The following is a 55,131-nucleotide window of genomic DNA, read 5'->3' on the forward strand; positions in this document are numbered from 1 at the left end:
GGCGACTTCAGCACGTTCAAGCTAGCATATTCGGTTAACTTCCAATTCAATCAAGGCGGCCCATTCAAGGCTGTCAAAAGCATTAGTCTCTCCGAATTGTTCCAGAAGTATGGAGACATACTCTGGGAGGTTGGAAGCCATCGAAACAATGTCGCAGCCTTCATCGCTGAACTGGACGACATTTTGCTCGGGGCAACGTTCACTACTTTTTCTCAAGAGATGGTGGACGGCCTGATCGGCGAACTGCGCAAACGGAGCAACAGCAACGCAACCATCAACCGAAAGATGGCAGCGTTAAGCAAGTTGCTGCGGAAAGCGTTCAAGATGGGCGACCTACATAGCCTACCCGAGTTCAAGCGGCAAAAGGAACGAGCGGGGCGGATCCGTTTCCTCGAAACAGACGAGGAAAAGCGCTTGTTCTCGGCCATTGCTTCAAAGGATGAGCACTATCATGCCCTGTGCGTGTTCCTTGTCGACACCGGGGCGCGCCTGGGCGAAGCAATAGGTCTGAGGTGGAATGACATCCATGAACGGCGGGTCACCTTCTGGATTACAAAATCGGGCAAAAGCAGAACGATCCCACTTACGCCCCGCGCGTTAGACGCAGTTACTGCTCAAAAAGGCCGTCCCGAAGGCCCTTTCGTTGCTATCGATCAGCAGCGATTCCGTTACATTTGGAATAGCGCAAAAGATCAGGTTGGCATGGGCATTGATCGAGATATCGTGCCACATGTTCTTCGCCACACCTGTGCTTCACGTCTGGTGCGGGGAGGAGTTGACATCAGGCGTGTACAAATGTGGCTTGGCCACCAAACATTGCAGATGACAATGCGCTATGCGCATTTGGCCTCGCACGACCTCGATGTTTGTGTGCCTATCCTCGAGCGAGCTTCAGGCTAAGAACGAGCCCTTCCTCCCGTCGATTTTGACTGATGGTCAGAATAGAATTCTGGCCATCAGTCAAAGAGAGGCGGCCTCCTCGTGGGCTTGTTTGCCGGCCCGCAACTTGTTCTGTGGACGAGAAAGCAATGCTGCTCCGGAGGGAGCATGGCCTCGAAGCGAATCGGTTTGCAACCAGGTGAGGTACACTGCCAAAGTCAACCGTCTGCATACGACTCAGTCTCGGTAGGTGATGGGCGACATCTGTACGCTCTTAATTGGATGTGGCGCGAGAACGGTGCCCTGCTCTCGACAATTCAGCGACTTTGCCAGCCAGTTGCCCGGCGGTGCCTGGCCTGCAAGCTGACGAAGTTGTCAATCGTTGACTTGGCTGTCATCACGGCGTTGTCGGGAATAGCACCTGCGCATGGCTTTTCCATAGGTGTACCGGCACAGACTGTCACCACACCAAAAAACGTTCATCTCGTTCAGGACCGGGACCCAAGCATACCTGAGCCAAGGAGAGTTGTGCGAGATAGGGAGGATAGAAGAGATCGGCGCGAGTGGCGACGGGACTGGCGCGGAGATAGGCGAGATCGCTATGGCTGGTATAATTACTCGCTTGCCGACACGTCATGTCGATTGGTGCTCTGCCCGATATCGTACCTACCGGGTTTCCGACAACACCTATGTGCCGCGAGCGGGGTGTCAGAGCCGAGTGCAGATTACCATATTATTGATACCTGATCGCGAACCAGAGACATGAACCCGTCGCGTTCAGGCGGGTTCATCGGTCGTAAGCAGGCACGACACTGGAAGTACGCCGAAACGACACCCGCGCGACAGCTTGCAATTTCAGCCATAACGGGCTCGATCAGCCTCCGTGTCAATTGACAGGAGGGCGGGCTTTTAGGGAAACAGTTCGCCTGTTCCGGCCAAACCCTTCAATAAGAGCCGCCGCCTGCATGGCTGCCTTGGTCTTGAGGAGGCACCGGCTTCCTATCCGCGGTGGCGCACCCGCTGAATGCGATGATAGCCAGCAACATAATGGAGTAGATGATCCATTTCATGGCACTTCTCCCGCGAAACAATTTGGGGAATGGAACTCGAGAGAGCTTACTGCTCTTTGGGGCCATTCGCCAGTTGATCCATTGCCGGATCAACGCCGGGGCACAATGCGGGTGCCACTCTCTGATCGATCCGCGCGCCCACTCCGCTCGCGTTCCATCCTGTGAAGCTCAGGAACGCTAATGCGTCCGCGGCTGCCGTGATCATGATCACGATCACCACGACTTCCATACCAATCTCGGTCAAACCGATCATAGGTGCGATAGCCGACGTATCGCCCTGATCCTCCGTCCCCAACGCAGCCGGCCAGGAATGAACAGACAATGCCAATCATAGTGGCCAAGGTGAAGGTTCTGATATTCATGATAGTCTTTCCTGGATTCTTGATGACGATCAACGATACCGATTTCTGAGAGTTCCGGATATGCGGAAAGATACAAAAGAAGCGAAGCGGTGGATCACCGTCCAGGTCGTCAACCGGAAGCTTGTGGCGGTTGGCGGATAGTAGCTGCCTCTCAACCGGCAATTCTGGGAGCTTCCCGCGGTCAAGCCAGTTCGGACGATGGATGGGATGTAATCACAATGACAAGAGAGAAATTTTCCGCATAATTCAAAGCTTTTTACGATCACTGTCCTATCACTCAGCCTTGCCACAGTAGCAGTAGCTCAAACCGCAGGCGGAAGCAGGGGTGAGGCTGGCTCCGGGCAGGGTGAGGCTGCCGGGGGCGGCGCATCAAACGGCTCCCAACGCACGGACGACAAAAGTAGCGCAAACAGGAATTGTGGCTACACATCAACGCATGGAACGGTGGGCAGCACCACAGGTTCCGTGCCACTCCCATCGCCGATACTTCTTGCTAACGTGATTGATGAGCATGGGATGCGGTTCTCATCCTCATTCCTCGTCAATGCCTAGGCCTTGAACTGGAACGTGCAGGGCATCATTCCACGGATTGCGATCCGGAGTGTTCGTATGCGCCAAGATGGGCAGACATTTCCCAACAACCGCCCGATCCGTTGGGGCGTTGGATTGGCGTTCAGGAGCTGGATCGAGTCCAGTCGACTCGGCTTTCCCTTTGCCTCCGTTAAGCAAGGAAACAATGATGAGACCGTCATCATTCATGCTGCGCGACAATGCGACCTCGACAGGAGCATTCCGATCGCTCGATTGATGAAACAGTAGCTCGCAGCCTTTTGGCTGCTAGCTACTTGTTTTTAGTTGGCTCAGATCAGAACGAACGCTGCAGACGGAGGAAGCCGTCCCAACGGTCGCCGTCGCCGAGATCGTCAAGATCGACGTCAGTGTAGTTGACGGTTGCCTTGAGATCCAGTCCTTCGGTGATCTCGTAGTCAGCGGTTACGCCAACGCGCCATGCGCTGCCGCCGTCATAGTTACCATCGGCATCGTACAGGATGTTATCCCAGTACTGGACGCCCGGAGCGATACTGAACTTTTCGTTGACCGCAATGGCGTATTCAGCGCCGATCGACCATTCAGAGAAGTCCCAGTAACGGCTGGCACCCGTCGAGTAAACGCCCATGATACCGAGAGTTCCCGGACCAAGACGCGCCGTAATCGTGGAGGCGATCACCGTCTCTTCATGGTCGAATTCATAGGCAGCGAAGAGGTTAGCGGATACGCCGCCGAACGTGCCGCCGATCAGGCCGTTAATGCCGAGTTCGTCATCGCTGTCGTCAGCATCGGTCTTCCAGCCGGCTTCCGAATTGAAAGCATCGGCCTGAAGGTAAGCCTGGAACGCCTCGTTCGCAAAGGTGTAGCGGATCGAATTGTTCAGGGTGTCCCCACCAATGTAGCCGGCACCGGCAATCGGACCTTCGTCGGAGAGGAAGGTTTCTCCGTCCAGACCAATGTCGAAGTAGTTGTAGAAATAGCCAACGCGCAGACCGCCGAGTTCGATATAGGTCTCGTTCAGGCTAAAGTCGTCGTCGTCGTGGTTTTCGCCACGCAGAGTAATGAGCGAAGTCAGGGTACCGAGTTCGGTGTCGGTCTTGGCCTGGAGTTCTAGCTGCGCGCGCGTACGGGTCCGATAGCCGCCATCCTGGAGTTCCACACCGTCGATGTCGAAGTCGCTGCGTCCTTCGACCTCCGCACGGACGTAACCGCCGATCTTGAGGCAGGTTTCGGAACCAGGGATGTAGAAGTAACCGGCGCCGAATGTGTCGCAGACGCGAACGTATTCCATCGGCTCGGGCTCAGCGGCCACGATCGCATCGGCAGCCTGAACGCTGGACAACGCCACAACCGCGCCGGCTGAGCCAAGAAGGAGGCTCTTTAGGTTCATTGGTAAACTCCTATTAAAATTGAGGATCATCTTAAAATGGTGATCACCCCGAATTTCGAGTTCCCCTCGGGGCCGAGGTCCGCGAACTCGTTGTTATCAGCTACGCACCAACAGGTGGTTTGTAAATCGACGATCAGCATGACCTGCCGTATTCAGGTCTGCTTTGAAGTTCACTGTGGGATAACGGACACACAATGCTTGCCAAGCAGGCAAATTAACTAATTTTTAGGCAATTAGCCTCCTGGATGAGCTTTCCTTTTCACGGGACGGTAAACCGATCGGCGATCTACAAATCCAGCTCTTTCAAATATATCCGAAACCAGTCTACGAATGCGCGAACTCCAGCATCCAGACCGGTCTGCGGCTTGCGCCCGGTCAGCGCAACTAGAAGATCGGGATCCGCGAAGGTGCCTGGAACATCCCCCTTCTGCATCGGCAACATCACCCGCTTCGCCGGGCGCTCCATAACCCGCTCGATCGTTTCGATGAAGTCGAGGAGGGCCACCGGCTGCCCACCACCAATGTTCATGATCCGAAAGGGTGCCTGATACGAAAGCGTATCGATTTCAGGCACCCGGTTTTCCTCGGAGGGGGCGATATGCGAAAGATCGATGATAGAATCCACCAGATCATCGATATAGGTGAAATCACGGCTCATCTTGCCTTCGCCGTAGATTTCAATCTCTCGATCCTCCAGCATGGCTTTCACAACCTTGAAGAGCGCCATGTCTGGCCGTCCCCATGGACCATAGACCGTAAAGAAGCGGAAAGCAGTTGTCGGTACCTTGTGCAGATGGGCATAGGAATGCCCCATCACTTCCATCGCCTTCTTGGTGGCTGCGTAGAAGGCCAGCGGCTCGTCGGCCTTATCGCTTTCGCTGAAGGGGATTTTCGGATTGGCTCCATAGACGGACGAAGTCGAGGCTAGCATCAGATGCCCGACACCGAGGTTGCGAGCGGCCTCCATGACGTTCCACGAGCCGACCAGGTTTGATTCAACATAGGCCTTGGGATTTTCCAGGCTGTAGCGCACACCAGCCTGCGCTGCCAGATGGATCAGGACGTCCGGTCGGGCATTGGCCACCGATTTTTCGAGTAGAGCCTTTTCCTCCAGCGTGCCGCGCGTTGATCGGAAAGCAGGAAACTGCAGAAGAGCAGCATTTCGAGCTTCCTTCAGGCGCAGATTGTAATAAGGCGTCATTCCATCAAAGCCGAAAACCTCATGGCCGCTTTCGAGTAACCGACGCGCGAGATGGAAGCCGATGAAGCCCGCGGTGCCGGTGATGAAGTACTTCATAGTGAACCCTAATTTGTGTGCTTGGAGCGTGCGGCTCACATGCCTCGTTTCAAAGAATTTAGCAATTCCCGGCCGACGCGTCTCTTTCGTCAGGCACGCCCTGCTGATGGCGTCGAAGGTAGCTCGGGAAAAAAGCACTTCGCAAAGCGAGTCTCTTCACAAGTGTGCCGCCTTGTTGCGCCGCCCCGTCGCCCTAAGCACCAGTGCCGATTTTGCATCGCTCATCCTAAAGGTCTCTTCCGTAACGATCGATCGCCGGAAGATGGTACTGCTATATCTTCCTCACAAGGCGGCACAATTCTGTGTGCCGGTCACAGTGAGGTGACTGTTGAGCAAGATGGTCCATGGCAGGCCTTATCGGGAAGGTTTAAGAAGCCGGGTACTGTTGCTGTGCGCACCTCATAGCGTCCTTGGCGATAGCTTGGTAGCCACGCAACGAAGTCGAACACCGCTTGAAAATTCACCGCCAGCTGGGCGAACATGCCACCTGTCGCGGAGGCCATGCGGCCCCTCGCGCCCCGGGCACATTGTTCGTGACGACGGCCAAGACCTCCAGTAAGGACACCGCCCACAACCAGACGATATTCTACGAGGCTTGGCGTCTGACAACCAACGCTATGACATCGACAATCTCCATACCGGTCGTGGCGCGTCCAAGCTCTGCTACCGCACGTGCCGCATAACGTTCGCGACGTGCTTGCCACCCATATCCTGAAGCAGATCGGTGGTGTATCGACCCAAGCAGGAAGCGCAATAAATCTACCAAGCGAGCCGCGGCAACCTGACTGCTTTGATCGAAACCGTTTATCCGGCTCGGTTCGATGAGCGAACATGCTCGTGCCATTCAAAAAAGCGAAAACGCACGGCGATCAGGAATATCCTACGTCATCAAACGTTCATAATCGGACACGGGAGATCTGAGCCGACTTGTTCACCTCCCCTCGATCTGAAACTGCCCTCTGATGATGGCGTATCCAAGGAGGCCAAGTGGTGGCGCACCTCATGTCCTTGCCCATAGCAAATCCGCAGAAAGACAAGACGACGACTGCCGCATCCGAGACCGTCGTATCCGTGCAATATCTCAAGCAGGTGGTTGCGGCACTGCTGGTTGGTTTTGCTGCTGTGCTGATCTTCTTGGCGATCGACGATCTAACTATGCAGATGCGGGCGACACTCTTCATTTTCTTCGCTGCGGTCATTGCCTGGTCGGTCCTCGATCTACCGGAGACACCGGTCGCGTTGGCGGGTGCCGTCGCGCTTGCCGTGGTCGGAGCCGTACCGGAAGAACTGGTCTATCGGTCGCTGGGCAATGACATCATCTGGTTGCTTCTGTCGGCCTTCGTGATTGCCGGTGTCTTGCGGCATGTGGGCCTGATCGAACAGGTGACTGACAGAGTGATGCCGAAGATACACAGCATCCGCTCGATGTTCTGGGTACTAACGCTGCTCATCTTCGCCACCGCCTTCGTCATTCCCTCCACATCCGCGCGCGCCGCAGTCCTGATGTCGGTTTATCTTGGCCTTTCCGCCGCAATCAACAATACGCGGATTTCCCGCGCACTCGGCCTGCTGTTTCCCACTGTCATTCTTCTCTCCGCCGGCGCATCGCTGATCGGCGCCGGCGCGCATCTCGTTGCCGCAGGTTTCCTGTCCCGCCTCACCGATAGTCAACCGGACTTCATCGGCTGGCTGGTTCTCGCCGGTCCGTTTTCCCTGGTAACCTGCCTGATTGCCTGCGCCATCCTGCTCCACGTGTTCCTGACCAAGGAGGAACGCGACATGGCGCTGGGCGGCAACGCTACGCTAAAACGTCCCGCAGCCCTTTCGCGCGAACAAATCGCGGCAACTGCCGTGGTCTGCGTTACCGTGCTGATGTTTTCCACCCAATCCCTGCATGGCATCGGCATGGCACTGGTCGGCGTCGTCGCGGCGCTCGTACTGTGTATGCCTAATGTTTCCGGAATGACGCTGAAGGCCGCTTTGAAAACCGTCGAATGGAACCTCCTGCTTTTCATGGCGGGCACTCTGGTGATCGGCGAGGCGCTGATCGAAACGGGCACGGCCCAGATGCTGGCCGATCGGTTGGTGAGCGTTTTCCGTCAGAGTATGATTACCGCGCCCACCGTCATCATCTCGTTTGCCGTGATCATCGCCACCTTTTCCCATCTGGTGATTACCTCGCGCACGGCGCGGGCGACGGTACTCATTCCCGCCTTCGCGCTGCCGCTCTCGGCCCTCAGTGCCGATCCGGCCGTTCTCGTGATGGTCGTGACACTGGCTAGCGGTTTTTGCCAGATGACCATGGTATCGGCAAAACCGGTCGTGCTGTTCGGTGGCATGGAACCTGCGGTTTTTACCCAGACCGATCTGCGCAAGCTCGGTTACATCCTCGTCCCGCCTTTCGTATTCCTGCTCATTGTGGTGGCAACCGTACTGTGGCCAATGCAGGGCCTTCCTGTCAAAAAATAAGCAAAAATAACGGCCTACAGGACTTCAAGAGCCGCTCCACGCGGCTCTTTTTATTTAGCCGAGTAAATTTCTAGAATCTTGGAATAAGCATCGAGCCGTCACGTTTCCCTCATGTCACATACATGTCATGAAAGGATAGCTCCCATGCCCTTCCGCGTCGTTGTTGCCCCTTCCGGTTTCAAGGAAAGCCTCTCCGCCGAACAGGCCGCCGACTGCATCGAAAAAGGCGTTCTGCGCGCGTTTCCCGGATCCATCCTCACCAAGGTGCCTATGGCCGATGGCGGCGAAGGATTTACCCGGGCGCTGGTGGGCGCCACCCATGGCACAATCCATCCGGTCACCGTCACCGGGCCGGTTGGACAGCCGGTGCAGGCGTTTGTCGGCTTTCTCGGCGGCTGCACCGAGGCGACGGCGGTCATCGAGATGGCGTCTGCCGCTGGTCTCAGCCTCGTTCCGCGCGATCGTCGCAACCCTTGCCTGACCACAAGTTATGGTGTCGGTGAACTGGTGCGTGCCGCGCTTGACCTCGGCGCCGAGCGGATATTGCTCGGCTGCGGTGACAGCGGCATCAACGATGGCGGCGCCGGGATGGCGCAGGCGCTGGGTGTCCGCTTGCTCGACGCTGACGGCAACGAACTCGACCGCGGCGGTGCGGCACTGACGCAGTTGAACCGCATAGACATCAGCGCCCGCGACCCGCGCCTCGCACATATCCGCATTGATGCAGCCGTCAACTGGCACAACCAGCTTCTCGGCGAGCGTGGCGTCGCGCGCGTTTTCGGTCCGCAGAAAGGCGCAACACCGCAGCAGGTCGAGCAATTGGCCGCGGCCATGGAAATCTACGCGGTCTGCATCGAAAACACCACCGGCCTCGATGTCGGCTCGGCCCCCGGCGCCGGTGCATCAGGCGGTCTGGGGGCAGCCGTTCTCGGCCTCCTTTGCGGCAGCCTTCATCCGCGCTACGAGATCGTCATGCAATATCTGGAGATCGATGATTATATTCGCGACGCCGATCTCGTGATTACGGCGGAAGGCAGCCTTGACGGCCAGACACCATTCGGAAAAGTTCCGGCCGAAATCGCGCGCCGGGCCAAGAAGGCAGGCGTCCCTGTGGTTGCGCTTGCGGGTACGATCGGCAAGGGCGTAAGGCTCAATCTCGATTGCGGCATTGATGCCTTCGCATCGATCCTGACGCGGCCATGCTCGCTCGAAGACGCGATCTCCTCGGCTCCCAAACTGCTAGCTCGCGCTGCGGAAGATGCGGTCAGGATGATCATGATCGGCACTACGTTACGGCTGTCGATGGCCAAGGCCGGATAAGTTCGATACAAACGCGCTCACACGGGCGACCATCTTGAAGATGATGGCCTGGAGGGCAGGATCTTGCTGGGATCGCTCAGCCTGGTTGAGTATCGTCAGAGCCTCGGCCTGAACTTATGAAGCAGTCCAACTTTCTATCCGCACCCCTCAACAACCTAACCCAATGAATACACTAAGAGGCATCCGTCTTTCTTCCGCAGGTCTAGCGAAAGAAGCTTCGAAAACGGTCACTATCGGAGATGACTGTCTTTGCGGGAAAAGGCGCCTCGTTGGAGCCGAACGGCATCTGCGCGCGTAATCTCCACGTCTCCGGTATGTCCCAATGCCTTTTGATCTTTGCGTCAACCAGCGGGTTATAATGCTGGAGACTGGCTCCAATTCCCACGCCAGCAAGCGCGATCCAGACCGAAAGTTGCGCCATACCAGAGGCTTGCTCGGACCAATCTGGAAAGTGATCAGCGTACAAAGGCCACTGATCTTGTAAGATCCTGACCACATTTCGGTCCTCGAAGAAAAGAACAGCACCTGCTCCAGCAGCGAAGCTATCGATTTTTCTGAAGGAGTGCATCTTCGCTTCTCCTTCAACGACATGACTCAACTCCGACTTCACGATGTTCCAGAGTTTTTGATTTTCATCGCGGTGCAGGATCACAATCCGCGAACTTTGCGAATTGAAGGCTGAGGGTGACAGGCGAACCGCCTCGCGAATAAGTGCATCAATCTCTTCGTCAGAGAACGCGATGTTTTTGCCGAGAAAATACTGTGTCCGACGTTTTGCAAGAAGTTGCACCGTCACACTGCGGCTATCCGGATTATCGGTTGGAAGGACCAATTTAATCTCCTGGCTTTTTGGTTGAATCAATCATGCGGCTTGGATCGTCGGAGCAATAGGCCGCTATGGCGAAACCCATTGTTGCGGAAAAAAGAACGATGCCAGCGCCCCTCGCCGCGTTGATGCGATCCGGAGGGGTTAGGTCGATGCGGCAGAGCTCGCCACTGATCTGCAGCAGTGATACCGCTCGGCTCCAAGGGCGACGGTGGGCCGCGATTTTTACCCGGCATTGCAACTTACTTGGTTCGTTTATTCAGCTCGGCCATAGGGTTGCTGTAGTACGTTAGTGCGAGCGCCTAGCGGATTGGGAACTTGACAATAATCCGCACCCCGTGTTGCAGTAGTCGCATTTACTGGAATATGGAGTTGCTAATGGCGGAACCTGAGTCTGTTGAGATCTTGGACTTGATCTCCTTCATTCGGGTCGTCGAAACCGGGAGTATCGCGGGTGCGGCTAGCCGTTTGGGGATCGCTAAATCGATCGTCAGTCGCCGCGTCAGTCGCTTGGAAAATTTTCTAGGTGCAACGCTCCTCACACGTTCCCAAAAGGGAACAGCCCTCACAGATGTTGGCCGTGAGTATCATGTACGAGCAGCTTCTGGGTTGGCCGAATTAGAGTCCGCGCAGGAGATGGTTGTAAGATCGACTACCGAAGCATCTGGCCAGGTTAGAGTTTCCGTTCCCGTAGCTTTCGGAGAGTTCTGTCTCGCTCCGCTGCTGGCCGAGTTCGCCCTCCTCCACCCACGGATCCATTTCGATGTCCGCTTTGAAGACCGTCAGCCGGATCTTGTCGCCGAGGCGTATGACTTGGCGATAAGGATCGGAAGCATCCCTGATTCCGTGCTGATTACCAGAAAACTTGCAAAGGTCCGTTGGGCTGTTGTCGCCAGTCCCTCCTATCTAGAAGCCAGTGGGCGCCCCTCAAAGCCCGCTGAACTGGCTGCGCATAACGCCATACTCTACACCTTAGATACGGTCAGCTGGCGTTTTCATGGTCCGGATGGGTGGGAACATGTCCGTGTGAACTCACAATTTCGCACAGACAATGGTCAAATGATGCTAGCCGCCGCGCGCGGCGGACTTGGTATCGTGGTACTGCCGATCTTCATGGTTCAAGGTTCCCTGGACACGGGAGAACTTGAGATCGTCGTGCCCGGTTATCAGCACGAAGGTGCTGATCTCCACATTTTGATGCCACCGGCGCGCGCCGGAATAGCTCGAGTGCGTGCACTTGTGAACTTTTTGTATGAGAAATTCGAACGTGAGATCTGATGGAATTGCCGCCTTACGAGTTCGATAACTCGTGGTTTTCCTCGCATTGGCGCTACGACCTGACGCAAACTCACCAGGAGAATACTGTCATTTTCTACGGCGTTCTCCCCGTAAAATTAGCTAGGGATTATTTCCACTAAGACCGCGATGCGCTCCCGAGGGTCGCGATAGGCGGGAAAGCGGCCGAAGAGTTCCTTACTTTCTGTAGCTGGGTAACGCCCTTCGTGTCGAGTGCGCGTGCGGCAGAATAGTGCAAGAGCTGGAAAAGAAAATTCTCCGCAAAACGACGCTTTCAGTGTTCCGGTGTTGCCAGAATCTGAACTCAACGTTCCGGATAGCCATACTTTCAAATGGCTAAGATGCGTTCAATATCGTTTTCAGCCAAGCGAGAACGCTTCGCTCCAACTGAACAAGGAACCAAAATGTTCAACTCAAAAACACTATTCGCCGCCGCCGCTGCCCTTCTGGCATTTTCTGCGTCCGGCGCCGCAATCGCTGAAGGCGACTACTACCAGGGATTCGCTGGCCAGCAAGTAACTTTCAGTGACCCGTTGCAGACCAGCAGCAATAGCGACCACAACGTAAATCGTAGCGACTTTCTCTTGCTGACATCGGGCCAGACAGTCGACAGCGGCGATTACTACCACGGCGTAAGCCGCCCGATCTAGAGCATTTCCAGCCGAAGCGGGATCGCTACGGCGTCGGATAACGCAGGGAAAACAGGAATCTAGAGCAATTCCGGTGAGCCGGGTTTCGCCGGAATTGCTCTAGACAAGCAGATCATTCACAACCCCGGCATTCCGCGCGCAGGTAGCAACTTGGCACGAAAGCCATAGCTTCAAGGAATCGATCAGATGACCAAGTCTCTCAATTTCATTGCCGCTCTCGCAGCCTTCTTCGCATATGCGGGCACCGCGATCGCGGATGGCGAATACTACGCAGGTGCTTCCAGGCACGCGGATAACCACATTGACCGCATGCCGACGAACAGCGTGGGCGACCGCGGTTACGTCCTTCGGCAAGACACGCAACCCAATGCAGATAGCGGTGATCATTACGAGGGAGTGGAGCGTCCGCGATAACCACCAAGGAAAAGCGAAGGCCAGCGGCTCTGCAGCTGGCCTTCGCTGATTCTGAGCGCTTGATGTAGGCGCCCATCCCAAGAGGCGCCGAATTCGGCGATGGTCTGATCCCCTAAACTGGACCTTCTAACTGGAATTTCTCGCTGTATTTCCCGGCTGGGAAAGGGAGCGGAAGCATGAAGGCATCGAAGTTCTCAGACGCTCACAAAGCGCAATTTTGAAGCAGGGTGATAACGGTGCCGGAAACGGCGCACGTCACCTGCTCCTCCGAAATCGTCTAAGCAGCAATCGGTCCTATCCCGGGGGTTTGCACAGGAGTTGATAAACCTGATGGTCTGCCAGCAGCGACTGCGCGATTGCTCGATGCAATTTCGTTCGCGGATTAGGCTTCGCCCATGGCCAATAAATTTGCGGAACATGCTGATCGCGAAGGCGTCTTCGGCTATAGGCCGCGCGTTGGAGCGCCAGGACTGGTGATCGAGGACGGGTGGCGACCCACACGCTAACCTCGGAAGCTATGGCCTCAGGAACAATCGCGAAGCTTGCGGATAGACTGAAGCCGCGCGGTCGTATGGCGCAATGGAGACATCTTCACCATCGCACAAACCTGAGGCCGTGATGCCAGGAGTTGAAACGACGAGGCTCGCGATCCCATCGTTGACCTTCGAAGGCCAGGGCCTACCATGAGACCGCAAGATCAGATGATCTTAACCGTAGGACGGAGCGCACTCGACAACGTTTTGCCGATGTCTTTCAAGTGCCTGTGCCAACGAGGCGGGCGATCGAAACTCTCGCCAAATCGGCGAAATCCTGCTCGACCTGCGACAGTTGATCGGTGATGCTGACACGCGCTTCCACCGCAGATGATATGCGGTCGCGCAAGGTCGGGTCGGCTTTACTCGCATGTTCAATCAGCGCATGTATGGCCGTATCCGTTGCAAATTTCTGGGCGCTTTGCAGGAGGGCGGATTTGTCGCGCGTCTCCCTTTCGAGCTCCGCATGGCTCTCCGTCTTTCGGCGCCTCGACCGAATTCCTTGTTCTTTTTCCCAATAGCGGGCTGTACCGCGCCCCACATAGAGTATGTCCCAGGCGCGCTCTGGATCACCACCCTTGGCCGTATCCGCATCAGCACCACACAGGTGTAAAAATAGCCGACGCGTGGCGACGTCCGCGAAGTAAGTTTGGGCGGTGGTGCGCGGTCCAAGTGACCGAAATGCAGCCTCCGATTCCTTTGCCGCCTGGGTGATAGCTGCATGTATCGCATCCATCATAGTTCTTTCCGCCTGCTTCACCGCGTCGACCTTGTCCTGCAAATTACTATCCTTTCGAAAGGTGCTGCATCCAACTCGAGGAGATGCCAACCGGTTTGATCGGATATCTCCATTGGTCAGCCAGACTGGATTGGTAACATTAAGTGGGAATTACGTCGCAAGACCGCATGCAAATTTCCGTTTAACCTCCAGTAATCCCGGCCGCGAGGAACATCTTTAGACCAACTGGCTCCTTTTATCGCAGCAAACCAGGCTTAAGAGCGATGTGCTTATACTCGATAAAGTCCTCGATGGCGGCAACGCCGTTCAGCCTCCCGAGACCGGATTGCTTGAAGCCACCCTCCTCCGTCCCGTCGTACACTTTGGCCCAGTCGTTGACGAACACGCTTCCCACTTCAAGCGCCTGTGCGACCCGTAACGAGCGATCCAGGTCCCGCGTCCAGACCGAGGCGGACAGGCCATAGTCGTTATCGTTTGCCAGCACGACGGCTTCCCGCTCATCTGAGAACCGCTGGATTGTTATGACGGGACCGAATGTTTCCTGCTGCACGATCGGCAGGCTGTTGTCGAATACCTCCAGCATCGAAGGGCGGAAAAAAGCACCTTTCGCCAAAGGGCCTTCTGGCACGGGACCGCCTCGAACGACCACAGTTGCACCCTTCGACAGCGCATCTTTCACTACGTTGTCGACACGGGCGACGTTCTCCTTGTCAATGAGTGGCCCCATATCGCTCGCTGGGTCCGATGCCGGCCCGACTTTGACAGCACGCAGCCTTTCGGCGAGGCCGTCGCGCACCAGTTCATAGATTGAACTCTGCACCAGTAGCCGTGAGCCGGTCATGCAGAACTGACCAGCAAAGATGGTGAGAGCCTTTTCGAGAACAGGCAGCATGGCTTCAATGTCGGCATCGTCAAACACGATCATTGGGGTCTTGCCGCCGAGTTCGAGCCCGAACCGCTTCATTCTCTTCGCACCGATAGCCCCGATGGTTCGCCCGGTCTGTGTGCTTCCAGTGAAGCTGATCGTCGGCACATCGGGACTTTCAACCAGAAGCGCAGCGCCGTCCGCACCGCTCTCGACGAACATGTTCACGACGCCTTCCGGCAGGTCTGTCGCTTCCGCGAGGACCTCGGTTAGAACACTGGCGATCTGCGCCGTCTGACCGGGCATCTTGATGACGACCGTGCAGCCGGCGGCGAGCGCTGGAGCGAATGAACGAACCGACAATATGACGGGAGAATTCCAAGGGACGATGATCCCCGCCACTCCCATCGGCTGGCGCAGAATCACGGAGAGGCTGCCGGGCCTGGGCGATGTCGCTCGCCCTGCCTCCGTACGCGCCATAGCAGCCCAGTATCGAAGCTTGCTCGGACTACCGTCGATCTCCAGCGCCGCCTCGCCGAGCAGTTTGCCGTTTTCAAGCGAGAGGATGTCGATCAGGCGTTCGCGATTTCGCTCGATTGCCGATGCCATCTGATCGAGCACCCTTGCCCGAAGCTCAGCATCGTCGCGCCAAGCGGTTCCGCGGAATGCGCGTTTTGCGGCTTCGATGGCAGAGTGCGCGGCCGCTCCGCCATCGTCCGGATAATCTCCGATCGTCTCATATGTCGCCGGATCGATGGAGCGGCCGCGTTTGGAAGACGAGACAAAGGTGCCGTCGATCCAGTTGCTTGCGGAAAACGTCGTCATTGACTTGCCTTTCTGATGTTGCAAGGGCGCGCGAGATCCGGCCCGCGCTCACCGGCGGCCTCCGGACACAACGGGGTAATGCCCACTCGATTTCGAGGTGTGCCGGAGGACGATCCCGGCTCAGGTCAGGAACGGTGGGGGATTTTCGCCCCTCAGGCGGTAGTTCGGCCGCGGCCTTTCCAGGCGGATCGACTCCAGCACGGTATAGGCGTGGTATTTCGTCTGGGTCGTCACGCCCGCAAGCCGCTCGGACCAGAGCTGGCCATTGCTACTCTTCTTTTCCAGGACATATTTCGTGGCAAAATTGGCCATCGAATTGATCCAGTTCTCGGTCCCGGAAAACACCTGGTCCCAGCCGGCGCCCTCCAGGATGCTGACGAGCGCATCCGACCGGCTGAAGCGATCCACGGCTGCCTGTGCTCCGTCGAGGACGTCCTGGAAATACTCGATTGAAGCTGCGACCGTTTCCGGCGTCCCGTATTTCATGTGATGGCCGGCCACGAGGAAATCGAAGTCATATTCCATCAGTTGCTTCTGGGCTTCGTACCAGCCGGTAATATTCTGCGATGCGTCGCAATGCATGAAGGTGGCGCTGCCGGGACTGACGATGTCGATGACGGTCAGCACCTTTTGCGCTGGCGCATAGATAAAGATGTTGCCGGGGCAGTGGTTCTCGCCCTTGTAGGACAGTTCGAGCGTCACCCCGCCGACGACAAGCAGATGATCCTTGTCGAATGTCGCGCTCGGTACTGGTCGGTTTGGATCAGGAAACCGCTCGAGCAGTTCCCTGGTGATTTCGTGTGCGACGATCTCGACATTCGGTCCGAAAACAGAGGCGGCGCCGATGTGATCGGTGTGCCAGTGGCTGTAGATCAAATGCGTTACCGGTTTGTCCGTGACGTCTTCGATCGCGGCCAGCATGTTTTCACCGATCGTCGGCGGTGCGTCGATGGCGACGACACCGTCGCTGGTCACGACGAAGGCTGCATCGTAGCCTCCACTGGTGACCCAGTAGAAACCGCCACGAAGCTCCTCGACATGGTAGCCGAGCCGCTGGAAGCGTTCGGAAGAGAAATACTCAGGATAGTACCCCGGCGGATCTGCGGGGTGTTCCCCGGCCTCCGGAAAGCCGTAATGGTCGATCCCGAAAAAGTTCGGCTCGTCGGTCGCTCTGATCAGCTTCTGGTGTCGGTCGCACATGTGATCAATCCTCCATGATGATTTCATATCGAAAGAAAGTGGGTGGCTAAGCTGCTTGCGGGGGAAAGCGTAGGACGGCCTTGATCGCGCGCCCTGCCGCGACATCGTCAAATGCCTTATTGATGTCGGCGAAGTCGTAGAAGGTGAGCAGCCTATCGAACGGGAAACGGCCGCTTCGGTAAAGACCGACCAGTTCCGGAATCATCAGGCCGGAAATGGCATCGCCCTGGATAATCCCGATGAGGCTTTGCCCTACCGTGAGCCGGGAGGCATCGACGACCGCGCCCGAATGGTCATTGAAGGCGACGAAACCGAACTGCCCCATCGGAGCAAGAGCGCCGATGCCGGCGTCGAGGTTCTCCTTCCGACCGCTCGTGTCGAGAACGTATTCGACGCCGCGAGGCGCGATATCCTTGATCGCCGAGGCAACATCGGCTTGCTCACGTGGGTTGACGCAATGCGTCGCGCCGAGCTCGGAAGCGAGCTTCAGCCGTTCGGTATTGACATCAATGGCGATAATGACGGCCGCATCGGCGACCTTGGCAGCCATGATCGCCGCCAGCCCCACTGCCCCTACCCCGAAAATGGCGATAGAGGCGCCTACCGGCACTTTGAGCGCCTTCAAGACCGAGCCGGCACCGGTCTGGAAGCCGCAACCGAGCGGTCCAAGCAATTCGAGCTGAACATCGTCGGACACCTTGATGGTGTTGCGCTGGTGGGCAAGAGCATAAGTCGAGAACGAGGATTGGCCGAAGAAATGGGCATGGAGCCTGTTCCCGTCGGGCGCTGCAACGCCGATCGTTCCATCGAGCCTGGCGCCGGCAAAATTCGTTTCCCAGACGTGGTCGCAATAGGCCGCATGGGAAGACATGCAGGGCTTGCAATGGCCGCAGGAGTGATAGGAAAGAATGACATGATCGCCGGGCTTGAGATGCGATACGGTCGATCCGACGTGTTCAACGATGCCGGCGCCTTCATGGCCCAAGATCGCCGGCAGCGGAGTTGGCATGAGCTGTTGCCTGACATGCGCATCGGTCGCGCAAATACCCGTAGCAACCATGCGAATGAGCACTTCGTCGGGGCGCGGTGCCTCAAGCTTCACTTCACGAAGAATGAAGGGGCCGTTTTTTTCTTCCAGTACGGCTGCGGTGGCTGATTGGGTCATCTTTTCCTCCATGGGCTGATTTCGGATACTGGGACGAGTGATCCCGCGCACGGACCGGCGGCGATCCGTGTTCGGATAGGCTTGATCCGATCCGCTTGAGTTTTGGACGAGCGGTGGTGAAGCGGCTGGTTTTCTCAGACCGTTTGCGGGCCTGTTGCTCGCGAACATATCCATGCTGTCGAACGGCTAAAGACAGCAATGGCGGAACGTCGGGTTGCTGATAGCGAAACCCTTTGTGGATTCATGGCAGCTGGACAGTCAGATCAGACAGGCCGCATCTCGCCGGCATTCGGGAATTTGCCTTGGCGGTATGCGGCATAGTAGCCGGCAAGCTCCTCTTTGGAGCCTGCGATAAATGGGCCTTGTGCCACGACATGGATGTTTTGCGGTTGGCCTGCATACAAAAGCACGCGCGCGCCGTTCTCGCCCGCTTTCAGCCTCATTGCGCTTTCACCGTCAGTTGCCAGCGGATTGGTCCAACCGACCTTATCCGTAGTGAGAGCCGTCGCTCCGGCGCCTGCCTCGATTTCACCCGCGATGACCACGACGAAGCCATTATATGATGACGGCAGAACCTGCTCAAACTCGGCGCCTGGCTCAAGCCGAATTTCGACCAAGGTTACAGGCACGGCATTCTTCGTCGACGCGATGATCTCTGCCGAACAGCCACTGTAAACGGTCGTCTCGAAGCCGTCGCCGCGGTGTACCGGCATTTCATCCCGTCTCAGGATCTGCACCCTTGGCGCCATGTTGCGGTCCCGCTCGGGGAGAACCAGCCATAGCTGAAACAGACGCATCCCTGTTGAAACCTGGGTATCTTCCGAATGTACGATGCCGCTTCCGGCAGTCATCCACTCCACGTCGCCCTGGGCCAGACGTCCACCGGCATCTGCCATCGTGCCGTCAAGCATGAACGTGACAGTCTCCAGGCCGGCATGAGGGTGGGCCTCGCCGAATTGCCCCTCTCCGGTCACATGGTCGTCCGCCATTAAGAAGAACGGATCGGTCGAGGAAAAATCTCCCGGCGCGATGACGAGGGCTGCTTTGTGCCGCTCGCCGGCGAAACCGGGCCCGAGAGGCGGTGTGGTCGTAGTCCTGTTGATGGACCTTTGAAGCATTTTTGCTGCACTCGTGAAGTTGAGAGGTGAAACCTGTCCGCTCTGTCAACGGATGTGTAGTGATTTTGAACGAGGCACCGCTCGCAACAAGTCACGATCCCCCGAACCCTATGTTGCCAAACCAGCAACGCCTCAGGCCACCTGAATTGCGTTACGCTGCTGCGGATTGATGCTGACAAACCAACAACGAGAGCACGATGATGAGACTAACGCAGCGTGTTCGCAGCTTTTTCCGTGAGGAAGCATGGGACTTTCCCGAGCATGAAAGACCAGTGGCAGCGGGGTCGCCGGCGACGCCAGAGCATGTCCTGACGCTGCGGATCGCCTATGCCCTAGTCGCAATTCTGGTCGGCCTGACAGGCGGACTGGGCAACGCACTGGTCATGGTCAATATCGCGGAGCTCCAAACGGGCTTGGCGTTGAGCTCCGTTCAGGCGGCCTGGCTGCCGACGGCCTATGCCATGACCAATATTTCTGCCAATCTGCTGCTGATCAAGTTCCGCCAGCAGTATGGTCTGCGTGTATTCACGCTGGTTGCCCTCGGCCTGTATGCTCTCCTCTCCCTTACCTATCTGTTGACCGCAGATCACTGGCTCACACTCGCCATCAGGGCTGCAAGCGGCTTTGTTGCGGCGGCGTTAACGCCGCTGTCTTTGTTCTACGCGATGCAGGCCCTTCCGGGCCGTTGGCGCGTCAGGGGGCTGATACTTGGCCTTGGTATCTCGCAATGCGCGTTCCCGCTTGCAACCGTCATCTCGCCATGGCTGTCTGCCGGATCGCATTGGCAGTCGATATTTCTGCTAGAAGCCGGTCTCGCATTTCTCTCTTTCGCCGCCGTCGGGGCGTTCCGGCTGCCACCCGCCGAGCGAGAGCGGGTCTTCGAACCTATGGATTTCCTCACCTTCCTGCTTTTGGGTGGTAGCCTCGCTCTGATTGCAGCAGTGTTGGGGCTCGGACGATTGGAGGGATGGATCGAGACGCCTTGGATCATTTGGTTTCTGTCGCTCGCGCTTCCGATGATCATCAGCGCGCTGATACTCGAGAACGGCCGGACCGCACCTCTCCTCAACCTGCGCTGGCTCGGGAGCGGTGATATCGTCCGCTTTGCTTTTGCAATTCTCATGGCCAGGATCGTCCTTGCCGAACAGAATGTTGCAACCAAGTTCCTGACGGCGCTAGGAGGCAGCGACGAACACATCAGAGCACTTTCGATCGTCAACTTTGTCAGCGCTGTTGCCGGCGTGATCGCGAGCGCAATCACGGTGAATGTCGAAAAACTGGTGATGCCCATGATGCTGGCGGTCACCGCAATAGCTGCCGCGACACTTGCCGACAGCTCCGCCACGAGTCTTGAGCATCTGCCCTGGTTTTATTTGTCCCAAGCGGTGATCTCATTCGCGGCCATGTTCTTTCTCGGGCCGGCACTGGTGTTAGGCATCACGAGCGCGCTGCAGAAAGGCGGCCGAGAACTCTTGAGTTTTATCGTCCTGTTTGGGGCGATCAATTCGATTGGCGCCCTCACCGGCCAGGCCTTGTTCGTAGCCTATATCGACGGCATCGCGACTGTTTCGCGAGATTGGGTCCTTGCCCATCAGAACGCCTTGCGCTTGGCAGCGGTGTTGGCTTTCTTCACCGCGGCCTATCTGGCTGTGCTCCTCGCAATTCGTATCCGCCATAAGCTGGCGGAAATCCGCCGGGAAAAACAGGTGTCCACTAGCGGTGCTGCCCCTTTCAATCAGGTTGGTCCGCCTAAGCGGCAGTCAGGAATGCCTTGGCACCCGCCGACCCTTTCGTTTCAGGCACGCGTGGTCTTGAGCGCTGTCGCGACAACCGGGGCAATACTTCTTTTGGTCGCAGTGTGGCCGCAGGGGCGCTAGGCGATATCCATGGCGTGGATGTCCGCCCATACCGTTTATCGATTTCGTCGCAGTGCCGGGGTCGACTAGATCTTGCTCAGGACGCAGGTAGCGTCCCGTAACGTGATTTGGAGCATTGCAGATGTCGGATAAGAAATTTCGTGTGGGTATTATTGGAGCAGACACTCACGCAAGCTGGGCAGGCGCATCGCATGTACCAGCTCTGGCGTCACAAGCTCACCTGACGCTGGCGGCAGTCGCGACCCGACGCGAGGAAAGCGCCAAGGCGGCGGCCGAAGCATTCGGCGCAGAACTGTGGTTTGCCGATCCCTACGCGATGATCAGCGACGAAACCATTGACGTCATCACGGTCGCCGTGAAGGTGCCGGCGCACAAGGATCTTGTGATGGCGGCCTTGCAGGCGGGTAAAGCCGTCTATTGCGAAGCGCCTCTGGGCGCAACGCTGACGGAAACTAACGAGATGGCGGCAGCAGTCGGGTCTTTACATACCGCGATCGGCCTGCAAGGCCGGCATAATCCCGCCGTCCGGCGTGCGGCGGAACTGGTCGCGTCAGGAAAGCTCGGTCGCCTGATGTCAGCGCGTGTCGGCGCAACCACGTTCGGCTACGGTCCGCAATCTCCGAGCATGTACGACTATTTCAACAAGGCCGCTTCTGGCGCCAGCTTCATGACGATTACGGCAGGCCACGTGCTGGACGTCATCGAGGCTGTGCTCGGCAACATTGTGGAGGTCGATGCGCGCACGGAACTGCTCTGGCCGGAGATCGAGATCGTCGATACAGGCGAGACTTCACAGCGAGAGATTCCGGATCATCTCGATCTGATCGCCAAGACGGCAAGCGGTGCGCCTGTATCCGTGCAGATTCTGGCCGGTGTACCTGCTGATGAGGCGAGTTTTGTATTCGAGATCCGTGGTTCGCAGGGCTGGCTGAAGCTGACCGGCAATCATCTGGCAGGCGTACAGGTCGGAGACATTTTACTTTCATCGAGCCTGGAATTCGCTGCGCCCGATAGGCCGGTCGCGAACGGTGTCGGCCCAACAGCGGCCGATTTCTGGGCAGGAGCCGCTATCAATGTCGGGGAGGTCTATGCGTCCCTGGGGCGCGATCTGACGAATGGTACATACACCACTCCCGGTTTCGACCATGCCCGCCATAACAGCCGTTTGATCGCGGCCGTCGAGCTTGCGGCAAGAACTGGCGAACGGCAGCACATCGTGTAAGGCGCCGCAGAAAGGCTCGGCATTCGCAACGAATGTCGAGCCGGCCGTGAGCGCAATCAGTGTGGAAACGCGCGCAACAAAGCGAGCGCCGGCAATCTCGGAGATACCAGAAAGAAGGACGACATCATGCAAATGCGCAAGCTGGGTGAAAGCGGGTTGTTCGTGTCGGAATTGTGTTTCGGCGCCATGACATTCGGCGGAACTGACGGATTATGGGGAAAGGTGGGAAGACTTGGACAGGGGGATGCCGATGCACTGGTCAAGGCCGCTCTCGACGCCGGCATAAACCTGTTCGATACGGCAAACGTCTATGCGCACGGACGCAGCGAAGAAATACTGGGACGCTCGCTGAAGAACCTTGGTGTGTCGCGCCGGGATGTCGTGATCGCCACCAAAGTCGCCTCCGCCATGGGTGACGGACCAAACCATCGCGGCGCTTCGCGGGGGCATGTAATTTCCGAATGTCGGGCAAGCCTCGGCCGGCTGGGTCTGGACCACATCGATCTATACCAGATCCACGCATTCGATTCCGCGACACCGATCGAGGAAACGCTGGAGGCGCTCGATACACTCGTGCGGGCCGGGGACGTCCGTTATATCGGCCTTTCGAACTGGGCCGCGTGGCAGATCATGAAGGCGATCGGGATAACACGCGCCAGAGCCCTCGCACCTATCACGTCACTGCAGGCATATTATACGCTTGTCGGGCGCGATCTGGAGCGCGAGATCGGCCCGCTGCTCTCATCGGAACGTGTTGGCCTCATGGTCTGGAGCCCGCTTGCCGGCGGCTATCTCACCGGAAAGTATTCTTCCGGTGGCAACGCAGCAGGCGGTCGACAGACGGAACTGGATTTTCCACCCATCGATCGCATCCGGGGAGAGCCGCTGATCGCGGTCCTTAAAGCTGTCGCGGAGAAACACGGCTCCAGCCCGGCACAAATCGCGATCGCCTGGTTGCTGAAGCAAAGCGTCGTCTCGACCGTCATCATCGGCGCCAAGCGCGTCGAGCAATTGCAGGAAAACATTCGGGCCGCATCGATTGACCTGGACGATGACGACATGGCGAAGCTCGATGCGGTCAGCCGTCTTCCCGTCGAGTATCCTGGCTGGTTGCTGAACGCCGAAAACGGACACTCGCGCTGACATAGAGAATATGCTTGAGATCGATGAAGGATGGGCTTAATGATCCATGCCATGAATTTACATGGTATCGATCTCAATCTTCTGGTAGCCTTTGATGCTCTCAATTCCGAGCGCAATGTGACACGTGCCGGAAGCCGTATCGGCCGCACCCAGCCGGCCATGAGCGCGGCTTTATCGAGATTGCGGTTTCTGCTGCGCGACGAATTGTTCGTTCGTGGGCCGACCGGTCTTCAACCTACACCGCGCGCTGTAGAACTTGCCGAACCTATCTCGCTTGCTTTGCGGGAAATTCAGCGGACATTGCAATTCACACAGGGTTTTGATCCCGGCAAATCGACCATGTCTTTTTCCATTGCCGTTTCAGCACATGCAGGTTCAGTCATATTGCCGCGCCTCCTGTCACTGCTTGAGGAAAAAGCCCCCGGCATTGATATCAAGGTGAGGGATTATAGCAGCCGCGATGATGCGATTTCCCTGCTCGATAGCGGCGGCGTCGATCTGACGGTCGGAATTCCTCCCGCGCCCACGAGCCGGATCCTGAGTGCCCGTCTTTTCCAGGAGCGATTCGTTTGTATCCTGAGGAAGGATCATCCAATCCTCGGCCGCCCTTTCGATGCCCAGATGTTTCTGTCTCTGACACATATCCTGGTCGCCCCCGACAATGAGGGCCTGGATGTTGCCGATGCCGCATTGGCTTCGAAGAATTTCAGGAGGCGCGCGGCCGTGACCATTCCCCATATGCATGCCGCGCCGGCATTGGTTGCAGCGTCGGATATGGTTGCGACAGTCATCGAAAGCGTCGTTGCTCATTCAGGCTTTGCAGAGCGTCTCGCTGTCTTCGATTTCCCGCTCCCCCTAAACCCGATACCATTCGTGCTGTCGTGGCATCGTCGCAATGACGGGCACCCGGCACAGCAGTGGCTGAGAAACGGTCTGCTCGCCGCGTTTCCCCACGTGTGGCTCGCTTCAGAAAATATCTGCAGCGATCTTGCCCAGCAGTACTATTAGGCGGCCATCCGTATCGCCGCCAAGCAGCTCAGAACGCGGAACGCTCAATTGGCATCACACAGCCATCGGCGTCTGATGCACGACGATTGGCGCATGGAAAGGAACGCGGTCGTAAAGGTCAACGATGTCCTGGTTCATAAGGCGGACGCAGCCGGATGAAACAGCCTTGCCGATGGATTGCCATTCGGGATTGCCGTGGAGACGATACAGCGTATCTTCTCCATTTTGGAAAATATAAAGGGCCCGAGCGCCTAGGGGGTTATGGAGACCAGGATCCATCCCTCCGTTTGCGACAGAGTATTTTTCCAGTTCGGGTTGCCGGGCAATCATCTCGCTTGGCGGCTTCCATCTTGGCCAATGCTGGCGCCAGTGGATATATCCGTTCCCTTCCCACGAAAATCCGTCGCGGCCGATGCCAACGCCGTATCGTAACGCGCTTCCGCCGTTTTCCACCAGATAGAGAAATCGCCTTGGCGTATCGACGACAACAGTTCCTGGCGCCTCCCCGGTCGGGTCAGCGACGCGCTGCCTGAGATATTCCGGGTTCATTCGCTCAAAAGGAACTGCGGGAACGAAATGTCCGCCGTCTTCAAATGCGGCGTAACGGGAAGCGAGTTCCGGGTCGATCGGTGAAGACATTGGATCGGTAATTCGCTGAGGCGAGTTCGACGCCGATCTTTCTTGCACTGTTGTGCATCCGCCGAGTATTGCCGGCGCCGCCAGAGAGCCGAGTACGAACGTACGGCGAGATATGAAACTGTTTGGATTCTGCATTATGGAAAGTGACCTTCGGGTTGGGCCTGGCATACATTGCTTGAATTGCACAGTATCCCCCCTCCGACCGAACATTCCATATCTGCATGAGTGATAGCCCTCATAACCGTCGGCTATGCCGTGACCGCTACCGCTGCTCCGCTGAGATCCCTTCAATGGTTCTGAGTCGCGGCATGACGAAGTCCGTAAATGCTCTAACGACCGGTCGCATAAACTTTGTGGACGGATAAGCAAGGAAAGCTTCGGTAGATCGGAGCCAATATTCGGGAAGCACCCTTACAAGTTCGCCGCTGGCCAGCAACTCCGATACGAGGTTCTTCTGCACCAGTCCAACGCCCCGACCACGTAAAAGTGCTGCGATCATCACATGCGCATTGTTCGTTGTGAGTATCGGCCTGACGACAACGTCCTCAGCGCGCCCGCCTGGTCCCAACAGGGAAATGGTGCTGCGCTGAGCGAGCATCTTCGGGGTACCGATGACGTCAAGCTCCGAAAGCCGTTGTGTGTCTTCGATCTCCCCCACCTGTTTCAGGTAACGAGGGGACGCGACGAGAAATCGCTCCACCCACCCGATGCGGCGTGCGATGACCTCCTGATCCTCGATTTTTCCGTAGTGAAGCGACAAATCGAAGTTATCATAGACCAAGTCGATTGTGCGCTCGTCGAGAGCCAGTTCGACTGAAATCCCGCAATGCTCATCCTGAAATTCCCCGACTATCCGTTCGAGATGGCCAACACCAATGCAAGATGGGGCGTGAATTCTCAGATTGCCTTCAATCTCACCTGTGTTGATGCGAACGCCCTCCAGCGCCGCGTCGATCGACGCGATCGCAACGCGGCTGGCCTCGTACAATTCGAGCCCATGCGCCGTCGGGCGAACGATTTTCGACGACCGCTCCAGAAGCCTGGCTTGAACGTGCCGTTCGAGGTTCGAAATATGCTTCGTGACCGCCGGCTGCGTTACCCCGAGGTCCCGTGCCGCAGCCGTAATCGAACCCTTCTCGACGGTGCGGATGAAGGCCTTCAAGGCAACGTTGATATCCATGATATTGCTCTTGGTTATAATCTTCCCCGGCCATAACCAAAAGCTTAGAATATGGCGTGATGATGTTTGGGAGCGGCAAACCGCCAAAATTTAGTGTGTCTGCCCACCGCAATCGGTCAATCATCTTGCGAGTGGACCAGCGCAAAACGGCGATCAACGGCTGGATGCCAGCCTGCTTCTGATTTCCGTCAGTAATCGTTTCTGCTGATTGTTCGTATTATCGAGGGCATGAAGCCAGAGCAGCGCTGCTGCTTGCTGTTTCCCACTTCTGCTTAGAGCGTTGTCGAAGTCTCTCATCCATGACCCGAGATGTGCGATGTAATCGTCGGCAAGCGCTGAAATCTCGCCGTCGTCGCTATCCGGCCCTAATGCATCGAAACGATGCCCCAGCTCTCTTACGGCAGCACCATGTTCGATATCTGCCAGTTGGTCGTAGAGCCGGGCCAGTTCTGCGCGCTGCTCTTTATCCAAAAGGTGTGACAGGAGTACAGATTGCTCTCGACCGGCTCGGACCGCTGTAGGCTCTCGTCCCGCCTCCAGCGCCATCAGCGACGCGGCGAATTCCGGTGCCATGTCGGGCGGTCCTTTGCCGTCGCGCAGCGCTGCCACAATTCGGCGTTGATGATCGAGAAGTTCGATCTGCCGCGTCAGCCCGTCATGAAGAGCCTCTAAACTGCCTATGCTCATCCCGGTATGATCGTCGAGAAGCGTTGGGATTTGCGAGAGCGAAATACCGAGCGCGGTCAATCGAACGATACGCAGCAGCCGGATCAGATGCGGCAGGCCGTAAATGCGATACCCATTATCCGTCCTTGGCGGCTCCGGCAAAAGTCCGATCTGGTGGTAGTGCCGCAGCGTGCGGATACTCACGCCCGCCAGTCCTGCTATCTCCTTGCTGTGCATGAGCCCCCCTCAGTGCTCGCCCCTCAAATGCCGTGCCAGAAAGCGCTCGATCCTTTGATAAAGTTCGATATTGCTATCCTCATTGATGAACCAGTGCCCTTCGCGCTCGTTCAGAAGATAGTCAACCTCCACACCATTGGCGCGTACCGTTTCCGCCACCAGATCCGCCTGTGCCTGTGCGACACGTACGTCGTTGGCGCCGTGGACCACCAAAAGCGGTTTGGAGATGCAATCAAGCCGGCTTGCCGGCGAGCGCGCAAGCATGTCCCGATTTTGCGTCTCGATGTCCGGATCGCCCATGTAAGCAAGGTAGGTGTTGATCAGCGCAGGCTGCACGAATGGGACGGCCCCATCCACAAGCACGCGGAGATCGGACATGCCGGAATAGTCGATAGCGGCAGCGAAGCGCTCGGGCGTAAAGCTGGCGCCCACCAGCGCGGCATAACCGCCATAGGAACAACCGTAGATCGCCACCCGCGCCGGGTCAGCGATACCCTGCCCGATTAGCCAGTCGAGCCCGTCGATCAGGTCGTCATGCATACGCCCGGAGAACTCCCCGATCGCGGCTTGCATGAACGCTTTGCCGTAGCCGGTCGAGCCGCGAAAATTCACCTGCAGCACGGCATAGCCGCGGTTGGCGAGGAACTGCACTTCCGGATCATAAATGCAGGCATCGCGATACCACGGCCCACCATGTACCAGAAGCACGGTCGGCAGCGCACACGGCTGATCCTTGGCGTCGAACCCGACGGGCAGCGTGACATGGCACGGCAACGTCAATCCGTCGCGCGACGTCACATCGATGGGTCGTACGCTCGCCAGCCGCTCGGCTGAGAGCTCTGAAAATCGCTCGCCAAGCACATACGCTTCGCCGCTCTCATGTTCGTAAAACCATGTCGTGCCGGGATGTCGGTCATCCCAAAATTCGATCACCCATTTTCCCCCACCGGCATCGCAGGAAATGTGCCCTATTTCCCCGGTTGACAGCCGCTGTAAGCTATCTAGAACGGCGGCAAAATGCGGGTTCAGCGGCCGTATCTGCTGTCTTTTGCCAAGGTACCGTAGTCCCAGCAGCTCGCCTGTCACAGGATTGGTGATCAGGCTGGACGGAAAGCGCGGATCGGCCTCAGGTCGCGGCGTATCGAGGCTGCAATCGGGTTGGCTGTCGATTACCCTTTGCCTGCCCGTCGCAAGGTCGATGGCGGCAAGATAGGTGTGGTCGCTCCCCGTATTGCAGCCGACGAAGATGCTCTTTCCATCCGCCGCAACCATCAGCGGCATCGGCCCGATTGGCTGGTCACGCCCCTTAAGTCTGGCCAACGTGATGAAAACCCCGTTCTCGTAGCGAGCCAGTTCGTGGTCACCGGCGTCGTCGATGATAAAGGCGTGCATCGGACTGTTCGGTGTAACGATCCAGCGTACGAAGCGATCAGGACTTTCTGCAGCGATCTTGGTTTCACCATTTTCGATATCGACCTCGTATAGGTCGATCAGGCCCGGACTTCTGAGGTTCATCTGCACGAAAGCCTTGCCCGGAAGCGCGGCGGAAAAGTCCAGTCCCATCACCCGCACGCCGGCAAAGGGCGTCAAGTCGACAGTTGTCGCCTTTCCGCAAACCGTCTCTGCCCCGTCCACCTCCACGCGTTGAAGGTGCCAGTTCTCGTCGCCCCGGCTGTCCTGCACGAAGAGAATGTAGCGAGCATCAGGCGTCCAACTAAAGCCGTCGATATTGCGCGTGTCATCGCCCGTCAGTCGCCGCGCCGCGCCTTGTCCGACAGGCCGCACCCAGATGTTCAACCGGCCACGCCAGGGCGCAAGATAGGCCACCAGCCGGCCATCGGGTGAAATCTGCGCCCGCGAAAATTCTGGCGTTCCGAACAGCGTTTCAATCGGGATGAGATCAGGTGCAGTCATGTCGAACCTCGCATCGTCGACGGACCCTTCGCGGGCCGCCCACACTCAAACAATATCGACACACTGCCTGAACTATGACGTCGCGTCGGGGTCAACCGTGAAAGCTAGCTTGGTCCGGCAATCAGGTAATTTCTGCGTAACTGTGAAAACCCATAAGCGTCCGGCGGGAACGCGCTTCGCTCTCGCAATCCAATGAACTTATCGAGAAGAAGGTACATCAAATGAGCAAAGACTCCCCGGATCACGTTTTCATGCGACGCTTATCTGTCGGAACGGTGTTCGCAGGCCTCCTTATCCTGACCGGCTGCCAGACACCAGAACAGGAACGCTACGCCGATCTCGACACCTGCTCTGGAATGGGCGCGCGATACGGATCATCATCTCATACCGGATGCATGTTACAGCAGCAGCAGCGTCGTGACGACGCGCAATTGCGGACCCTCGAGGCAGCTAGGCTAAGCCAGATCATGGCAGAAGATGCGCGCCGGCAGCATGAGCGCATGAAAAGAGAGAGACGGCGGGACTAGTTTCGAGTTCGGTGGGAGGCTGAACCGATCAATACCGATCTACTGAAGCGGCCGCCGGCTGATGAAGGCCAGTCTCGAGACGTTTGCCCTCAAGCCTCTCACCACTGATGCGCCCCCTCTACGGAATCCGCATCCAATCGAACCCCAAAGATCGGAAACCAACTGCTCATGTTAACGCCCTTGCGTACGCCTTATCCAACGCCACAGAACGCAGTTTATTGTTGTGAATGCAGCTTTTTTTGCCTGTTTGTAACGACGATGCGGTGACGCTGCTGAATCGCGGAATCCAGCCAGCCGTTTTGGATGCGATATCGGGGATAGTGCGCACAGATCTTGCCGTGCAGGTCTATCTCAGCGGAAACGTCCTCAATGCAGCATCAGCAACCGTCGCGGTCAACCTCGGAATCGAAGTAATGCTCATTGCGATCCCATCGTTTCTTGTGCCTCTTTCGGCGTCGTGTTCGCGATGATTTTTGCGGCGGTTATGGTGTCACGCTGGTTCCGATTGGTCCTTATGCGGCTGCGATGATCCCTCACTCCATCACGGTCCTGATTGAGTTCCAGGCCTATATCGTAGCGGCCTTCGGCGCCCATTTAACCGGTCGCACCATCTTCCTTCTGTGGCGGGAGGAAAGCGGTCGGTCGGCAAAAGATACGGGGCTGCAGCCACTCACGTCCTAACGCTTCACGCGCTTATCGTCCCCGCTCCTTTTCTTGGGCGCGGTCTACGAAGCCTTTGAAATCATCAATCTCGTGAGGTACTTCAATTAGCAACATGAAAATCTTGTTGGTCGAAGACGATCCCGAAATGGCCGAAGCGCTTCGGACAGCGCTTTCGAGGCATGACTTCGTACTTGCGGCGGTGGCGGATCTCGCCATGGCGCGAGAAGCGATCGCCGTCGAAGGATACGATGTTGTTCTCATCGACCGGCAGCTTCCAGACGGCGACGGGAGTAGTTTGCTCGCCGAGATCCGGCAAACAAGCAATCCACCGCGCTCGATAATCATCTCTGCCATGGGATCCACGAAAGACAGGATTGCCGGGCTTAACGGCGGGGCCGACGACTATCTGCCCAAGCCGTTCGAGGTCGATGAACTGGTCGCCCGCCTTAACGCAGTGGCCCGCCGAACGCCTGAAGCCAAGGCAGACATCATCACGACCGGCAATATCCGTTATGATCGGGTGACACGAGACCTGTACGTCAATGGCATCCGGCAGGAACTCGCTCGACGAGAGCTTTTGATCATCGAGTCGCTTCTCAAGAATCTCGGACGAACGGTGCTGCGGTCTTCATTGGAGGAAAGCGTTTACTCGTTCGACGACGAGATCCAGTCAAATTCGCTGGAAGCCAACATGTCGCGCCTGCGGCGCAAACTGGCGGATGCTGGTGCGGATATCGTCATCCGTAACATTCGCGGCGTCGGATATTTCCTCCATGAGCAGAAATAGCAAGTCTCACCATTCGCTCCGCTGGCGCTTCACTCTCGGCTTCATCACACTTCAGCTCCTCACCATTGTCGCCTCGTTCGGGGTCGTTCTATACATCGCGGCGTTGAGTGCTCCCCGTGGGGCGGTCCCATCCACGTGGTACCCGCAGGAGATAGCGAAATCCGTTACAATTGACCAAAATGGCGTCGTGGCGGTCCGGCCTACGCAGGCACTCCGAACTGTGATGGCTAAGCGGCCTACATCATGGTTTGCGGTTCGTCTTGCGGATGGCACAACACTCACCCATGGGGTGATCTCGAGGGACATCGGTGAGAACGCTGCTTTTCTTGACAATTTTCGCAGCGTCGAACTGCGCGGCTACGTCGATGCCCCCGATCGACAGGCCACGATTGATAAAATTCAGACCGCAGCAGGTGAAGCGACGATTATGGCTGGTGGCGTTTCGATGTCCCTTTACCAGCTCGTTTTTGTCGTAGGTCAGATAACGATCGGCGTGCCCGCCCTCATACTTCTTTTTGTCACCCTCGTCGATGTCCCTTGGGTGACAAAATGGTCGCTTCGCTCCCTCGGGAAGCTCACCGACCGATTGAACAAAGTCGATTTTGAAGCCCGGGGCGGTGTAGTAAACGAAACTGGACTGCCCAGAGAGCTGTTGCGGGTCGTCAGGGAGATCAATCGCGCCCTCAATCAGCTCGACGCCGGATTCGAGAAGACAGAGCGCTTTTTCATTAACGCAGCTCACGAACTACGCACGCCCCTCGCCATAGTTCAGGTCCGTGCAGACACCTTGCCGCAAAGCGAGGAGAAGCTTCACATTCAAAAGAGCATCAAACGGCTGACCGGACTGACTGCGGAAAGAAACGGAACCCAAACGTCCTATGTCGCTTCTGAGCATGATCTTCCAAAGTAAGATAATGCTGCCGCAGGAGAGCTCCACGAAGTCACCTCCTATACTTCTGACGGGTGGATCGGGTACCGAATGTAACTGGAGGCCTCCCCTGCGCTTCTGTGGCACACGCTCTGTTGTTTCACATGGCAGAGGTCGCTCGTGTTAGACAGCGACCTCGCCTTTGTCGTGCTCGTTTGCGGCTAGGGCGCCGCCCTCGAGATGATAGACCGACGGTTCCTCCGAGAAATATGCCTGTATGCCTCTCATGAACTCCTCATGGTCTTCGCTCGCTTCGAAACCTGGAGTGTGATCCTCAAGCGAGCGCCATCGCACGATTAGGTTGAAGACCTTCGGCGTTTCGATCCCCTGAGCCAGAACGTGACCGCGGTACCCCTGCGCACGTGTGAGCAGAGGAACAACGCTCTCGAATGCCTGCCTGAACTCTCTGATCTTGTCCTCATAGACGGGCAGCACGGCGATCTCATAAATCATGGTTGCACCTTTGTGTCGGCCGACGGGCCAATGGCGATCGCGATCTTACCCCGCAAACCGTTATTGGGTTTCTCGAGCAGCGCATGGGCAAGCGGAAGGTCGGCGAGTGAATAGACGGCGCCTACGTGCGGCCGCAGCTGACCGCGTTCCACCAGTGTGCTCAGCTCGTCAAGCTTGCCCTGGTTCTGCCTCGTGAAGACGAAGTGGTAGCTCGCGTTCTTACCCCATGCCTCAATGAGGTTCTGCGGCTGTGCAATGTCCACGATCGAGACAACGCGACCAAGGTGCGCGAGCACCTTCGGGCTGCGGGACAATGTGTCGCCGCCGAGGGTGTCGAACACGACGTCTACCCCGAAGCCTTCGGTTTCCCGCATGATGACGTCGACATAATCTTCTTTCCTGTAGTCAATGACGACATCTGCCCCGACACTTCGCGCAAACTCGAAGTTTTCTTCGCGCACGGTCGTGAAGACCTTCGCGCCGATGGCTTTAGCGACCTGGATAGCCACATGCCCTACCCCTCCCGCGCCACCATGGATCAGGATGCTTTCTCCCACCCTGAGGGAGGCACGCGAGACAAGGGCTTCCCAGGCTGTTCCGCCGACCAAGCTGAGGCTGGCGGCTTCCAGATGGCTGAGCGCACCGGGCTTCCTTCCAATGATATTCTCGTTTGCAACGTGGTACTCGGCGTAACTTCCCGGACCATCGAATATTTGCGGCGTATACCAAACTTCGTCTCCAACCGAGAACATCGTCACGCCCGTTCCCACCGCTTCGATAACGCCGGACACGTCATGCCCCGTAATGGCCGGCAATGGCACATAGTCACAATAGTCGCCGCGCCGAACCTGATAATCCAAGGGATTAACGGACGTGGCATGGACGCGAACCAGGACTTGTCCCGCTTGGGGAACTGGCTTCGGCACGTCGGAAAGGTCGAACGATTCCGGGCCACCGAAGCGAGTGAGGACGGCTGCTTTCATGGACTTGGTCATGGTGATATCCCTTTAATAGTAGCCTTGACGGGCCCACCCATTATGGCGCCGTCTGGTTGGCTCTATTTGATCTCTCACGATTGTCTTCGGTAGCACCTCCGTTTTAGGATCAGCTTCAACAAAAATTTGGAAGTCATCTCATGGACGTGGACGATTTGAGTCTCTTCGTGCGTATCGCCCAACTGCACAGCATCAGTGCCGCAGCCCGCGATTTGGGTTTGACGCCCGCTGGCGCTAGCGCCAAACTGGCCGCTCTTGAGCGGAAACTCAGCGCCAGGCTTCTCCATCGCACCACGCGGCAAGCGTCATTGACCGAGGACGGCCTCGCCTTCCTGCCACATGCGGAACATATTGTGCTCGCAGCGGAGGCTGCCCGAGCGGCGCTTGGTCGAGAGCAAGCTGCGCCTCGCGGCACCTTGCGAGTAGCCGCCCCCGCCTCGTTCGCGCGAATGCATATTGTGCCGGGTCTGCCCGACTTCTGCAGGCAATATCCCGACTTGGCACTTGATTTGCGCATTTCAGACAGCATCGTTGATCTGGTCGAGGGTGCCTTCGATGTGGCAGTTCGTTATACCGAGCTCAGCGACTCATCCTTTGTCGCGCGACGACTTGCTCCGGACAATCGGGTGCTGGTCGCGTCACCCGACTATCTCAAGCAGCGCGGGCGGCCGACGACGCCCGACGAGCTGGCGGAACATTCTTGTCTCGTCGTCGGCACTTTGGATCTCTGGACGTTTCGAGGGGAAGGTGAGGAGGTGATCGAGCGGCGTGTCACGCCGAGCCTTCGCATCAATGACGGCACTGCAGTGCGCGACGCGGCTTCTGCCGGACTTGGCATCGCTCTTATGGCCACGTGGTGCGCATCGAACGAGTTGCTATCTGGCGCCCTCGTTCCAGTCGTTCCAGAATATCCACTAATCTCAACACAGACACTTTGGGCGTTGTATCCCAGCTCTCGCGAACTGGCGCCGAAAGTGAGAGTGTTCATCGACTGGCTTGTCAATCGGTTCGGCAATCAACCCTACTGGGATAAAGGGCTAGAAAACATCCTCGATCACGGTCGATATACCTGATGTGCGGTTCCGATGCGCGCGTGAACACGAGTTCATACCGAATCGGCAGCGTTTGCGCTTGAACGACATGATGTCACGATCTGATGGATTGACGAGGCAGAAAAGACCTTGGGACGTAAACAGTTCGATCAAACGCAAGGGGCGGACTGAGTTCGGAGCCGTTAGAAGATCGAAACGAAGTGCTGCAGGTGGCTGAAGGAAACCGGCTTCATTTTGCGCTCTCGCGTTTGAAGAGCCGTATAATATTTATCTACCAATTATAGACCCGTAGATCGACCCTCTTCACTCACTGCCTCTTGAACCCGAGGATGACCATCGCGCCAGTAAGCGTCGCCGAAGCCGCATAGAGGATTGCGCCAGTCGAGCCGAAGCCCTCGACGATGAGACCGCCAATTGCCCGCGCCTGTCGCTATCGCGACCTGAAAAATCGACGACAGAAGCGCACCAGCGCTTTCGGCGTGATCGGGCGCTGCTCGCGCATTCCAGATCGAGATCGCCACGGGGAAACCGCCGAAGGCAACGCCCCAAAGAGCAGTCGCCACGAACGCAACTCCTGCGATTATGGCGAAAAGGCTGAGCGCGAATGCAGCACCGGCTATCAGGAGTGAGAATAAGGCGACGGCCCATGCGGGATTGCGCGCGGCGATGACTCCGCCGACGAAATTTCCCATGAAGCCCCCAAGGCCGAAGACCAGGAGAGCGAGCGAGACGGTCGAGATGTCGAGGCGCGGGACCTCCTCCAAAAAGGGGCGAATGAAGGTGAAGCCGGCGAAGTGCCCTGACATCACGAGGAATGCCGTTACAAAACCGATCGCCACCGAACGGCGCGACAGCGTCGTTTTAAAGGAGTTCAGACCGGGCGCGGCCATAGCAGGTAGCTTGGGAAGGGCCAGTACCTGGATCGCCAGCGCAGCCAAACCGATGCCGGACGCAGCGAGAAAAGTGGCGCGCCAGCCCCATAGTCCTCCAAGAAAAGTGCCCAGCGGTGCAGCAAAAACTAACGCGAGGGAGATACCCATGATGATGATCGAAATTGCCCGCGGCACCTTGTCGGCAGGGACCAAACGCAAAGCGAGCGCCGCCATCATGGCCCAGAAACTACCGAGAGCGAAGCCCAGAATCGCGCGAGCGGCCAAGAGTATTGTGATGCTGGGTGCATAGGCCGAAAGGATGTTGGAAATGATAAGCATCGCCGTCAGGCCAAAAACAATCTTCTGTCGGTCCAGCTTGCCTGACACTAAAATAAGAGATGGCCCGGCGATTGCAGCGATGGCGGCTGTAGCCGTAATAGCCTGGCCAACCACACCCTTGGAAACACCCAATTCATTCGCTATTCGCTATCGGCGTCAGCAAACTGATCGGCAAGAACTCCGCAGTGACCAGGCAAAATGCTCCGAATGCAAGCGATAATACGGCTAGCCACGCAGCGGGCGGCTCGTCAAACAGATCATCGCGCTCTTTTGTATTCGCTAGCTCAGACAAGGGATTTCCTTCGGATTATGCCGGACCCTCCTCAGCGTGGTTGTTTTCGGTCCCACCAAGTGGCGACCATCCAGCGGCGTCTTGCAACCGTGTCTGTGAAAGCCTGCGTTGAGCCGTTGATTGGTCGGTGAGGCGTCGATATCGATGGGGTCGTCGAAGCGAATTTTGCACTTCGCTGCGGCATTTTTCAGGATGTGAAACCGCCATCAGCCCGGATGTCGGCACCCGTTACAAAGGAGGCCTCTGGACTTGCAAGGAATGCGACAACGCTCGCAATTTCCCGAGGCTTTCCATAGCGGCCAGCCGCGATACGCGAGATTTGCATAGCCGCAAACTCGCCATCTGCAGGATTCATATCGGTGTCGGTTGGGCCCGGATGTACTGTGTTGACTGTGATGCCGCGTGGCCCGAGGTCATGAGCCAGGCTTCTATTGAAGCCGGCGACTGCCCCCTTGGTGAGGCCGTATGCTGAGAGCCCAGGAACCCCGGCATATTTCGTAATTGAACTCCCGATCTGTATGATCCGGCCGCCATCCTTCATATGACGTACGGCTTCCTGCGTAGCAACGAAAACGCCTGTTACGTTGACGGCGAGCATTGCCTGATAGTCATCGAACGCGATTTCGTCGATCGGACCGGCGAAGGCGATCCCTGCATTATTTACAAGAATGTCGAGGCCGCCGAACCTATCGACCGTCTCGGCGACGGCGGCTCGTATCGCATCCGGATTAGCGGCATCAGCTGCAATAGCCAGGGCGCGACCCCCCGCTTTCTCTACGGCGACGGAGACTTCCTCAGCCTTCGCAGGTGATCCGCGATAGGTGAAGGCAACCTGAGCGCCGTCGGCTGCTAAACGCTGGACGATTGATGCGCCGATAGATCGTGATCCACCGGTGACAAGTGCGATCTTGCCGCTCAGTGGAAGATATCGAGACGAGGTTAATTCAGTCATTTTTTTCACTCCTTTTACGTGTCTGTGGAGTGATATATTTGCCCATTCCTATCCTAGTTTATTAGCGTAATATCGGTTGGATCATATTCAAGCATGTGTTGAATATGGGATATTCAATGCAGTCCAACTACCACGCTTTTCAAAGAAGCTAACAAGGACGTGTGGACATTAGCCGAGACTGCCTGCAAACCGGGCACTGAGGCGCTCGCGACGGAAATATTCAGTATAGAAGTCGATGAAAGCGCGTGTTTTTAGCGGTTGGAGCACGCGGCCTGAGTAGTAGAGCGAGATAGATCCGGCATCGGCATACCACTTCGGAAGGATACGTTCGAGCGCGCCACTTTCCATATGCGGCAGCACATCGGGTACGGCCAACAATGCAATGCCCAACCCCGCGATTGCCGCCTGCACCATGGGCGCGGCGTCGCTCATTACAATTGTCTCGTTGAGGAGCGCGCGCTCTTCGCGTCCTTGAGCGTCCCGCATCAACCATTGCCTGATCCGGCCCGAATTCGAGGACCGCATCAAGATTCCGGCATGATCGGCCAGATCGGCGGGGCTGGCCGGCCGGCGACGTGCAGCAAAATAGCTGGGCGATGCGACCGCAATAACGTGTATGGGTGCGAGCGTCGTCGAAACGATGCCAGGATTGAGTTCGAAACCACCGCCGATCGCGGCGTCGAAACCCTCGGCGATAAGATCGACCTTGCGGCTGTCGAAATGCCAGTCAGGTCTGACGCCCGGATAACGGGCCAGAAAGTCGGGCAGTGCGGGGAGAACGTATCCCATCGCGAACGACAAACTCATGCTGAGCTTCAAAACGCCGACGGGCTCGCCCTTCGTTTGTGATGCGCCGTCGATTGCCCTTTGAAGGTGGTTCAGGCTGTCGCCGATGCTTGCCAGAAACGACTCCCCCGCCTCGGTCAGGGTCAGCTTCCGCGTTGAGCGGTGAAACAGCCGTATACCGAGGTTCCGTTCCAGCATTGCAACATTCCGGCTGACTGCGGCCGGTGTGATGGAGAGACGCCGTGCAGCCCCAGAAAAGCTGCTCGCTTCTGCGCTTCGAACGAAAGCTTCGAGGTTTGCCAGTGTCTCCATAAAACGCAACCTTCAAACGTTGATTGAAACTAAAACAATTCATTTATGACTTATGCTGCGTGTATTTGCCAGCCATATTCCAGCCAACAGCAGCACCGGTTTTCTGCAACGCCAACCGCATCAGGCCCAGGATGCAGCGGGAAAACCGACCCTCGCAGACAAAATTCTCACGAACCGTAAAGGAGTGGGTCATGACCGTAGGAATTATCGGAGCCGGCAATATAGGGGGTGCATTTGCCACTGCGCTCGGCAAGGCGGGAATCGAAGCCGTGATCGCAAACAGCCGAGGACCGGAAAGCCTCACGATGCTTGTTTCGAAGCTAGGCAGCACGATCCGGGCTGGAAGCCTGCAAGAGGCCGCGGCGCAAGACATCGTTCTCGTGGCTGTCCCGTGGTCAAAGATACCTGGTGCGCTCGCCGGTTTGAACTTCGACGGCAAGATCGTAATCGATGCCAACAACTCTATCGAAGCGCCGCTTTACCGGCCGGCGGACCTTGGCGGCCGCACCTCTACGGATATCTTCACCGCCCTCGTGCCAGGCGCGCGCGTCGTCAAAGCGTTCAACCACCTGACGCCAAAGCAACTGTCGGGCGACCCCCGCTCTGAAGGAGGCAGGCGCGTCCTGTTTTACTCGGGCAACGATATGAGGGCGAAGGCTGAGGTCGCCGCCATCATTGATCGCCTCGGCTTCTTCGGGATCGATCTCGGCGGGCTCGCGGTCGGCAGCCAGCTGGTTCAGTTTCCCGGCGGCCCGCTGCCCGCTCTCAACCTCGTCAAGTTCGATTGAACATCGCTGCGCTCCTTCCTTCTGCAATCGGAACGCCGCGCCATCTGGAATACGGAGACAAGATCATGACAAGAATCGTTCAAATGCAGTCGGCCGGCGGACCGTCAGTCTTGGAAGTCATCGAGAAAGACCTGCGCGCGCCCCGTGCCGGCGAGGTCAGGCTCATTCAAGATGCGATCGGCCTCAACTTCGTCGATACGATGGTACGAAAAGGTCAGTATCCGATGGCGTTGCCAGCGGTCCCCGGTTTTGAAGCGGCCGGGACGATCACCGAGGTCGGATCCGGCGTCGAGGGGCTGTCGGTCGGCGATCGAGTCGCTTACTTCTTTTCGGAAGGCGCGTATGCCACCGAGAGGATCATTCCGACCGGGCCGCTCGTCCGCCTGCCCGCCGATATCTCGAACGAGATCGCGGCGACCTACCTGGCAAAGGGCGGGACGGCTTGGATGGGGATGCGTGGTCTCCACAATCTCAAATCCACCGACACAGTGCTGGTACTTGGGGCATCGGGAAGCGTGGGTGCTATCCTGTCTCGCTGGGCGAAGTCGCTGGGTGCTACAGTGATTGGCGTCGCCGGATCGCCGGATAAGCTCGACAAGGTCGCGGCCGGTGCTACTCATGCCTTCCACGCTGGCGAACCAGATATCGCCGCCAAGATCCGTGCGATCGCACCTGACGGTGTCGACGTCGTTTATGATTTCGTCGGCCGGGCGACCTTCTCGTTGGGCGTGTCAAGCGTCCGAGATGGTGGTGTAATTGCCGCGATCGGAGCCGCGTCGGGTCAGCCAGCGCCGGCCTCTGATGTTGTGCGACGAGGCGTTGATGTCCGCAGCGGCGGTGCCCCGCAATACGTCCGGGGACCGACAGTCGAGATCGCAACCTCTCAGCTATGGGATGCGCTGCGCTCAGGCATCTTCAGTGATCTCGAAACCGTCCGCTATCCGTTCGACGAGATAGCCCGCGCGCATGACGACATGGACAACCGCCACTTGAGCGGTCTGCCGGTCCTGATCGCGTAATTCCGAAAATAATCGTGCGGCGGCAGGCCGCACGGACGCCCGCCGCAAGGCGGCCCGGCGAAACATTTCCCCTGTCGATAAAGAAAGGAATAGATCGATGAGTGAATTAGCAGGTAAACGTGCGCTTGTGACAGGTGCGTCCCGCGGCATCGGAGCCGCGATCGCAATCGCACTGGCCGAAAAAGGCGCCGACGTAGCGATCACGTATGAACGCGCCGCTGATCGGGCAGCGCAAGTTGTCGCAACGATCGAAGGCAAAGGGCGCAAAGCGTTGGCTATCCAGGCTGACAGCATGGACCCCAATGCGGTCAAGCGGTCGGTTGATGAGGCGGCGCAGGCGTTGGGCGGCCTCGACATCTTGGTGAACAATGCGGCTATCGCGATCTACAAGGATGTGGCGGATTTCACCGTCGCCGAGATCGACGCCCTCTTCGCCGTAAACGCTCGCTCCCCGGTCCTGGCATCGCAGGCCGCGATGCCGTATCTCGGCCAAGGCGGCCGGATCGTCACAATCGGTTCCGCAGGCGCAGAACGCATTGTCGGACCATCGACGGTTTATTCGATGACTAAATCGGCACTCCAATCATTTACCCGCGGTCTGGCGCGAGAACTTGGCCCCCGTGACATTACTGTCAACCTCATTCAGCCGGGATCAACCAACACGGAAATGAACCCGGCCGAGGGCGAGTTCGGAGATTTCCAGCGTGCTCTGATTCCGCTCGGCCGGTACGGCGAGCCGGAGGATGTCGCGGCTGCAGTGGCATTCCTCGCATCTGGTGCGGCCCGGCAAATCACCGGAACCATCCTGACAGTTGATGGCGGCACGCTAACCTAAGACATGCCGACGGATCCATGGCTTGTAACGTAGGAGGTCTCAGAGTGGGGGCTAGCCCGGTATCATCAACTATTAGCTTTCCACTCTCACTCCACGAGGTGGCTTTGGAGCATTGGATCGAATGGCGTGATCGAACCGCGTCTAAGTCGCGCGTCTTTCAGGAACGGACTGGCCATCGGCTGGGGTACACCCGCCTCGGAATCGTGTTCGGTGAAACACTCCGATTGCAGTTCTCAACGTGGCCAGCGGTCTGTGACCGCACTCACAGGCCGGACATTTGACTACACCCTCTGAAAGCGATTTGCGCTGAAGCCCTTGCCAACCGGCCGCTCCACATATGGGTCAGAGCCAATATGCCATGTTGGAACATGAACTTGCACGGGGAGTGACACGCATGTTGGGTGGGTTCCGGAGATAACAACGTAGGGTTCCTCAAATGGCGGCTTCTGCGACACCCGGGTATCGATATCATCCTGACATCGATAATTTGGAGATCCCGACATGCCCGCAGTACTCGTCCACGGCGTACCTGATACCCACCGACTCTGGGACACCGTCCGCTCTTATCTTCAACGCAAGGATATCGTTACGATCGATCTCCCCGGCTTTGGCAATCGGTTGCCGCCAGACTTCAAGTCAACAAAGGAAGAGTATCTCGACTGGCTTATCCACCGGATCGCTGAGATCGGCGAACCCGTAGATCTGGTCGGTCATGACTGGGGCTGCCTGCTGACAGGCCGTCTCACGTCGATCCGACCGGATCTGGTGCGGACCTGGACCGGCATCAGCGGGCCAATTGATCCGGAATATCCCTGGCACTATCTCGCCAAGATCTGGCAGACCCCAGGTGAGGGCGAGCAATGGATGAAGGAGCTCGACCTCGAGGAATTTGCGGCGAAACTCGTCGAGGCCCAGATGCCGAAAGATGCGGCGGATGAATCGGTTCGGCATCTCGATGCCACCATGCGGGCGAGCATTCTCGCACTTTACCGTTCCGCAATCGAGGTCGGGGCGGAGTGGAAACCGGGTTTGAGTAGCATAACTGCGCCAGCGTTGGTGATCTGGGGCCTGGACGATCCGTTCCTGCCGCACCGCTTCGCTGACGAGCTCGGCAATGCCACACACGCACGCGCTGTCGTGAAGCTGCGCGCCTCGCATTGGCCAATGATAGAGCGCCCGGCCGATGTTGCGCGCGAACTCGAGACCCATTGGACCCACGTTTAACTCTCTGCGCTGCATCACTTCGGCTCAACCCCACGCAGCCGCAACGCGAACGGCAATGCTTGGTCACTCGCTAAGCACCCGAGCATTTGTCCAAAAACGAAACCATGGTGAAGCAGCACGGCGAGCATTGCCCAGGCTGCACCAGACAGGAGCACGCGTACATGACAAACTCAGCAATCACCCGGATTGGCGTCGGCATCATCGGCGCCAGTGCCGATCGAGGCTGGGGCGGAATTGCCCACGTCCCCGCGCTGCGGGCGCTCGATGCATTCCAGATCCGCGCTGTCAGCACAACTCGTATGGAGAGTGCGAACGCGACCGCTAGCCGACTGGGCGCCGATCTTGCCTTTGACACACATCAGGCGCTGGTCCTGCGGCCGGAGGTCGACTTGGTGGTGGTTGCGGTCAAGGTGCCGGATCACAAGCAGATCGTTTCCGACGCGCTCGCCGCGGGCAAGATGGTCTACTGCGAATGGCCGCTCGCGCGAAACCTATCGGAAGCCGAAGTGCTGGAGGGGGTTGCCCGCGAACGGCGGCTGCGCACGGTTATCGGGTTGCAGGGCGGCCTCCACCCGCCGATCCGCTATCTCCGCGACCTCGTCCGGCAAGGCGTGATCGGCATGCCGCTCAGCACGAGCGTTCGGGCGCATCTGAACGACGAAATGTGGGTCGGCCGATATGACCGGCCATTCGAATACATGGCTCGCGCAGAAAATGGCGCCACGCTTCAAAGCATCATGCTCGGCCACGCGCTCCAACCGCTCGCGCACGTACTCGGCGCATTTGAGAGCCTGTCCGCCGTCGTGGCCAATCAGCGCGGCGACGGCATCCGCCTCTCGGATGGCACTTCCCTCGTGAAGGACGCGCCGGACGAGATCATCGTCGCCGGTGTTCTCGAAGGCGGGATCGTCACTTCGCTGCACTACAGTGCCGGGCAGTCCGCCGGCTTGGTGTGGGAGATCCAGGGCACGGAAGGCAGTCTACACGTGGAGACGGCGTCGGGTTACATCCACTTCGGCGACGTGACCATCACGTTGCGCCGCGGTAGCGAGCCTGTCCAGCAGCTACAGGTTCCGCCCGCATATGCGGCTCCCGACCTGCAACTTGAGGCGCCCGCGGCGGGTGTCGCCCGCCTCTACGCCCAGCTCGCCGCCGACCTCCGCGACGGAACCGCAGATGCGCCGGACTTCGCAGTCGCACTCAATCGTCATCGGGTGCTCGAGGCGATCACACAGGCCGCTGAAACGGGTCATCGCCAGCGTCTGTCCTATCCCGTCTAGTCAACATCAATCTCTGAAAACTCTGGAGGGGCCCGACCATGGCCCTCAACCGCCAGCAGAGGCACCATGGCGTCTATCGAGGCCATACTTAAGACGAAGAGGAAAAAAACCAATCCGCCCGAAGCGGATTCTCGATCGCATGCGCATTGGCCAATCTCCTCTAAAGTTTGCCTTTGACAACAAGCCACCCTTCATCCCGCGGAGGCTGAACTTCGGGGACTAGCGTAGCTACTTCACCACACTCCTACTGCTGAGTAGATCGGCGTGCCTCGAGCTTTAGCGTTGCTCTAAGGTTTGCGGCATCGTCGCTTGGCGTCAGATTGAACAAGCGACGATAATCACGATTGAATTGAGAGATGCTCTCGTAGCCGACGTCATAGGCGACAGCGGAGATCGTGTTAGCACCCATCGCGTCGGTCAACATACATGGCCGGTATTCGGCCGCACTTCTCTTTGCGTCCTCGGCGGCGACCATCATTGTCTCCGGTCGCGACCTACTGCCATATGCAGAAAGCGCCCCGATGGACGGCAATCTGCGGCTTGCCGTTATCGCGCTACTCCTTCCGATGTTTCCTCCGACGAACCTAATCCTGCTGCGGCAGCTATACGGGAGCGCGCGGGATCTGATGATGCCGGCGGCTGGCAGACGAGAAGGACAGTTCGGATTACCTGTCCTGCCGCTCGTCGCAATTGCAATGGACTACGTGGTGGCGGTCGCCATGCTCGCGCTAAAAGTAGCGCCCTAAGGCCGCGGCATCATAGACTGACAGGGCGAGCATAATGCCTGTCGCTCTTGAACCACCATCGGTATCAAAGCCTCGCGCTGCTGTATCGGCTACTGAAACGCTCAACGCCGGATTGCCACGCTTAGAGTTGATCTGCCGTCCAGTCTGCCCTTTGCGATCATATCTACGTTGGACACGGATATTATTGCATACCTAATGAGCAGACGTTTGCGGGTCATCAGTCACGCGCCAAGGCTTCAATCGGGTCAAGTTTCGCTGCGTTGCGGGCGGGAAGGAAGCCGAAGACGATTCCGATCAGGGTGGAGCAGGCGAAGGCCACAATGATGGAGCCAGAAGAGAAGACCATTTTAAAGTCGGGGCTCAGCAAATTGAAAAGAGCGCTGATCCCGAGGGCGAGCATCACTCCCATAAAGCCGCCGACAAGGCAGACCAGAATGGCCTCGATCAGGAACTGGGAGAGGATATCGCTGCGGCGAGCGCCAACGGCCACACGAACCCCGATCTCCCTGGTGCGCTCTGTCACGGACACCAGCATGATATTCATTACGCCGATACCGCCGACAATCAGCGAGATCACGGCGACGGACGAAATCAGCAACGTCAAGGTCTGCGTGGTGGTCTCGATTGTCTCCCGAATGGTCGCCGAGTTGGTAAGGAAGAAGTCTTTCGCGCCATGCCGACGCTCGATAAGGCGCGAAACCGCGGCCTCGACGTTGCCCGGATCGACATCGTCGCTGATACGGACGGTTATGCCATCGACGTTCGGACGACCCAGCATGCGGCCCATGACGGTTGTGTAAGGCGCATAAACCGTCAATGTATCAATCGCCGGGCCGAAGGAGTTTTCCCGTTTCGTCACCCCCACGACCCTCGCCGGCATTGTGCCCAGAAGGATGACCTGTCCCACCGGCTCTACCCGGTTGGGAAACAGGTCTCGCGCGGCGTTTGCATCGATCACCACATTCTGACTGTAGGTGGTAACATCCTGGGCGTCGAACAGTTGTCCATGCGCCAGCTCAAGGCCTCGTACGCGGAAGAAGTCCGCGCCGACTCCGGTGACTGTCGCATTAACAGCCACGGCAGCACGCTTAACTGTCACGCTTGTCGCGACGGTAGGCGTCACGCTGTCGACATAGGGCTGGTTCATAAGCGCTTCGGCGTCGGCGGGAACCAGCGTCCGTATCTTGCCCGCTTCCAGGTCACCGAAGCCTTTGCCGGCACGCACCTCGATCGTGTTGGTGCCGAGCGAACCGATACTGCTCAGGATTTGTTGCTGTGAGCCGGCCCCCAGTGCCGAGATAGCCGCCACCGAGGCGATACCGATGATGATGCCGAGCATGGTCAGGAGCGAGCGCATCTTGTGCGCCCAGATTGCCGAGCCTGCCATACGAAAGGCTTCGGTCATCCGATCAATTGCGCCACGCCAGCCAGCGTCTGGCGCATGTTCGCGGATGGGACGAGCCGTCGCGGCGGACTTGGGTATATTGCGTTCGTCTGAAACGATAAGGCCGTCGCTGATCTCTACAACCCGATCCGCGTGTTCGGCGATCTTCTTGTCGTGAGTGACGAGAATGATGGTGTGTCCTTCGGCGTGAAGCTCGCGCAGGATCTTCATGACTTCGGCGCCACTGTGCGTATCTAGCGCTCCGGTCGGTTCGTCGGCCAGAATTATCTCGCCGCCATTCATCAGGGCGCGGGCGATCGACACCCGCTGCTGCTGGCCGCCCGAAAGCTTGCCCGGGATATTGCCCGTGCGCTCGGCCAGGCCCAGTCGGGTCAACAATGAGATCGCTCGATTGTGCCGGTCGGATCGGCTGCGTCCGGCGTAGATGGCTGGCACCTCGACGTTACTGGCCGCGCTGAGGTCGCCAAGCAGATGATAGCGCTGGAAGATGAAACCAAAGCGCTCACGACGTAGCGCCGCCAGTTCGTCCACGGACATCTTCGACGTCTCGCGCCCTTCGATCCAGTAGCTGCCGGCCGTGGGACGGTCGAGGCAGCCAAGGATGTTCATCAGCGTCGACTTGCCGGAGCCCGAGGCGCCTATGATAGCCATCATCTCGCCGGCCTCGATGTCGAGATCGACGTCTCTCAGCACCCTCACCATCTCGTCGCCTGCGGGGAAAGCACGGGATACCCCACGTACACGGATCAGTGGTTCCGTCATGGCGCGCCCTACCGCTTCGCCGCGGCCAGTTGAGCCTGGCCATCCGCGCGTTCGTCCGTGGATGCTCCCAGGACGATGGTCTCGCCTGCCTGAAGACCGCCAAGGATCTGAATGTCCGCGCCGTTGTCGATACCGACCTGGACCTGCCGGATTTGGACCTCGCCCACCGCGTCCAGTATGCGGACACGTGCCATATCGCCGGCTCGCGGCGCCCCCTCCACTGCGCTGAGCGGAACCAGCACGGCGCCGCTGGCGCGGCTGAGAACGATGGACACCTGCGCCGTCATGGAGGGCCGCAGGACCCCGTCCGCGTTCGCCACGTCGATCAGTCCGGTGTAATAGACAGCGCCTTTGGTTGAGCCAATCCCGCTCGCGGCTGCGTTGCTTTCGTTAGCGATGGAGGCTGGGGCCGGTTCCACCTGTCGCAACTTTCCATCGAAGCGGCGCTTCGGATCGCCAAGAATGCTGAACCAGACCGGCAAGCCACGGCTTACACGCACGACGTCAGCCTCGGAGATATCTGCGCGCACCGTCATTGTGTCCAATCGTGCGATCATGACGATGGTCGGCGCGGTCTGCAGCGCATTCACGGTTTGACCTTCGTCGGTGACAATCGCCACTACGGTGCCGGCGATCGGGGCAGTGATACGGGTATAGCCCAGCTCTACACCCGCGGACTCGAGCGCGACCTGCGCCTGGGTGATCTGAGCCTCCAGCGCCTGGACCTCCGCCCGCGCATTGTCTAGCGTGGCGACCGCGGCGTCGTACTGGGCGCGCGGCGTCGAGCCACCTGCCAGCAACTCACGCTCGCGCTCGAAATCCTTCTCGGCTTTCACTAGACCGGCCATACGCGCGGCGTGAACGGCGCGGATGTTGGCCAGGGCGGCCTCGCGGTCCCGCAAGGTGTTGCGCCGGGTCTGGGAATCGATCTCGGCCACCAATTGGCCAGCCTCGACGACGTCACCGATCTCGACCGCCAGACGCTCAACGCGACCCGACGCCTGGGCGCCGACACGCACCAGCTCGAGCGGTTCGAGAACCCCTGTCGCCAACACGACCTCTTCAATGTCACCTGTTCTCGCCCGCGTGGTCACCAGTTCAGGCTTTGCAGGCGGACCCAGAAACAGGTTCCAGACAACCAGCAGACCGACAAGGGTCACTGCCGCCAGGATCAGACGCTTGCGGGTAATGTGTCGTGTCATCAAGTCGTGGTCCACGCTATTCAAAATTGCGGGCTTTCTCTGTCACGAGAGTTACCCCAAAATTACGGGGAGCTGTCGTCGTGCCTGGCCCGTCAGGCACGCGCTGGAAAATCAACCGATCGACAAGAGTGCTTGCAATGTGGACGGCGTGCCAGTGTTTGCCCGCCAGGCATCGGCAATCGCGACCGTGCCAGCTAACATCGACGGATGAAGACGGCCCTACCGCTGCTGAAGAACGCGCCTCTCGCGCCAGCGTATGGTAAAGGTGCTGCCCTTGCCTGGCGCGGAAGAAAGCTCGACGTAACCGCCATGGCGGGTCACGATCTCGTTGACCATGCTGAGCCCCAGTCCCGCACCTGAGCCGTGAGGGTTGACCCGGTAGAAAGGCTCGAATATGCGCGAATGCTTGTCGCTGGCGATTCCACAACCCTGATCGGCGACGGTCACGCTGCCGTCAGCCTCAATACCGACCGATATCTGTCCCTTTCCACCGTACTGGACTGCGTTTCGAACCAGATTGACGAATGCACGCTCCAAAGATTCGGCATCACCAGGGACGAACACGTCTTCCGCGTCGCTGTCGAACGAAATCTCGTAGCCTTCAGAGATCGCCAGGGGAGCAAGGTCGGCAACCACCTTGGACACAACGCTGTTGAGATCGACAGGTGTATTCTGCTGGGGCTTCTGCCGGTATTTCTCGGTGTCCAGAAGCTGGTTCGCGATGGCCGTTAGTCGCTTGATGGCCGTCTGCAGGTGCGTCTTGTCCGCACTTGGTGAAAGCGTATCTATCCTCACCTGCAGGACAGCGATTGGCGTTCGAAGTTCATGCGCCGCGTTGACGAAGAAGCGCTCCGTCGCCTCAAAGCCACTATCAAGACGGCGCAACGCCCTGTTGATGTCGCGCACCAGGCGAAGCACCTCATTGGGCAAGCCACGCTCTTCCACCAGGGCGCCACGTGTGTCGAGATCAATCCTGTCAAGACGCGTCGTCAGATCGCTGAAGGACCGCAAAGCCCAGCGTGTGACAAACGGGACGCCAATCAGGGAAATGGCGACGAGGATCAGTGCCGGCACGCCGACTGCAAGGTTCCCCAACAGCACGGTCACACCATATTGGGACATCGAAACGCCGCCAGCAAAAATTGTTGCCTCCCCGGCAGGGGTGTCGAAGCGCTGCATGCGGGCGACACTCAACGGATCATTCAGATCGCCATGGAGCTCGAGACTTTTGAACGTCCGCAAGAATGGCATGTTGTCGGCAATTTTCCGGGGAGGCGCGCCGTGTGCAAGGACAATATCTTTGCCCAGATCTGCTACGAACCACAGGTCAGGAGCGTCCTCCATAATCTCCTGAAGCTTGGCCGTCGGCGCCAGATGGGTCCGGCCATTCGGCTCAAGACGGACCGAGTCTGCGATTTCCTGAGACAGCCAGATGGATGTGATAGCGACATCGGGCTTGAGGCCGGAAAGGAGATAAAAAACCAGGCCCAGCGAGGTAATAACCGCGCAGAGCTGCAGGACAATAAAACCAAATGTGAATCGCCAGCGAAGGGATGAACCGGCCGCCTTATTTCTGCTCATGATGATAGTAGCCTATTCCACGAATGTCTTTGATAACAATCTCGGCCTCCGCTTCGCCAACTTTCGGCGCAGGCGGGACATATTGAGTTCCAGTGAGTTCGACTGGATCTCGTCATCAACGGAATAGACCTGACCCTCAAGGGACGAGCGCAACACGGTACGACCACGGTTTCGCAAAAAGTTTCCATGAAGAGCAACTCCCCATAGTTGAGCGCACGCCAAACAAAATTGGCATGGATAGAGCATGAGACGCGATCATTTCTGACGTTTCCCGCCGAAAATAAGGATGGCCCGGCTGCCCTCCCGATCCAAAGCTACAAGGGCCGTCTGTCAATCGTTGCAAAGCACTAACGGGGAAACGTATGGCCACCGAAAATTACGTGAGAGTTACGCAGAATTGTCGGCCCTGACGCCGACCCATGAAGCTGGCGAGCCGGCCGGCCTGGTCGCGCGGTTTGTTCATCAGCTACTGCAAATTCACCATGCCGGGGCTGGACGCGTTGTGCCCGTGCGGGACCTGCCTCCCTCAGTAAGGTCATGGGACGTCCCCTCATCGTGGTGGCGGTGCCGCTAGACGAGCCCGCAGCTCTTGAACGGATGCGAACCTACGACACCTGGATCCACATTGTCGTTATCGGGACCAGGGATTGATCACCTTCAACCCAGCAGCCTCGAACGGGCTTGTGTCGCGAGTGGCGATTGCAAGACCATTCGCTGCTGCTATGGCGGCAATGTAGCCATCAGCCGGGCCGATCGCCTTCCCAGATACTCGAGCGCGTGCCATCAGTTCCGAGTAGAACTGTGAAGTCGCCAGATCGAAGGGCAGGATGCGCTTGGAAAAGTGAGGCAGCACTTCTCCCTCAAGGCGGTCGCGAAGGGTAGTTTGCCGTTTCCCTGAGGGCATAGCAGCAATCCCGAAGCGAAGTTCGGCGATCGTTATTGCAGAGAGGAAAAGCGTTTCGATGGCTTGGGCGTCCAACCAGGCAACCACTGCCTCGTCAGGAACCGGTTTCCACGGCTCGGATATAACGTTGGTATCCAGCAAGATCATTCGAAGGTCATCGGTTCAGCGGGCGTCTTGTCGCGACTTTTCTGCAGGGCCTCAACGTCGCTGTCGGAAAGCTCAGCGTCGCGGCCAATAGCCGCCAGTAACGAGCCAAGCTTAACACGCTCTGGGGGACGGACCGCGGCCTCAATAATGTCGCGGATCTCGGCCTCGGTGCTTCGGCCGTGATGAGCCGCTCGCAGCCGCAGAGCACGATGTGTTTCGTCAGAAAGATTTCGAATGGTGACCGCCGGCATTGATATCAACCCCATAGGAATGATGGCTTTGATATCAAAATATGCTAAATGTCATCAGGCTTCAAGGATTCAATAATGAGGACGAAAACCAGGTTTGTTCAGGTCTCCGCAGTTGATGGGATTCGAACCGAAATCCCTGAGACAATTCTGATCGATAAGCAGTTGCCATATTATAGAGAACAGGACGGCGTAGATTTTGGCACCAAATGGTGCTATAAATGCCGCTTTAATATGGGAGTTTTTTCATGCGTTCGACTATCAATCTCGACGATAACCTCATGGAACGAGCAAGATCCCTTACCGGAACCAAGGAAACGGCCGCGCTTGTTCGCCAAGCATTGGAAACGCTCGTGCGAGTCGAGTCTGGAAGGCGGCTCCTCGCGCTCGGGGGCTCCATGCCCGATGCAGAAGCAGCTCCTCGCCGCCGGAGCGAAGCGGCAAAGTGATCCTTGTAGACACGTCCATCTGGATTGATCATTTTCGCCACGGAGACTCGGAGCTACGCAGAATCATTGAGGACGACCTGCTACTCTGCCACCCTGCAATTATCGGCGAATTGGCGCTTGGCAGCTTGCGGGACCGTGATGCCGTAATGGCGTATTTAGCGGCACAGCGCGAAGCATTCGTCGCCACCCACGCCGAGGTCATGACGATGATTGATCGGCATTCGATTTTCAGCATGGGCATTGGTTACACCGACGCCCACTTGTTGGCTTCGACGTTGCTTGACGGGCGATCGAGCTTATGGACCAGAGACAAACGTCTAACAGCAGCAGCTGAAAAGGCAGGCGCCCTGCTGCATACACCTGCGATCCCACCCAATTAGTCGGTGCAGACGTGAGCACTGTCCATGCTTATTACCTAAAAGCTCTTGATGACGTACAGATCGGCCGGGATGGTTCCGAGATGGGCGGAGGATTTCTGCCACTCCTTCTCGAACCCCGAACCGCCGTCGTTGCCGCTGCGATAGCACACCTCACCGAAGCGGAAGCCGTATTTGCCGATCGTCAGCCACGGCGTAAGGTCGCAGTTCGCATCGACCGGGTCCAAGCAGATACGTCTTCCTGCGTCTATCCGGCCACTGCCCGCAGTTCGCGCCGATTGTCAGCCGTGACAAGCTCGTCGGCGCGCTTCGCGACGGCGCGCCGTTCGTCCTCAGGGAGTGCCTTCATCAGCTCGTCGAGATCATCCATGCGTCTTCTCACGGAGCTGGTTAGGCGTCTTGTTCCTACTGGTGCGCATGAGGTTCGACAAATGACTTTGGCTTGAGAACCCGCTCAGAAACGCCACCTCCGCCACCGGCATCGTCGTTTCGGAGAGCAGTCTTTCCGCAAAATCGAGCCGACGTTCCAGGACGTAGCGATAAGGCGGACAGCCAAAGGTCTTGGAGAAAGCCTGCGTGAAGTGCCCCACGGAAAGGCCGCAGATAGCCGCAAGCTCGGCAGTTGTCAGCTTCCGCAAAAAGTGCTCGTGGAGGTAGTCGCGAACTCTGCTGGCGACCGCTGGCGTCAGCCCCGTCTTGGGGGACTTTGCAGGCTTCCTTTCGCTCGAGTAATTTCGAAGCACATGGATGCCCAAGAGCGTGATGAGCGAATCGAGGTAAAGTTCATTCGAATGGTCGGGGTGGTTCAGTTCCCTCCTGATCATTTTCGCGAACTCTGACGCGGCACGGTCCAACGTCATATGCGTGGGTCTGAGCTCGACATCAACGCGGCCGAATTCATGGCGTGCAAGTTCGAGAATGCTTTCTGCCGAGTGACCAACGACAATGCACTCGGTGGCGCCATCCCAGCTCGCCTTCCATTCGACATTGGCAGGACGGATCGCAAGCATTCCTGACGTCACGTCCGATCTTCTGGAGCGCTCGCCCTCAAACCCGAGGCTGACGCCTTCCGACGGCGCAAGCATGATTACCGTACTGTGGCCCGTGCCGAGAAGGGATCTTGATCCCGGTGGTTGTCGCCAATGGACCGCCCCACCTCGGAACGCCATCTTTCGTGGCCCGACATGATCGGGTACATGCGCTAGTAGACTAGCGTCAGCAATTTTCCTGTCCATTTCAACAAAGTAGTCCCGCCAAACCACTGGCTGCCTATCGCAGCGGTTGAACTTTAACGGCAGGTATCACACCCGGCCACTATAGTTTCTTAGGAATGAATTCTCATTGCCGTTTGCTGGTTGAGTCCATCTATCCCTCGCCAGCCGCTTGAGGAGTTTGAGATACGCCTCGCAGCAGTCGCATCTGGCAGGAGGGGCAGAGTTGCAGCATTCTTATGCGGTATAGCTGCGGTTGGCCCGGACCACCGCTTTTCACCCAGCGATGCGTGTCGATTTTCCGCAGCTCCTGCTCACGGCCGCAAGCGTCGCAGATCCACGTCCTGACGTTTCGCATGATGTGTGTGCCGCCCCCGGAGGTACGCTTCAATGCCGGTGCTCTCCGCTGGTGCGGAGAGCTGACTGGCTCAAAATTTCCCGACGAGATTGAGGAATACGCCTTCGTCATCGAGGGTGAGGTCTCTCAGGTCGTCGGAGAAACGTCCGAAGTTGTAGCCGACGCCCACCTTGAAGTTGTTTCCGACATGGCGGTAGATCGCGGCGAGCGCACCAAAGTCGGTGGTGTCGGCCTCAGGCATGTGCATCACCCGTCCTTCGAGGAGGATATCCCAGCTCTTGATGACATGCAGATCGGCCCGGATGATCCCCAGATGGGCGGAGGATTTCTGCCACTCCTTCTCGAAGCCCGAACTGCCGCCGTCACCGCTGCGATAGCGCACCTCGCCGAAGCGGAAGCCGTATTTGCCGCCGATCGTCAGCCACGGCGTCAGGTCGTAATTCGCATCGACCGAGAGGATGTGGCTGCGTTGCGCGGGCGCAAACTCATCGCCCGTCGCGCCGCTGATCGTCTGGTTGTTGCCCGGCAGATCGTAGAGCCAGGTATATTTGAAGAGCGCGTTGAGACGTTCGTTGTCGACCGGCCTATAGGCATAGCCGACGGAGGCTTCCACATAGTCGGTATTGGCAAAATAAGTCTCCGAGCCCTGGCTGTCGGAAAGCACAGCGTCGAAATGGGTAAGAAGCCGCCAGTCCGGATCGGTCTTCCAGGCAAAGCCACCGGTCAGGAGATAGGTGTTCTGGTCGCGCGTGTGGTTGTCCGACCGCTCGATGCGGACCTCACCGCGCAGCCGCGCGTTGATGCCTCGCTCCTCGTCCTTATAGCCGAGCGCGAGCGAGGGCGCGTAGCGGTCGAAGTCCTCATATTGGGCGTCGGTGGCGGGATTGACGGTATCGTCCTGCACCTGGCCGACCTCGAGGCCGCCGTCGAGCGTCCACATGTCGTCAGGGGTGTAGACCACGCCATAGGTCTGAGTCAGCGAATTGCGCTGCCCGAACATGTCGTAATTGCTCTCGCTATAGGCGGAAAGCAGATCGCTCATCTTGCGGCGCATGCCAAGCACGACTGTGCCCTTGTCGTCTCCGAAGAGGTCACGGGTATTGTGCAGATCGAAGGCGCGATCCGGATCGAGCTTATAGCCGAGATAATACTGGCTGTTGGCATTCGGATCATAGGTGACGCCCGCCAATCCACCCACGCCGTGGGTGCCGTAGGACACCTCTCCTTCCAGCCCGATCGTATCGGTGAGCTGATATTTGGCGCCCACCCCTGCCCTATCGTTGCGGTGAATGTCGCCGGAGCGGGAAAGCGTGCCCTGCCCGAAGGCATAGACGAGCCGGTCGTCGTCGATGCGATAGTCGAGGCGCACGCCCGCATCCAGCCGCGAGCCGTCATAGCCGGACTTTCCGGCATTGATGGCAAGCGGCGACATCAGTTCGGTATAGGTGACGCCGAAGGAAAGCTTCCAGTGCTCGTCGAAGGCATGGCTGATGCTGCCGGAACCGTCGCGGCGGATTTGGCCGCGATCGTCGGTGAAGTCGTCATAGGTGAGCTTCAGCCCGGTCTTGCCGGTCAGATCGACATCGGCATGGGCGCCCCAGATGCGCTGATCGACGCTTACGTCGTCGAACAGCGTGGAAAAGCCCGCCTGCTTCTGCTCGTAATATCCTCCGACCTTGCCCTTCATACCGGCGCCGATCTCTTGAAGATCAGCCTGCCCCTCAACACGCCAGGCCGATCCCCTGTCGTCGTTCGGATCGCCGTAATAGCCCGGTTCATTGGTGCCCCAGGTCAGGCCCCCGTCGGAGGATTGGGAAAGATCAAAGCCCCGTCCTCTCGAGTGAGCGACCTCGGCTTTCAAGAAGGTATTCTCCGAATGCCGGAGGGTGACATCCGCGCCATAGGCTTTCTGGTCGGCAAGTTCGGTGGAATCGTCCATGCCGGTGACGCCGACCCGCACCTTGTCGTTGATCCAGTGCTGGGCGCGCCCGCCATAGACATAGCCGTCGACGTCGCTTGCAACCGGCTCGAACTCGTACTGGACCGTCAGATAGGTCTTGCCGCCGCCGAGCGCGCCATTGCGCACCGGATCGGACGTGCCGGTCATGGAAGACATCGGCCGCCGCAGGATGATGACGCCCTGCATATAATCGAAGGAATAGTCCTCGCCGTAGGTCAGCGCGCGCCGCTCGATCACCCGGCCCGTCACCGCGTCACGGATTTCGACGCGCACGGTCTCGGAGCCCTGGACGATGTCCTGACGCTTCAGGAAGTAAGCGGATCCGCCAGTGCCCAGGAATTCCTCGCGCTGCGGCAGTGTGTCGGGCTGGGCGGCATAGGCCGTCACTTCGGTGCGGCGCTCGCCGAACGAGGTCGTTTCCTGTGAGCGATAAACACCGGATGCGCCGTAAAGCGCCCGGTCCGAGGGCAGGAATTCCGTGCCGGTGATCTGGGTCTTGTAATTGCCCCACATCACGTGGCTGTCACCGCGCTCCAGGCGCACATAGAACTTACCCTTGGTGGGGGCATCCTCCACGAAGGTGGAATCGTCGCCATAGACGGGATAGTAGTCGTCCGGATCAAGCCGGCGCAGGATCTGGCGCGGGTCCTGACCGTCGAGATTGCTGAACAGTTCATTGATGTCGTCTTCGCCGGTGTCGGCGGCAGCGGTCAGCAGATACTGACCCTTGATCTTGCCCTTCAGGTAAAAGGCAAGCCGTCCCTTGGTATAGACGTCGTCATATTCGCCGGGGCGCACCTCTTCGATCCGGGCGTCACCGGTGC

Annotated in this window: 52 protein-coding genes and 1 pseudogene; 23 read left to right on the plus strand and 30 right to left on the minus strand. The window is 58.0% G+C overall.

Features of this window, described 5'->3' with window-relative positions; translation table 11 throughout:
* A partial coding sequence (locus ACE04I_RS24640) for a tyrosine-type recombinase/integrase (protein WP_487207224.1) occupies nt 1–900 on the plus strand: 900 nt, incomplete at its 5' end.
* A 580-nt stretch (nt 901–1,480) separates the two neighbouring features.
* Nucleotides 1,481–1,645, plus strand: a complete 165-nt coding sequence (locus ACE04I_RS24645; RefSeq protein WP_137326851.1) for a BA14K family protein — start codon at nt 1,481–1,483, stop codon at nt 1,643–1,645.
* Between the two features lie 178 nt (nt 1,646–1,823).
* On the opposite strand, the gene ACE04I_RS24650 is transcribed toward ACE04I_RS24645, so the two are convergent.
* The 4 genes from ACE04I_RS24650 to ACE04I_RS24665 form a co-directional block, all read right to left on the minus strand.
* Nucleotides 1,824–1,949 (minus strand): hypothetical protein, encoded by a 126-nt coding sequence (locus tag ACE04I_RS24650; protein WP_280950066.1) that lies wholly within the window; start codon nt 1,947–1,949, stop codon nt 1,824–1,826.
* Between the two features lie 46 nt (nt 1,950–1,995).
* The gene (locus ACE04I_RS24655) at nt 1,996–2,202 is read right to left on the minus strand and encodes a hypothetical protein (protein WP_046795635.1); all 207 of its coding nucleotides are present in this window, start codon (nt 2,200–2,202) and stop codon (nt 1,996–1,998) included.
* Between the two features lie 974 nt (nt 2,203–3,176).
* The gene (locus ACE04I_RS24660) at nt 3,177–4,250 is read right to left on the minus strand and encodes a porin (protein WP_137326850.1); all 1,074 of its coding nucleotides are present in this window, start codon (nt 4,248–4,250) and stop codon (nt 3,177–3,179) included.
* Between the two features lie 286 nt (nt 4,251–4,536).
* The gene (locus ACE04I_RS24665) at nt 4,537–5,547 is read right to left on the minus strand and encodes an NAD-dependent epimerase/dehydratase family protein (RefSeq protein ID WP_487207670.1); all 1,011 of its coding nucleotides are present in this window, start codon (nt 5,545–5,547) and stop codon (nt 4,537–4,539) included.
* Nucleotides 5,548–6,065: 518 nt separating this feature from the next.
* On the opposite strand from ACE04I_RS24665, the pseudogene ACE04I_RS24670 reads away from it, so the two are divergent.
* From ACE04I_RS24670 to ACE04I_RS24680, 3 genes and pseudogenes are all read left to right on the plus strand, one after another.
* Nucleotides 6,066–6,303 (plus strand): annotated as a pseudogene (locus ACE04I_RS24670) (hypothetical protein); the annotation flags it as partial.
* A 246-nt stretch (nt 6,304–6,549) separates the two neighbouring features.
* Nucleotides 6,550–8,016 (plus strand): SLC13 family permease, encoded by a 1,467-nt coding sequence (locus ACE04I_RS24675; RefSeq protein ID WP_487207671.1) that lies wholly within the window; start codon nt 6,550–6,552, stop codon nt 8,014–8,016.
* A gap of 144 nt (nt 8,017–8,160) precedes the next feature.
* The gene (locus ACE04I_RS24680) at nt 8,161–9,336 is read left to right on the plus strand and encodes a glycerate kinase family protein (RefSeq protein WP_046795630.1); all 1,176 of its coding nucleotides are present in this window, start codon (nt 8,161–8,163) and stop codon (nt 9,334–9,336) included.
* A gap of 202 nt (nt 9,337–9,538) precedes the next feature.
* Here the strand turns inward: ACE04I_RS24680 and ACE04I_RS24685 are convergent, their stop codons facing one another.
* Nucleotides 9,539–10,132 (minus strand): nitroreductase family protein, encoded by a 594-nt coding sequence (locus ACE04I_RS24685; RefSeq protein WP_046795652.1) that lies wholly within the window; start codon nt 10,130–10,132, stop codon nt 9,539–9,541.
* A gap of 408 nt (nt 10,133–10,540) precedes the next feature.
* Here ACE04I_RS24685 and ACE04I_RS24690 point away from each other — a divergent pair, with 408 nt between their 5' ends.
* The 3 genes from ACE04I_RS24690 to ACE04I_RS24700 all read left to right on the plus strand — a co-directional run bounded on the left by ACE04I_RS24690 (nt 10,541) and on the right by ACE04I_RS24700 (nt 12,522).
* A complete protein-coding gene (locus tag ACE04I_RS24690) occupies nt 10,541–11,440 on the plus strand; it encodes a LysR family transcriptional regulator (RefSeq protein ID WP_046795629.1) in 900 nt (299 codons plus the stop codon).
* 350 nt (nt 11,441–11,790) lie between these two features.
* Nucleotides 11,791–12,108 (plus strand): hypothetical protein, encoded by a 318-nt coding sequence (locus ACE04I_RS24695; RefSeq protein WP_137326849.1) that lies wholly within the window; start codon nt 11,791–11,793, stop codon nt 12,106–12,108.
* Between the two features lie 186 nt (nt 12,109–12,294).
* Nucleotides 12,295–12,522: a hypothetical protein gene (locus ACE04I_RS24700; protein ID WP_046795627.1), complete on the plus strand. Its 228-nt coding sequence runs from the start codon at nt 12,295–12,297 to the stop codon at nt 12,520–12,522.
* Between the two features lie 753 nt (nt 12,523–13,275).
* Here ACE04I_RS24700 and ACE04I_RS24705 read toward each other — a convergent pair.
* The 5 genes from ACE04I_RS24705 to ACE04I_RS24725 all read right to left on the minus strand — a co-directional run bounded on the left by ACE04I_RS24705 (nt 13,276) and on the right by ACE04I_RS24725 (nt 18,967).
* Complete coding sequence (locus ACE04I_RS24705) at nt 13,276–13,836, minus strand: hypothetical protein (protein WP_046795626.1); 561 nt, start codon at nt 13,834–13,836, stop codon at nt 13,276–13,278.
* A 193-nt stretch (nt 13,837–14,029) separates the two neighbouring features.
* Nucleotides 14,030–15,484, minus strand: coding sequence for an aldehyde dehydrogenase family protein (locus ACE04I_RS24710; RefSeq protein WP_487207672.1), 1,455 nt, complete (start codon nt 15,482–15,484; stop codon nt 14,030–14,032).
* A gap of 120 nt (nt 15,485–15,604) precedes the next feature.
* The gene (locus ACE04I_RS24715) at nt 15,605–16,684 is read right to left on the minus strand and encodes an MBL fold metallo-hydrolase (RefSeq protein WP_487207673.1); all 1,080 of its coding nucleotides are present in this window, start codon (nt 16,682–16,684) and stop codon (nt 15,605–15,607) included.
* A 46-nt stretch (nt 16,685–16,730) separates the two neighbouring features.
* Nucleotides 16,731–17,849, minus strand: a complete 1,119-nt coding sequence (locus ACE04I_RS24720; protein ID WP_046795650.1) for an NAD(P)-dependent alcohol dehydrogenase — start codon at nt 17,847–17,849, stop codon at nt 16,731–16,733.
* Nucleotides 17,850–18,112: 263 nt separating this feature from the next.
* Nucleotides 18,113–18,967, minus strand: coding sequence for a pirin family protein (locus ACE04I_RS24725; protein WP_487207674.1), 855 nt, complete (start codon nt 18,965–18,967; stop codon nt 18,113–18,115).
* A 197-nt stretch (nt 18,968–19,164) separates the two neighbouring features.
* On the opposite strand from ACE04I_RS24725, the gene ACE04I_RS24730 reads away from it, so the two are divergent.
* From ACE04I_RS24730 to ACE04I_RS24745, 4 genes are all read left to right on the plus strand, one after another.
* The gene (locus tag ACE04I_RS24730; protein WP_052760453.1) at nt 19,165–20,844 is read left to right on the plus strand and encodes an MFS transporter; all 1,680 of its coding nucleotides are present in this window, start codon (nt 19,165–19,167) and stop codon (nt 20,842–20,844) included.
* Nucleotides 20,845–20,965: 121 nt separating this feature from the next.
* Nucleotides 20,966–22,066: a Gfo/Idh/MocA family protein gene (locus ACE04I_RS24735; protein WP_046795623.1), complete on the plus strand. Its 1,101-nt coding sequence runs from the start codon at nt 20,966–20,968 to the stop codon at nt 22,064–22,066.
* Between the two features lie 126 nt (nt 22,067–22,192).
* A complete protein-coding gene (locus ACE04I_RS24740; protein WP_487207675.1) occupies nt 22,193–23,209 on the plus strand; it encodes an aldo/keto reductase in 1,017 nt (338 codons plus the stop codon).
* A gap of 30 nt (nt 23,210–23,239) precedes the next feature.
* A complete protein-coding gene (locus ACE04I_RS24745) occupies nt 23,240–24,217 on the plus strand; it encodes a LysR family transcriptional regulator (RefSeq protein WP_487207676.1) in 978 nt (325 codons plus the stop codon).
* A 54-nt stretch (nt 24,218–24,271) separates the two neighbouring features.
* Here the strand turns inward: ACE04I_RS24745 and ACE04I_RS24750 are convergent, their stop codons facing one another.
* The 4 genes from ACE04I_RS24750 to ACE04I_RS24765 all read right to left on the minus strand — a co-directional run bounded on the left by ACE04I_RS24750 (nt 24,272) and on the right by ACE04I_RS24765 (nt 28,853).
* On the minus strand, nt 24,272–24,991 hold the full coding sequence (locus ACE04I_RS24750) for a L,D-transpeptidase (protein WP_487207677.1): 720 nt from the start codon (nt 24,989–24,991) through the stop codon (nt 24,272–24,274).
* A 127-nt stretch (nt 24,992–25,118) separates the two neighbouring features.
* A complete protein-coding gene (locus ACE04I_RS24755) occupies nt 25,119–26,036 on the minus strand; it encodes a LysR family transcriptional regulator (RefSeq protein WP_046795620.1) in 918 nt (305 codons plus the stop codon).
* Nucleotides 26,037–26,189: 153 nt separating this feature from the next.
* Nucleotides 26,190–26,939: a MerR family transcriptional regulator gene (locus tag ACE04I_RS24760; protein WP_487207678.1), complete on the minus strand. Its 750-nt coding sequence runs from the start codon at nt 26,937–26,939 to the stop codon at nt 26,190–26,192.
* Nucleotides 26,940–26,948: 9 nt separating this feature from the next.
* Nucleotides 26,949–28,853 (minus strand): S9 family peptidase, encoded by a 1,905-nt coding sequence (locus tag ACE04I_RS24765; protein WP_487207679.1) that lies wholly within the window; start codon nt 28,851–28,853, stop codon nt 26,949–26,951.
* Nucleotides 28,854–30,155: 1,302 nt separating this feature from the next.
* On the opposite strand from ACE04I_RS24765, the gene ACE04I_RS24770 reads away from it, so the two are divergent.
* Both ACE04I_RS24770 and ACE04I_RS24775 read left to right on the plus strand, forming a co-directional pair.
* Nucleotides 30,156–30,830 carry a response regulator transcription factor gene (locus tag ACE04I_RS24770; RefSeq protein WP_046795616.1) on the plus strand — a complete coding sequence of 225 codons (675 nt, stop codon included), beginning with the start codon at nt 30,156–30,158 and terminating at the stop codon, nt 30,828–30,830.
* On the plus strand, nt 30,817–31,740 hold the full coding sequence (locus ACE04I_RS24775) for a hypothetical protein (protein WP_487207680.1): 924 nt from the start codon (nt 30,817–30,819) through the stop codon (nt 31,738–31,740). Before ACE04I_RS24770 ends, ACE04I_RS24775 begins: the two co-directional genes overlap by 14 nt.
* A 141-nt stretch (nt 31,741–31,881) precedes the next feature.
* On the opposite strand, the gene ACE04I_RS24780 is transcribed toward ACE04I_RS24775, so the two are convergent.
* Both ACE04I_RS24780 and ACE04I_RS24785 read right to left on the minus strand, forming a co-directional pair.
* Nucleotides 31,882–32,211 (minus strand): antibiotic biosynthesis monooxygenase family protein, encoded by a 330-nt coding sequence (locus ACE04I_RS24780; protein ID WP_046795615.1) that lies wholly within the window; start codon nt 32,209–32,211, stop codon nt 31,882–31,884.
* Complete coding sequence (locus ACE04I_RS24785; RefSeq protein WP_046795647.1) at nt 32,208–33,194, minus strand: zinc-dependent alcohol dehydrogenase family protein; 987 nt, start codon at nt 33,192–33,194, stop codon at nt 32,208–32,210. Before ACE04I_RS24785 ends, ACE04I_RS24780 begins: the two co-directional genes overlap by 4 nt.
* 152 nt (nt 33,195–33,346) lie before the next feature.
* Between ACE04I_RS24785 and ACE04I_RS24790 the strand changes: the two genes are divergently transcribed.
* A complete protein-coding gene (locus ACE04I_RS24790; RefSeq protein WP_487207681.1) occupies nt 33,347–34,279 on the plus strand; it encodes a LysR family transcriptional regulator in 933 nt (310 codons plus the stop codon).
* Nucleotides 34,280–34,536: 257 nt separating this feature from the next.
* Here the strand turns inward: ACE04I_RS24790 and ACE04I_RS24795 are convergent, their stop codons facing one another.
* From ACE04I_RS24795 to ACE04I_RS24805, 3 genes are all read right to left on the minus strand, one after another.
* Nucleotides 34,537–35,601 carry an MFS transporter gene (locus tag ACE04I_RS24795; protein ID WP_487207682.1) on the minus strand — a complete coding sequence of 355 codons (1,065 nt, stop codon included), beginning with the start codon at nt 35,599–35,601 and terminating at the stop codon, nt 34,537–34,539.
* Between the two features lie 347 nt (nt 35,602–35,948).
* On the minus strand, nt 35,949–36,713 hold the full coding sequence (locus ACE04I_RS24800) for a 3-oxoacyl-ACP reductase family protein (protein WP_046795613.1): 765 nt from the start codon (nt 36,711–36,713) through the stop codon (nt 35,949–35,951).
* A 168-nt stretch (nt 36,714–36,881) separates the two neighbouring features.
* Entirely contained in the window at nt 36,882–37,811 is a 930-nt protein-coding gene (locus ACE04I_RS24805) for a LysR family transcriptional regulator (protein WP_046795612.1), read from the minus strand.
* A 131-nt stretch (nt 37,812–37,942) separates the two neighbouring features.
* Here ACE04I_RS24805 and ACE04I_RS24810 point away from each other — a divergent pair, with 131 nt between their 5' ends.
* The 5 genes from ACE04I_RS24810 to ACE04I_RS24830 all read left to right on the plus strand — a co-directional run bounded on the left by ACE04I_RS24810 (nt 37,943) and on the right by ACE04I_RS24830 (nt 42,957).
* Nucleotides 37,943–38,599 carry an NADPH-dependent F420 reductase gene (locus ACE04I_RS24810; RefSeq protein WP_487207733.1) on the plus strand — a complete coding sequence of 219 codons (657 nt, stop codon included), beginning with the start codon at nt 37,943–37,945 and terminating at the stop codon, nt 38,597–38,599.
* Between the two features lie 65 nt (nt 38,600–38,664).
* The gene (locus tag ACE04I_RS24815) at nt 38,665–39,618 is read left to right on the plus strand and encodes a zinc-binding dehydrogenase (protein ID WP_487207683.1); all 954 of its coding nucleotides are present in this window, start codon (nt 38,665–38,667) and stop codon (nt 39,616–39,618) included.
* Nucleotides 39,619–39,715: 97 nt separating this feature from the next.
* Nucleotides 39,716–40,453 (plus strand): SDR family NAD(P)-dependent oxidoreductase, encoded by a 738-nt coding sequence (locus ACE04I_RS24820; RefSeq protein WP_046795610.1) that lies wholly within the window; start codon nt 39,716–39,718, stop codon nt 40,451–40,453.
* Nucleotides 40,454–40,954: 501 nt separating this feature from the next.
* On the plus strand, nt 40,955–41,677 hold the full coding sequence (locus ACE04I_RS24825; protein WP_046795609.1) for an alpha/beta fold hydrolase: 723 nt from the start codon (nt 40,955–40,957) through the stop codon (nt 41,675–41,677).
* A gap of 161 nt (nt 41,678–41,838) precedes the next feature.
* Nucleotides 41,839–42,957, plus strand: coding sequence for a Gfo/Idh/MocA family protein (locus tag ACE04I_RS24830; RefSeq protein ID WP_487207684.1), 1,119 nt, complete (start codon nt 41,839–41,841; stop codon nt 42,955–42,957).
* A 244-nt stretch (nt 42,958–43,201) separates the two neighbouring features.
* Here ACE04I_RS24830 and ACE04I_RS24835 read toward each other — a convergent pair whose 3' ends face one another.
* Nucleotides 43,202–43,435: a helix-turn-helix domain-containing protein gene (locus ACE04I_RS24835; RefSeq protein WP_137326847.1), complete on the minus strand. Its 234-nt coding sequence runs from the start codon at nt 43,433–43,435 to the stop codon at nt 43,202–43,204.
* A 43-nt stretch (nt 43,436–43,478) separates the two neighbouring features.
* Between ACE04I_RS24835 and ACE04I_RS24840 the strand changes: the two genes are divergently transcribed.
* A complete protein-coding gene (locus ACE04I_RS24840; protein WP_046795606.1) occupies nt 43,479–43,703 on the plus strand; it encodes a hypothetical protein in 225 nt (74 codons plus the stop codon).
* 217 nt (nt 43,704–43,920) lie between these two features.
* On the opposite strand, the gene ACE04I_RS24845 is transcribed toward ACE04I_RS24840, so the two are convergent.
* The 6 genes from ACE04I_RS24845 to ACE04I_RS24870 form a co-directional block, all read right to left on the minus strand.
* Nucleotides 43,921–45,870, minus strand: coding sequence for a MacB family efflux pump subunit (locus tag ACE04I_RS24845; protein WP_487207685.1), 1,950 nt, complete (start codon nt 45,868–45,870; stop codon nt 43,921–43,923).
* A gap of 8 nt (nt 45,871–45,878) precedes the next feature.
* Nucleotides 45,879–47,072 (minus strand): efflux RND transporter periplasmic adaptor subunit, encoded by a 1,194-nt coding sequence (locus ACE04I_RS24850; protein ID WP_046795604.1) that lies wholly within the window; start codon nt 47,070–47,072, stop codon nt 45,879–45,881.
* Nucleotides 47,073–47,291: 219 nt separating this feature from the next.
* Nucleotides 47,292–48,653 (minus strand): sensor histidine kinase, encoded by a 1,362-nt coding sequence (locus ACE04I_RS24855; protein ID WP_487207686.1) that lies wholly within the window; start codon nt 48,651–48,653, stop codon nt 47,292–47,294.
* Between the two features lie 12 nt (nt 48,654–48,665).
* Nucleotides 48,666–48,899 (minus strand): winged helix-turn-helix domain-containing protein, encoded by a 234-nt coding sequence (locus tag ACE04I_RS24860; RefSeq protein ID WP_487207687.1) that lies wholly within the window; start codon nt 48,897–48,899, stop codon nt 48,666–48,668.
* Nucleotides 48,900–49,284: 385 nt separating this feature from the next.
* Nucleotides 49,285–49,704 carry a type II toxin-antitoxin system VapC family toxin gene (locus ACE04I_RS24865; RefSeq protein ID WP_046797785.1) on the minus strand — a complete coding sequence of 140 codons (420 nt, stop codon included), beginning with the start codon at nt 49,702–49,704 and terminating at the stop codon, nt 49,285–49,287.
* Nucleotides 49,701–49,955 (minus strand): FitA-like ribbon-helix-helix domain-containing protein, encoded by a 255-nt coding sequence (locus ACE04I_RS24870; protein ID WP_037149590.1) that lies wholly within the window; start codon nt 49,953–49,955, stop codon nt 49,701–49,703. The genes ACE04I_RS24865 and ACE04I_RS24870 overlap by 4 nt, the downstream gene beginning before the upstream one ends.
* Nucleotides 49,956–50,200: 245 nt before the next feature.
* On the opposite strand from ACE04I_RS24870, the gene ACE04I_RS24875 reads away from it, so the two are divergent.
* Both ACE04I_RS24875 and ACE04I_RS24880 read left to right on the plus strand, forming a co-directional pair.
* Nucleotides 50,201–50,401, plus strand: coding sequence for a type II toxin-antitoxin system VapB family antitoxin (locus ACE04I_RS24875; RefSeq protein ID WP_046797786.1), 201 nt, complete (start codon nt 50,201–50,203; stop codon nt 50,399–50,401).
* A complete protein-coding gene (locus ACE04I_RS24880) occupies nt 50,398–50,781 on the plus strand; it encodes a type II toxin-antitoxin system VapC family toxin (protein ID WP_487207688.1) in 384 nt (127 codons plus the stop codon). The genes ACE04I_RS24875 and ACE04I_RS24880 overlap by 4 nt, the downstream gene beginning before the upstream one ends.
* Before the next feature lie 35 nt (nt 50,782–50,816).
* On the opposite strand, the gene ACE04I_RS24885 is transcribed toward ACE04I_RS24880, so the two are convergent.
* The 4 genes from ACE04I_RS24885 to ACE04I_RS24900 form a co-directional block, all read right to left on the minus strand.
* A complete protein-coding gene (locus tag ACE04I_RS24885) occupies nt 50,817–51,005 on the minus strand; it encodes a hypothetical protein (protein ID WP_046797496.1) in 189 nt (62 codons plus the stop codon).
* Between the two features lie 20 nt (nt 51,006–51,025).
* A complete protein-coding gene (locus ACE04I_RS24890; protein WP_046797505.1) occupies nt 51,026–51,148 on the minus strand; it encodes a hypothetical protein in 123 nt (40 codons plus the stop codon).
* On the minus strand, nt 51,141–51,863 hold the full coding sequence (locus ACE04I_RS24895) for a helix-turn-helix domain-containing protein (protein ID WP_487207689.1): 723 nt from the start codon (nt 51,861–51,863) through the stop codon (nt 51,141–51,143). The genes ACE04I_RS24890 and ACE04I_RS24895 overlap by 8 nt, the downstream gene beginning before the upstream one ends.
* Before the next feature lie 554 nt (nt 51,864–52,417).
* Nucleotides 52,418–55,131 (minus strand): TonB-dependent receptor (locus ACE04I_RS24900; RefSeq protein WP_487207690.1); only part of this gene is annotated, 2,714 nt, incomplete at its 5' end.

Source organism: Rhizobium moroccans (assembly GCF_057559155.1).

Excerpts from the sequence above, each read along its gene's own strand:
- ACE04I_RS24645 (WP_137326851.1), top strand. The coding sequence starts at position 1,481 with ATGGCTGGTATAATTACTCGCTTGCCGACACGTCATGTCGATTGGTGC.
- ACE04I_RS24650 (WP_280950066.1), bottom strand. The coding sequence starts at position 1,949 with ATGAAATGGATCATCTACTCCATTATGTTGCTGGCTATCATCGCATTC.
- ACE04I_RS24655 (WP_046795635.1), bottom strand. The coding sequence starts at position 2,202 with ATGATCGGTTTGACCGAGATTGGTATGGAAGTCGTGGTGATCGTGATC.
- ACE04I_RS24660 (WP_137326850.1), bottom strand. The coding sequence starts at position 4,250 with ATGAACCTAAAGAGCCTCCTTCTTGGCTCAGCCGGCGCGGTTGTGGCG.
- ACE04I_RS24665 (WP_487207670.1), bottom strand. The coding sequence starts at position 5,547 with ATGAAGTACTTCATCACCGGCACCGCGGGCTTCATCGGCTTCCATCTC.
- ACE04I_RS24675 (WP_487207671.1), top strand. The coding sequence starts at position 6,550 with ATGTCCTTGCCCATAGCAAATCCGCAGAAAGACAAGACGACGACTGCC.
- ACE04I_RS24680 (WP_046795630.1), top strand. The coding sequence starts at position 8,161 with ATGCCCTTCCGCGTCGTTGTTGCCCCTTCCGGTTTCAAGGAAAGCCTC.
- ACE04I_RS24690 (WP_046795629.1), top strand. The coding sequence starts at position 10,541 with ATGGCGGAACCTGAGTCTGTTGAGATCTTGGACTTGATCTCCTTCATT.
- ACE04I_RS24695 (WP_137326849.1), top strand. The coding sequence starts at position 11,791 with ATGGCTAAGATGCGTTCAATATCGTTTTCAGCCAAGCGAGAACGCTTC.
- ACE04I_RS24700 (WP_046795627.1), top strand. The coding sequence starts at position 12,295 with ATGACCAAGTCTCTCAATTTCATTGCCGCTCTCGCAGCCTTCTTCGCA.
- ACE04I_RS24710 (WP_487207672.1), bottom strand. The coding sequence starts at position 15,484 with ATGACGACGTTTTCCGCAAGCAACTGGATCGACGGCACCTTTGTCTCG.
- ACE04I_RS24715 (WP_487207673.1), bottom strand. The coding sequence starts at position 16,684 with ATGTGCGACCGACACCAGAAGCTGATCAGAGCGACCGACGAGCCGAAC.
- ACE04I_RS24720 (WP_046795650.1), bottom strand. The coding sequence starts at position 17,849 with ATGACCCAATCAGCCACCGCAGCCGTACTGGAAGAAAAAAACGGCCCC.
- ACE04I_RS24725 (WP_487207674.1), bottom strand. The coding sequence starts at position 18,967 with ATGCTTCAAAGGTCCATCAACAGGACTACGACCACACCGCCTCTCGGG.
- ACE04I_RS24730 (WP_052760453.1), top strand. The coding sequence starts at position 19,165 with ATGATGAGACTAACGCAGCGTGTTCGCAGCTTTTTCCGTGAGGAAGCA.
- ACE04I_RS24735 (WP_046795623.1), top strand. The coding sequence starts at position 20,966 with ATGTCGGATAAGAAATTTCGTGTGGGTATTATTGGAGCAGACACTCAC.
- ACE04I_RS24740 (WP_487207675.1), top strand. The coding sequence starts at position 22,193 with ATGCAAATGCGCAAGCTGGGTGAAAGCGGGTTGTTCGTGTCGGAATTG.
- ACE04I_RS24745 (WP_487207676.1), top strand. The coding sequence starts at position 23,240 with ATGGGCTTAATGATCCATGCCATGAATTTACATGGTATCGATCTCAAT.
- ACE04I_RS24750 (WP_487207677.1), bottom strand. The coding sequence starts at position 24,991 with ATGCAGAATCCAAACAGTTTCATATCTCGCCGTACGTTCGTACTCGGC.
- ACE04I_RS24755 (WP_046795620.1), bottom strand. The coding sequence starts at position 26,036 with ATGGATATCAACGTTGCCTTGAAGGCCTTCATCCGCACCGTCGAGAAG.
- ACE04I_RS24760 (WP_487207678.1), bottom strand. The coding sequence starts at position 26,939 with ATGCACAGCAAGGAGATAGCAGGACTGGCGGGCGTGAGTATCCGCACG.
- ACE04I_RS24765 (WP_487207679.1), bottom strand. The coding sequence starts at position 28,853 with ATGACTGCACCTGATCTCATCCCGATTGAAACGCTGTTCGGAACGCCA.
- ACE04I_RS24770 (WP_046795616.1), top strand. The coding sequence starts at position 30,156 with ATGAAAATCTTGTTGGTCGAAGACGATCCCGAAATGGCCGAAGCGCTT.
- ACE04I_RS24775 (WP_487207680.1), top strand. The coding sequence starts at position 30,817 with ATGAGCAGAAATAGCAAGTCTCACCATTCGCTCCGCTGGCGCTTCACT.
- ACE04I_RS24780 (WP_046795615.1), bottom strand. The coding sequence starts at position 32,211 with ATGATTTATGAGATCGCCGTGCTGCCCGTCTATGAGGACAAGATCAGA.
- ACE04I_RS24785 (WP_046795647.1), bottom strand. The coding sequence starts at position 33,194 with ATGAAAGCAGCCGTCCTCACTCGCTTCGGTGGCCCGGAATCGTTCGAC.
- ACE04I_RS24790 (WP_487207681.1), top strand. The coding sequence starts at position 33,347 with ATGGACGTGGACGATTTGAGTCTCTTCGTGCGTATCGCCCAACTGCAC.
- ACE04I_RS24800 (WP_046795613.1), bottom strand. The coding sequence starts at position 36,713 with ATGACTGAATTAACCTCGTCTCGATATCTTCCACTGAGCGGCAAGATC.
- ACE04I_RS24805 (WP_046795612.1), bottom strand. The coding sequence starts at position 37,811 with ATGGAGACACTGGCAAACCTCGAAGCTTTCGTTCGAAGCGCAGAAGCG.
- ACE04I_RS24810 (WP_487207733.1), top strand. The coding sequence starts at position 37,943 with ATGCAGCGGGAAAACCGACCCTCGCAGACAAAATTCTCACGAACCGTA.
- ACE04I_RS24815 (WP_487207683.1), top strand. The coding sequence starts at position 38,665 with ATGACAAGAATCGTTCAAATGCAGTCGGCCGGCGGACCGTCAGTCTTG.
- ACE04I_RS24820 (WP_046795610.1), top strand. The coding sequence starts at position 39,716 with ATGAGTGAATTAGCAGGTAAACGTGCGCTTGTGACAGGTGCGTCCCGC.
- ACE04I_RS24825 (WP_046795609.1), top strand. The coding sequence starts at position 40,955 with ATGCCCGCAGTACTCGTCCACGGCGTACCTGATACCCACCGACTCTGG.
- ACE04I_RS24830 (WP_487207684.1), top strand. The coding sequence starts at position 41,839 with ATGACAAACTCAGCAATCACCCGGATTGGCGTCGGCATCATCGGCGCC.
- ACE04I_RS24835 (WP_137326847.1), bottom strand. The coding sequence starts at position 43,435 with ATGATGGTCGCCGCCGAGGACGCAAAGAGAAGTGCGGCCGAATACCGG.
- ACE04I_RS24840 (WP_046795606.1), top strand. The coding sequence starts at position 43,479 with ATGGACGGCAATCTGCGGCTTGCCGTTATCGCGCTACTCCTTCCGATG.
- ACE04I_RS24845 (WP_487207685.1), bottom strand. The coding sequence starts at position 45,870 with ATGACGGAACCACTGATCCGTGTACGTGGGGTATCCCGTGCTTTCCCC.
- ACE04I_RS24850 (WP_046795604.1), bottom strand. The coding sequence starts at position 47,072 with ATGACACGACACATTACCCGCAAGCGTCTGATCCTGGCGGCAGTGACC.
- ACE04I_RS24855 (WP_487207686.1), bottom strand. The coding sequence starts at position 48,653 with ATGAGCAGAAATAAGGCGGCCGGTTCATCCCTTCGCTGGCGATTCACA.
- ACE04I_RS24860 (WP_487207687.1), bottom strand. The coding sequence starts at position 48,899 with ATGCTCTATCCATGCCAATTTTGTTTGGCGTGCGCTCAACTATGGGGA.
- ACE04I_RS24865 (WP_046797785.1), bottom strand. The coding sequence starts at position 49,704 with ATGATCTTGCTGGATACCAACGTTATATCCGAGCCGTGGAAACCGGTT.
- ACE04I_RS24870 (WP_037149590.1), bottom strand. The coding sequence starts at position 49,955 with ATGCCGGCGGTCACCATTCGAAATCTTTCTGACGAAACACATCGTGCT.
- ACE04I_RS24875 (WP_046797786.1), top strand. The coding sequence starts at position 50,201 with ATGCGTTCGACTATCAATCTCGACGATAACCTCATGGAACGAGCAAGA.
- ACE04I_RS24890 (WP_046797505.1), bottom strand. The coding sequence starts at position 51,148 with ATGGATGATCTCGACGAGCTGATGAAGGCACTCCCTGAGGACGAACGG.
- ACE04I_RS24895 (WP_487207689.1), bottom strand. The coding sequence starts at position 51,863 with ATGCTTGCGCCGTCGGAAGGCGTCAGCCTCGGGTTTGAGGGCGAGCGC.